Raw genomic sequence first — 57,671 nt, forward strand, 5'->3', positions numbered from 1 at the left:
CTGCTCTGGCTTCACCTGCGGGGCGGCACGCCATCCCATCGAACCCGAAGGCTGCAGCGTGCACGTGCGTGAGGATCTGAAAGCATGAGCATTCTCGACGCCCTCGCGTAGGCGCTTTCCTTCATGGCGGAGTCCCGGTTCACCCTCACCTGGTCCGCACTCGGCGCGCTGGGCGCCGCCTGGGTGATCTACGACGCCTTCACCGCCAACGCGGTGCCGAACCACGCCGCTGAAGGCCTGCTGGCCGATCATCGTCCTCTTCTTTGCGCCTGCACAGCAAGGGCTGGCTCTTCTGCCGCCATCCTCGGCGATCGCGCCTCCGAGACCGCCTTCTGGGCCTACGGGGGGCGGGCATCGCCCCGTGCTCCGCGTCCGCCAAGGCACGCCCTTCCAGGCTGCTGTGCGAAACGGCCTGAACGCGGACACGACGATGCACTTCCACGGCATCCGCCTGCCTTTCCGCGGCCAGGTTGGAACTGCTCCATGCCTGCCGGTGGCAGCCCGAGGCCTCGACATCCTGGAGCCGCTTCGCCAAGGCCCGATGCAGACCCCACCAGACCCCGGCGAGCATGCCACTCGCCCAGCCGCCGCCAACACATCTCGCCGCCGCAACCAGCCCGGATGGGAGCTCGGGCGACTGGATGCCCGGCCGCAGCACAAACCGATCCCGGCAAGAGCCAGGCGATCAGAGGCTCCCGGGCGGCCGCCCATCGGCCTTGGCCGCTTTCGTGGCGGCAGCCGCTCGACCAGAGCCCAGAGGTCGTCAGGAACCAGAAACGCCATCCCTCCCCATCGTCTCGCAACGGGTTTGGCCTCCGACTTCAGGGCACTGGTGCATCAAGAGGCAGGCCGGACCGCTTCAGCTCCGCCTGCAGGTTTCATCGTGGAGATGACAATGGAACCCGCGGGACGGAAGCGTTCTCCCTCCGGGAAACCCCGCTCGCACGCCTCACACGGACCATCCCGGCGCATGTGCGGCCTCAATAACCCGTTAGTTCATCGCTGGTGGGGGGCGCGGCGACATTTCCCCCGAGGATACGTGCCATGATGGTGGCGAGGGTGGCGGCGTCGTTATCGAAGCCACCGTGGCTGAGCGATGCTGTTTCCTTGCTCTGCGAATAGCTGACCATAAGCTTCGCGGAGGCCTGTAGGCCCCTCGTGTAGACCTCCATTCCAGCGAGCGGCGTGTTCGCCCTGTCCTCATAGGCCCGCGAGACGAGGTAGAGCAGCGAGCGGCTGTAGCCGGGCAGGCCGGGCACGCCCACCCTGTCGGCCTGTTCAAGCGCGTCATGCAGGTCGTACAGGTAAACCTTGTCCCGCAGCGGCAGCGCTCCCCCGCCCTCAAGATAGGGGCCATAGAACCGGTTGAAGAAGTCCACCGTGCAGGCCGGGGCCATGAGATGCACGCTTCCGAGTTGCAGCTTCTGGAGCTGGAAGCGGCCAAGCGCACCGAGCAACTGGCCCAACATGATGGCCCCGGCGCTATGCCCCACGAGGTGCAGCACCGGGCGCTGTCCAGCCGCATCCAACCCTTGGAGAAGTGGGGCGAGACCGATCACACCGCCGTCATAGCCTAGGCTTGGCATGAAGGCGGCGGCCGCGTCCTGCTTCATGTTGCGCCAGGCTGCGCTCCCCAGCGCCTTTCCTGGTCCGGTTTCGAAGAGGAGGTCGCCGATCACGCTGGCGGCGCGCCCGGCCTGCGTCTGGGACAACGGCCCGAAAGCCTCGTCAAGAAAGCCTGACCCCCACATCAAGTGGAAATTGTAGATCCCATTCCGGCCGAAGATGTCGCGGCGCTTCCAAGTGGCGATCCGATTCGCTTCGTTGTCGAGGGTGTTGAGGCCGCCATGCGCGTAGATCATCAGATGGGCGTAGCCCTGCCCGCCATTCGCACTCGCTTCGCTCAACCGGGTGACGGTCTCGGCCATTTCGAGCTGCGTCGGTGAGCCGTAACGGCCACCGGTGACATAGCGCCCATCATCGATGTTGACAAAATGCCCGACGATGTCGCTGCGGTTCGGGGCGGCGATGGCCTGGGGTGTCGTGGTGTCAGCGGGCGTCGCGCGCGGTACCGCACTGAACGCGGCTGGGGCGCGCACGCCGAGTTGCAGCACCCACGCATCCATCATCGTGGTGGCCCAGTCCTCATACGTCCAGTGAGCAACCCCCCGCGTGCCCCATTCCGGCCCCCATGAGTTCAGAATCCAGAAGCCTTCCGCATCATAGCCGACGATGGCGAAAGCATGACCTCCGGCGGCTGCGCCGCCCGGCTTGATCCGGCCATCTTGAGGGGTCTGCCAATTCCCATGGATCTGGGCGGAGGCATAGATCACGCCGATTTCGTTCAGGGCCGCATGGTAGTCCGAGAGATCCGGCTGCAGCCGGTAATAGGTGCCGATGCGGGTCTCCCGCGCCTCCTTGGCCATCTCATAGGTCAGCGCCCACTCGCCGCCCGCATTGCCGGGCGCTAGGGTCTCGCTGCAAACGCCATTCCGGTAGAAACCGCTGATGGCGCCACGAATGCTTGACCCTTCATAGGCGGTCCCCACCCACTCATCGTTGCGCTTGGCCATTTCGTAGAGCATGCGCGCGCTGACGCGCTTCGGCCGCTCGGCCAGATCCTCCCGATAGATCAGGCAGTCGACCACATGGGCCAGTGCATGACCAGTGCAACTCGAATCAACACCTTGGTCGCGCACCGGAAAGGCGATTCTGGGAAAGATGCTGGGTTGCAGCGCGCGCAGGGTCGGCTGATAGATGCGATCGCGGATGTCCGGCAGGTCCGGCAGGATGTCGAGCCTTCTGCCGCCGAGCATTTGCGGTGAGGCATTGAATTCACGATTGCCGATCCGTACCCCGCCAGCCACACCGTCGGGAGGGAGCGTCGCATCCGCAGGAACAGTTGCTCCGACGGGCGCAGGGCGTGTGGCGGTGAGTGCTTCAGCCGCCTGCTGCGCCTGCATCGGTTCGGGACGCGTGGTGGCGGGCGAGGCCGGGCTCGCCCCTGCCTTCGCCCCTACCTTGCTGGTCTTTCTCGGCTTCGACGGTTTCATCACGCACGCTTCCCCCGGCCCTGTACCCTGCGCAGCCACCTCTTCGCCCCGATCGACTTGCCGAATCCGCTGATCACCCTGCGCGAAGCTCGTCAGACCAAGCCGTGCTTCGGGCGGCTTCCGGCATGTGCCGCGTTGTCCGCTTCCTCCCCTGCACTTTCCCACTCCTGCGGATGGCTCAGGCGGAAATCCCTGCGCACAGCATGCGACATGCCGTCATTGGCCCTGTCTGACATTGGCGGTCCGCCGGTCTGCCTTGCCTATGTTGCGCGCTCCGCATCAATATGTTTTGACGTCGAAATGATAATCTGGCGTGCCTCGTGGAGCACGCCACTTTTGCGCGATGTTCGCGATGGCGATGCCAGCATTCGTGAAGTCGATGTCCGCACCGATCTGCGCTTCACCATCCTGTGGGAGTGGACGAGTTCCGAAGCGGCGTGCCAGTGGCATTCACCGGCACCACAGCTTCTCCGATGAGCTGCCCGCGCCGGGGAAGCCATGACAGAGTGGCTCCATCGAGACTTATCGACAGAATGGCCCCACCTGAAGGAGGCGGGGGAGGACGCGCCCTGTGCGTGCCTCGGCATGATCGCCTTCTCGGTTTGCTTGCCGGGGAGGAGCGACGCATCCAGCCATGGTGGTGGGGCAGGACCCGCGGCAGGTGAAGCGCCTGGTCAGGCAGGCGCTCGGTTTCGGTGGCATCCCGGCGGCTCGACGCGCGCTGGCCGGACACACGGCAATGGCGTGGCCGGAAGGTCCAGGTGCGCGGCGTCGGCGGGCGTGACATGCGGGGGCAAGATGCTGTTCATTCCGAGTTCTTCCAAGCGGCCTCGACCCATCCGCCGTGCGGTACGGCCGACCGGCGAGGGCGTCCGTTGCGCCCGCCTCTCCGTGCTTCGACGCGGAGGCGCTGTGTGGCCCGCGGCGGGCAGGGCGTGGTCCAGGGCGGCGGGGCGGCGGCAACGTGGACCGGCGAGAAGCGCGGGTGAGGCGTCAGAGGCGGATCTGCGGCCTTTGTGCCGCTGGGTTTCACCCCGAACGAGGCAGACCCGTTCGATTCAAGCCACGAGGTCGCGCCGGTCGGCAGCGCGACGCAACTGTCGGAGCTGCGCATGTGTTGCGATGCAACGACCCGATGCGGTTCGTGCAGGCTTGACCGCACGAACGCAGGAGATGGTGTTCGGCTCCCATGACCGGGCGTTCGCTTCCTCACGGAGTTTCTGAACGCCACCTGCGCGGGCCAGCATGGCGTTAAGGTTGAGATTGCGGAGTCGATTTCAACTGCCGAAGATCAACGGTGGGTCGCGCTCCGATGGTGCGGTCGGAGTTCGGCGATAAGGGTCCGGGAGTGCGGCGGCCGCGGCGTGGGATGCCGGTTCGTCGACACCCTCCAGCCCTCCGGCTCCCAGCGGGTTCCTGCCACGCCGACTCGGGCCGGCTGAGAACAGTGGACGGCCGGACGCCTGGCAGTGCCGAGCTGTCGAATTTCATCGCCGGCAGAGAAGAAGATTGGCTCGCCCGGCGGGACGCGCCGCAGGTCATCGAGGAGCATCTTGCGACCGCCGTCGTGCCCGGCCCTCGGCAACCCGATGTTGCAACCGCCGATCTCCTGCGGGCAGTGCCTTCGACGTCGCTCATGCCGTGCTGTTCAGGGCCGATCGCCAATCCTTCCACATCGCCGGAACCGAGCCTGTCGCCGATGGCGGCACCCCGGCCGCGGTGCCTGCGAGGGTTCCCATCTTTCCGGCAGCGGGAGGATCACGGCGAGGGGCGCCAGTTTCCCGTCTGCTGAAGAATGAAAGGCGGAAGTGGAATGTCATCCGCCGCGTGCCCTCGGTCATCGTGAGAAGCCGCTGGACATTCCTGGACCGTACCCAATAAGAACAGACTAAGCGGAGGGGAATGACGAATGCGCCCATTCATCATCGGGTTTGCCTGTTGCGCGCTGTCTGTTGCCGCACATGCGCAGAAGACCCTGACAATCGCTGCGCAGTCGGAACCCACGGCGATGGATCCGCATTTCCACCGCGCGAACAGCAACAATGCAATGTTGCGGCAGGTCTTCGACCCGCTGGTCGATTTCGACAATTCCGGGAAGATCGTGCCGCGCCTGGCGGAGTCCTGGCGGATCGTCGACGATCTGACCTGGGAATTTCGGCTCCGCGAGGGCGTGCGCTTTCACGACGGCACGCCGTTGCGACCGGAGGATGTCGCCTTCTCCTTCGCGCGACTGCCGAATGTCCCGAACAGCCCGGGCTCCTTCGCCTCCGCCGTGCGGACCGTCTCGGAAGTCAAGATCGTCGACGGCCGCACGCTGCGCATCACCACCAGCGAGCCGACGCCGTTCCTTGACGCGGAGCTCACCTCCGTCCTGATCCTGTCGCGGCAGCTGCACCAGAATGCCACCACCGCAGACTTCAACAGCGGCCGCGCGATGATCGGCACCGGCGCGTACCGGCATGTCTCCTACCAGCAGGGCAACCAGCTGAGCGTCGAGCGGAACCCCGCCTTCTGGGGCGGGACGGTGCCGTGGGACAAAGTGCAGATCCGCTTCGTCAGCAACGCGGGCTCGCGTGTCGCGGCATTAACCGCGGGCGACGTGGACCTGATCGACGCCGTGCCGACGCAAGATGTCGCGCGCCTCGAGGCCGATCCGCGCATGGCCGTCTTCGGGACGGAAAGCAACGGTACCGCCTATCTCTTTCCAGATTCAGCGCGGGAGCGGGCTCCCTTCGTCACCGACAACGAGGGGCGCCCGCTGGTGCCCAACCCGTTGCGGGACGTCCGGGTGCGCCGGGCCATCTCCATGGCCATCAACCGCCAAGGCATCGTGGACCGGCTGCTCGCCGGCCAGGGAACGCCGGCGGAGCAGTTCGCGCCGCCCATCGCCATTGGCCGCATTCCCGACCAGCCATCTATTCCGCACGATCTCTCGCGCGCGCGAGCCTTGCTGGCCGAGGCCGGCTACCCGCAGGGCTTTCGCATGAGCATCCATGGCCCGACAGGCTGGTTTCCCGGCGATACCGACGTCCTGCAGGCCGTGGCGCAGGGGATGAACAGGATCGGCATCGAGGCGCGGGTGGAAGTGCTGCCGACCTCGTCTTTCTTCTCGCGCGCAACAAATCGCGACTTCGCGATGTTCATGACGACCTATGCCTCGAACCTGGCGGCGATCACCCTCCAGCAGGTGGTGGCGACCCGCAACCCGGCGGAGCGGATGGGTCCGTTCAACCGCCAGCACTACAGCAATCCCGAGCTCGACAGCGCGCTGGAGCAGGCCTTGCGGACGATGGACCCGGAGCGGCGCGACGCGCTGACCGCGCAGGCAATGCGGGCCGCCATCGACGATGTCGCCGTCATTCCGATCCTGTACCTGAAGGTCAACTGGGCGGGGTTGCGCGACCGCGTCCGCTACGAACCATCGCCGAGCTGGTACACCAACGCCTTGTTCGCCACGCCCGTGAAGTGAGTTCCCCCTTGCCAACCAAGAAAGCTCCGATGCCCATGGCCGATGCCACCCTGCTGCCCCGCATCACCGAGGCGGTCGACGCCGTCTTCGAGAAGCAGGTCGCCTTCCTTCAGGACCTGGTCCGCTTCCCCTCGCGGCGGGGTGAGGAGGCGCCGCTGCAGGACTGGATGGCGCGCGAGATGGCCCGGCGCGGCTACGCGGTGGACCGCTTCACCCTTGCCGATGTCGGCCTCGGCGGCCATGAGAAGGGCGCGCCGATGGTGGGCGTGGACCCGGCCGGTTCCGTGCAGGTCGTTGCCGCCCACCGCGCGAGCAATCCAACCGGCCGCAGCCTCATCCTGCAAGGCCATATCGACGTGGTGCCCGAGGGGCCGGCGGACATGTGGACCCACCCGCCCTACGCGGCGGTGGTCCGCGACGGCTGGCTCTACGGGCGCGGCGCCAACGACATGAAGGCGGGCGTCTCCTGCATGGTGTACGCGATGGACGCGTTGCGCGCCGCCGGGTTCGATCCGGCCGCCGATGTTTATCTCCAGACCGTGACGGAGGAGGAGAGCACCGGCAACGGCGCGCTCTCGACGCTGCTGCGCGGCTACCGCGCCGAGGCTGTGCTCATCCCTGAGCCGACCGGTCATACCCTGACCCGTACCCACACCGGCACGCTTTGGTTCCGCCTGCGCGTGCGGGGCGTCCCTGTCCACGTGGCGGTGGCTCAGGACGGCACCAACGCCATCATGTCCGCCTATCACCTGATCCAGGCCCTGGTGGAGCATACCGCGAAGCTGAACGAGGCAGCGGCGACGGATTCCTGGTATGGGGAGGTCCGCAACCCGATCAAGTTCAACCCTGGCATCATCCATGGCGGCGACTGGGCCAGCAGCACGCCGGCCTGGTGCGAGGTGGATTGCCGCATCGGCTTGCTGCCTTCCATGGACGTCAGGGAAGCCATGGCCGGAGTGGAGCGAGCCGTGAAGGCGGCGGCGCGGAGCGACAACTTTCTGGCCAACAACCCGCCGGAAGTCGTCTGGCACGGCTTCCAGGCCGACGGCTTCGTGCTGGAGCCGGGAAGCGAGGCGGAGGCCACGCTGGCCGCAGCGCATCTCGCCGTGCATGGCACGCCGATGAGCGAGCGCCGCACCACCGCGGTGAACGATACGCGCTACTACGGACGGTACTACGACATTCCGGCGCTCTGCTATGGACCGAAGGGCGACGGGAATCACGGCTTCGACGAGCGCACCTCGCTGGAGGACCTGCGCCGCTGTACCGTGACGATGGCGAACTTCATCGCCCAGTGGTGTGGCTTGATCCCGCGCTGACGAAGCGCTCGCCAGGGCAACTGGGCTCAACCTGGCTGGCGCTCGCCCGCCGGCGGAGCCGTCCACTCCGGTCGGCGCTCTTGTCGGCGAGATGACGGCCTGGCCAGCGAGATTCCACGGGTCGAGGCAGCGGTGGTTGGTCGTGAGGACGGCTTGTTGCCGATAACCGGGGAGGGACGCACAGAAGGCTTGGCGCCGCCGGAAAGTTCAGCGCGCGGCCTCGCCTCCGATGCCGCGCGTGGCCACGATCACCAGCCGCGCCGGCACGATCGCGCGCTCCGGTGGAGCGATGCGACCGGCAATCCGGCGCAGGACCAGGCGGGCCGCTTTCCCACCAATCCTGCACGCGAGCCATCTCCTGAGGCACGGCAATGCGCTGGCGCTTCCGGAGGTCCGCACGCATCACCACCGTCCGCGCGAAGGCGAAGCGCCGATGGCCGAGGCGGGCGAGGTGTTCGGTGCAAGGACATCGACGAACGTGTCTCGACCTTGCCGGAGGGGCCGCTGCCGGGCGCCTGGCCGGACGCCAGCCACCTCCGGCAGCGGAACTGCGGGCGGGTGGTCCCGGGCGCCGCCAGGGTCGCCGTGGCTTGCAATGCCGAGGGGCGGGCCGAATCGTCGGCCTGCACATCGTCCCCTCGGAGGCGCGGAGCGTCCGGGCTGCCTCGCTCGAGATCCTGGTCAAGCGCGGCGTGTGGCTGGCCGTCTCCGATGCCCCTGAGGAGTTGAAAGGGGAAGGGGGCCATCGTCCGCGTCCGCGGCAGCAACCGGCAGCGCTGCCGTGTGCACTGGGCGAGGATCGCGCTGGCACAAGGCCGCCTGAGGCGCGACGGCCTCAACAACATCCCGAACTCCCACCGCTGCGACGGACGGCGAAGCTAAGCCGAAGCAAGTCCGTGCAAGCGCAGGTTCGTTTCTGCGTCGAAGACATGGAGGTGCTGCTTGAGGGAAACCGGCATGATGCCGCTGGTCACCGGCGCTGTGCCCTGGACGCGTACCGTCATGGCCTCGCCGCCCGGCAGTGTCCCGTGCATAACAGTCTCCGACCCCAGCGGTTCGACCAATTCGATGGCGACAGGCAGGTCGCCCTCTGGCGTGACGTGCTCCGGCCGGATGCCGATGATCACCGGGCGACCAGCCGGACCCGGCACCGGTTGCGCGAAGCGGATGCTGCCACCGGCCGCAAGGGTGGCGCCTGCGCCGCCATCCTCCAGCGTGGCGCGCAGGAGGTTCATCGTCGGGCTACCGATAAAGCTGGCGACGTAGGTGTCGGCAGGAGTGGTGAAGATCTCCATTGGGGTCGCAATCTGGGCGGCGCGGCCCTGGTTCATCACCACGAGCCGATCACCCAAGGTCATCGCCTCTACCTGGTCATGCGTGACAAAGAGGGAGGTGACGCCAAGGCGGCGCTGCAAGCGCCGGATCTCGGCCCGCATCTGCACGCGCAGCTTGGCGTCGAGGTTGGAAAGAGGCTCATCGAACAGGAAGAGCTTGGGTTCCCGCACGATGGCGCGCCCCATCGCGACGCGCTGCCGCTGCCCACCGGAAAGCTGGCGTGGGCGCCGCGCCAGCAAGGCGTCGATGTCAAGGAGCCTGGCCGCCTCCTCCACGCGGCGGCGGATCTCCGCGCGTGGCACGCCCCGGATCTTCAGCCCGTAAGCCATGTTCTCGAAGGCCGTCATGTGCGGGTAAAGCGCGTAGTTCTGGAACACCAAGGCAATGTCCCGGTCGGCTGGCTCCAGCGCCGTCACGTCGCGGCCACCGATGCGCACGATGCCTGATGTGGGCGATTCCAGCCCGGCCGTGATCCGCAGCAGCGTGGACTTGCCGCAGCCGGACGCGCCGACGATGACCACCATCTCACCCTCGGAGATGTCGAGGTCGACGCCGTGAAGCACCGGGGTGCCGCCGAAGGTCTTATGGATGCGGGACAGTTCGAGCGTGGCCATTACTTCTCCGTCTCCGTCAGGCCCTTGACGAACCAGCGCTGCATCAGCACGACGACGGCGACCGGGGGCAAAAGGGCGAGGATGGCCGTCGCCATGATGGCATTCCATTCATTCTGCGCATCGCCGCGGCCGATCATCTTGGACAGCCCAACCACGATGGTCTCCAGCCCAGTGTCCGTGATGATCAGCAAGGGCCAAAGGTACTGGTTCCAGCCGTAGATGAAGAGGATCACGAAGAGGGCGGCGATGTTGGTGCGCGACAACGGCAGAACCACGTCCCAGAAAAACCGGAGCGGTCCAGCGCCGTCGATCTTGGCGGCCTCGGCATACTCATCCGGGATGGTGAGGAAGAACTGGCGGAACAACAGTGTCGCGGTCGCACTGGCGACGACCGGGATCACCAGGCCCGCCATTGTGTCCGTCAGGTGCAGGTCCACCATGACCTGGAAGGTCGGGATGATGCGAACCTCGACCGGCAGCATCAGGGTGATGAAAATCATCCAGAAAAAAGCCATGCGGCCCGGGAAGGAGAAAAAAACGACCGCATAGGCCGAGAGCAGCGAAATGATGATTTTCCCGGTCGCGATCAAAGTCGCCATCACCAGAGAGTTCCACAGCATGATGCCGGCTGGAACCGCGCGGGTGTTGCGGACCGCCTCCCCGCCGCGGGACCAGGCGGCGACGTAGTTCTCCACCGCGTGGCCGCCGAACCAGAGCGGCACCTCACCGCGTCCGATCGTGTTCACATCGTGCGTGGAGCCAACCAAGGTGATCCAGATCGGCAACGCGAAGATGATGACCCCGAGCAGAAGGATGCCGTGCGTCATCCAGCGGTCACGCCGCTGCCGCGCTCGGCTGGCACGCAGCGCAGGATCTGCCGCGGCGCCACGTTCCTTCACGAGAGCACCGGCCATCAGTAATGCACCTTTCGCTCGATGAAGCGGAACTGGACCGCGGTCATGGCGATAACGATGATCATCAGGATCACGCTTTGCGCCGCCGAGGCGCCAAGGTTCAGGTTCTCCACTCCATCCACATAGACCTTGTAGATCAATGTCTCCGTCGCCTTGGCGGGGCCGCCCTGCGTCAGGGCGTGGATGACGCCGAAAGTATCGAAGAAGGCGTAAACCAGGTTCACCGTGAGCAGGAAGAAGCTGGTGGGGGAGAGCAGGGGAAAGATGATGGTCCAGAAGCGCCGCACGGGGCGCGCGCCGTCGATGCTGGCCGCTTCAAGCACGGCCCTCGGGATGGACTGCAAGCCAGCCAGGAAAAAGATGAAGTTGTACGATACCTGCTTCCATGCGCTGGCAATGATCACCAGCAGCATGGCCTGGCCACCGTTGAGGCGGTAATCCCACGCGATCTGCGCCGCGTTCAGGGCCCGGCCGATCAGCCCGATCTGCGGGTGGAACAGGAACAGCCACAACACGGCAGCGATCGCCGGTGCCACGGCGTAGGGCCAGATCAACAGCGTCTTGTACAATCCGCTGCCGCGAATGGCCTTGTCCGCCTGCACGGCCAGCAGCAGGGCCGCGGACAGCGCCAGAACCGCGACCGACAAGGCGAAGACAGCGGTGTTTTGCGCCGCCTCGCGCCAGGTCGGGTCTGCGAGCACCTCAGCGAAATTCTCGAGGCCGACGAAATCGCGGTTCAGCCCGAAGGCGTCCTCCCTCAGCAGGGACGACCAAATGGCCTGCCCGGCGGGCCAGAAGAAAAAGATGCCGGTTATCGCGAGCTGCGGCAGCATCAGAATCAGCGGCAGCAGCTTGCCCTTGAAGATAATGCCTTTGCGCATTCCGGCGGCGATCAGGCGCGATTGGCGCGCTCGAAATTGCGGAGCACGACATTGCCCCTGCGCGTCGCGTTCTCAAGCAGCGTCCGGGCGTCCTGCTGGCCCTGGAATGCGCGCTCCATCTCTTCCTGGATGATGTTGCGGATCTCCGGAAAGCCGCCCAGGCGGATTCCGCGGGAGTTCTCCGTCAGCACGCCACCGCCGCGCAGCATCTGCTCGATGGGTACGTCCGCGCCGACGTTCTGCTTGTAGAATCCGGTCGCCTTCACCTGCTCATAGCCTGAGCGCGTGAGGGGCAGGTAGCCGGTGTCGGTGTGCCACTTGGCCGCGACCTCGGGCTTGGCGAGCCAGGCGAAGAACTCGGCCACGCCTTTCCATTCGGCCTCGCTGCGGCCGGCGCCGGGTCCCTTGTTCATCGCCCAGAGCGAGGCGCCGCCGATGATGGAATTGAGTGGCGCGTTCGGCGCGTCATCGTAATAAGGCAGCATCGCCGTTCCCCACTCGAACTTCGCCTCCTTCAGGATGCGGGCACGGGTGCCGGAGGATGCGAAGGTGAAGGCACACTCGCCGGAGGGCAGTAGTCCGTCGGCGGCATTGTCCCGCCCGCCGTAGCGGAAAAGGCCTTCCTTGTGCCAGTCGATCAGATTCTGCATGTGCCGGACCATCAGCGGGTTGTTGATGGTCAGTTCCGCGTCCAGGCCACCGAACCCATTGCCCTTGCTGGCAAGCGGGATGTCATGGATCGCACTGAACTGCTCCACCATCAGCCAGGTCGGCCAGGATGTGGTCATGGGAGCAGCTATGCCGGCCGCTTTCAGCTTGCGGGCAGCTTCGGCGACAGCCTGCCAGGTCTTGGGAAACGCTTCCGGATCGAGGCCGCCCTTGCGGAACATATCCTTGTTATAGAAGGCGACGGCCGTCGAGCTGTTGAACGGCATGGACGCCATCCGGCCGTCCGGCAGGCTGTAATACCCCCGGATGCCGGGCAGGACGTCGTCGAAGTTGATGTTGACGCCGGTCTGCTGCAGCAACTCCCAGACTGGCTTGGTCGCACGGGTGGCCGCCATCATGGTCGCCGTTCCGACCTCGAACATCTGCACGATGTTGGGCGCGTTGCTGGCACGAAAGGCTGCGATCGCGGCCACCATGGTTTCCGCGTAGCCGCCGCGATAGGTGGCATTGATGCGGTATCGCTGCTGGCTATTGTTGAAATCGGCGGCGATCTGCTCGAGCATGCCACCCAGCGGCTGTGTCAGGCCATGCCAGAACTGAAGCTCCACCGGTGCGCCCTGGGCCACTGCTCGCCGGTTGGCGACGAGGGCTGCTGTGGTGAGCGCAGCGGCGCTCCTGGCCAGTGTGCGACGCAGCATGGCAAGTTTCCTCCCTGGACGCGGGCGGGCTCTGACTCCGAAGGCCGGCCGCCGCTTGGCGCCATGCTACCCGGACAAGGTGAGGGTTGTCACGGTGCTGTCATGGCGTGGCAAGGGGGCGAGGGCGCCTTGGCTAAGGGAGACGCGGCCCGCGCTGGTTGCGGAGCCGCCCCACGGTAGAGAGCTCGGACGTCATGCCAGCCTGCACAAGCCCTTGAAGCATGCGACAGCATCACAGGTCCGGCGCTCTTCTGTTTCTGGTCAACGCGGGGCAGGGAGCGTGTTCGCTCCCCCCGCCCCTCGCCGTTCCGGAGCGCTCAGGCTCGCTCCAAGTTCCACATGATGGCGAACCCCGCCACGCGGCCCTTCAGGTTCTTGTTGATCGCGGTCATGGATTTGTATGCGCCGAGGGGGATATAGGGAAGTTCCTCCATCACGGTGCGCTGCATCTCCTCGGCGATCGCCTTCTGTCCGGCGAGATCTGGAGCCACGAACCATTCGTCGCGTAGCCTCTCCAGCTGCGGTACGTCCGGCCAGCCGACCCAGGCGCCCGCGCCGTTGCCGCGCAGCGGGAAGTGCGCGGAGGGATCGACGAAGTCGAAGGATGAGAAGGAGGTGAGCAACATGCTCCAGCCGCCCTTGTCCACCGGCTCCCGCGAGGTGCGCCGCTGCACCACCGTGCCCCAGTCGCTGAGCGCGATGTCCGCATTGAACTCCAGCCGGCGGACCAGATCAGCCGCCACCTGCGTCATGGCCGAGGGAGCCAGGATGTCGGTTGGTCCGATCAGACGCATCAGCTCGTTGTTGTAGCCGGCCTCCTTCAGCAGCGCCTTGGCCCTCTCTACGCTGCGCGGACCCGTCAGCGGCTCCAGTGCCACCTGCGTCGCCAGCGGCGTGCCGGGGGTGAAGACACCGACATTGTCCATGTAGATGTCAGGCTCCGGCCCCACGATGGCACTCATGAAGTCGGTCTGGCTGATGGCCGGAAGCAGCGCCTGGCGGATCTTCTTGTTGTTGAACGGCGCGTGCAGGTGGTTGAAGCGCAGCACGCCCACCAGGGGCCGCGGATCGATCTCCTCGATGGAGATCTGCCGGTTGCGTTTCAGCAGCAGCTGGATTTCCGGCGGCGGCTGCTCGAACCAGTCGATCTCGCCCGTCTGCAAGGCGGCAGCCGCGGTGGAGGCGTCGGTGATGATGTGCCACTCGACACGGTCGAATTTCGGCAGCTTCGGGCCAGCCGTCAGGCTGGGCGTGCCGTTCGGCGCGGGGCTGTAGGCGTCGTTGCGCTCATACACCACCATGCTGCCGGAGTTGAACTCGTCCTCCTTGAAGCGAAAGGGCCCGCAGCCGGTGGTATCGCGGACCTGGGTGAAGGCGTCGGTCCTGGCCAGCCGCTCCGGGATGATGAAGGGCGGGCTGTTGCTCACCTGCGCCATGGCGTTCAGCAGCAGCGGGAAGCGGCGCTTCATGCGGAAGCGCAGCCGGCGGTCATCCACCACCGTCAGCTCCTCCACGAACATGGCCAGCTTCTGCCCCATCGGGCTGCGCTTCATCCAGCGGTTCAGGCTGGCGACCGCATCCTGGGCGCGCACCTTTTCGCCATCGTGGAAGCGGGGGCCGTCGCGCAGGGTGAGGGTGACGGTGCGGCCTCCATCCTCCTCCACCGCCCCTTCCGCCAACTGCGGCCGCGGCGTGAAGTCCGCATCCATGCCATAAAGCATGTCGTGGATCATGTAGGCATGGTTGCGGGTGATGTTCGCCGTCGTCCACACCGGGTCCAGGCTGGTGAGGTTGGCCTGGGGCACCAGCTTCAGGACACGCTGGCGGGCCGGCTGGGCGATCGCGAAACGGGATGGTGCCGTCATCGCGAGGCCGGCAACGGCGCCCGCCCCGGCAAGCAGGGAACGTCTCTGGATCACGAAGCTTCTCCCGTTTTTGTTTCGGCATGGAACGGGAGGTTCGGCCAAAGTGCAACCCTTCCGGTGGCCCGAAGCCGAGGCGCTCAGGCAGGAATTGGCCATGCTTGTGAAGATGGCGCCGGGCAGCCTCGCTTCACACGCGCCGCCTTTCCGGGTGGGCGACGGCCGGATCTGTCGCTGGCGCAACGCAGCATGGCAGGGCGGGCAGGTGACGCTTCCCACGCAAGCGGCTCCGTGCCCACATCCTGCGCGTCACGGAACCGCCGAAACTGAGACATCGCCGGCATGCTCCCGCCGGCATCATCCTGAACCAGGAACCGTGCGGTGCCGGCGGCCCGTGCAGGAGCGCCTTCCGGCGAGAGGGAGGGGAGGCGGCCGTCCACGCCGGGTGGGCGTATCCAGATCGGGCCGGAGCGGCATTTGCCACGTCGCCAGGGCCAGACCCGCCTTGCCGGGGCCTGCCGGCTCCTGACACCGCTGAAGCATCCGGCTAGAACTCACGGCGTTCTGGCTGCCTCGCTGCCCGACGGAGGTTGTACGCTACAGGGTGGCGGCGGCTTGCAATTGTGCGGCAAGGCATGGATCTGGAGGGGATATGGACAAGCAACCTGCGATCGGGATGATCGGCATCGGCCTCATGGGGCACGGTATCGCCTGGAACATCGCGAAGGCCGGCTACGATCTGACGGTTCTGGACCATCCGGGAAATCAGCCGCTGGACGACCTCGGCGAGATGGGCGTCCAGGTGCGGCAGCAGATTGCCGAAATCGCGCGGGCTGCCGACGTCATCGTTCTATGCGTGACGGGTTCGCCGCAGGTGGAGGCGATCCTGACCGGGGCGGATGGCGTCATCGCGCATCTTCGGCCTGGCACGATTGTGGTGGACTGCTCCACGGCGCTGCCCGAGTCCAGTGCCCGCATGGCCGCCGCCATTGCCGCCGCAGGCGGGCAGTTCCTTGATGCGGCCATGACCCGCTTGCCGCAACACGCCCGTGCCGGCACGCTGAACCTGCTGATCGGCGGTGAGCCCGCGCTGCTGGAGCGCGTGCGCCCGCTGCTGGCCACGTTCAGCGAGAACATCACACATGTCGGCGGCGTCGGGTCCGGCCACCTGATGAAGCTGTTGCATAACTATGTTTCGCTCGGCTTCCTGGCGCTTCTGGCCGAGGTTGCGGCGCATGCGCAGAAGGCAGGAATGGAGATGGGAACGTTGGTCGACGTGCTGGCGCAAGGCGGCGGCGGCGGCACGGCGCTGCAGCGCATCACTCCGTTCCTGCTTTCCAGAGACCCGTCGTCCGTGCCCTTTTTCATCAGCAACGCCGCCAAGGATCTCGGCTACTATCGTCAGGCTGCGGAGGCCGCTGGCGTGCACCACGACATCGCCGATGCGGTGGGAGCTACGCTGGATATGGTGGTTGCCAACGGCCATGGGCAGGATTTCGTGCCCCAGCTTGCGGATCTGCTGGTGCCGGGGAAGATCTGAGTCGCCGTCTGCCGCCTCGGTTTTCGGCGTGGCCTGAGAAAATCAAGGTGGCCTGAGAAAATCAAGGTTGCCGTGGCGCTCGCCCGCATTCCGGGCGCCACCGGCAAGACAGCTTTCAGGCATTCCCGGAAATGCCGGCCGCGGCGGAAGAGCCGCTCACGTGGCGGCCGCCGCGAGATTGGCTCCGAGAGGGCTTATGCCGCTTCCGCCGGAGGCACCTGGCCGGAACGCGGATCGATCGGCACCCGCTTTCCAAGGCCGCTTGCCTGCTCGAACAGTGCGGCCGCCTGCAGCGCGATCTCGTCACGCCGGGGCGGCGCCGCGATCTGCAGGCCGACCGGCCGGCCATACTGGTCGAAGCCGCAGGGCACGGCCACGGCGGGGCAGCCAGCAAGGGTCAGGGCGGCGTTGATCATCGAGCCGGCCATGTAGTTCTCCAGCTTCACGCCGGCGATGGTCTCCGGGTTGCGCAGCATCACGTCAAAGGCCGGCGTGGCTGCGCCTGGCGTGACGAAGACGTCATAGCGGGCGAAAAGCGCCGCCATCCGGCGGTAAAAGGCGGCGCGCTCGCGGTCGGCCCAGGCGAGTTGGCTCGGCGTCGCCTTCAGCCCACGCTCGGTGTTCCAGATGATGTCGGGCTTGAGCAGCGCGCGATGAGCCGCGAGCTGCGCCTCCCGATCCACCACAAAGGACTGGCTGCGCAGGATCAGGAAGGCTTCGCCAAGCTGGCCGAGGTCCGGCGCGAACTCCTCCACCACACAGCCCATGGCCTCGAAGGCGCGCACAGCCTCACGGCAGAGCGCGCGTGTCTCCCGGTCAACGGGGAGCTGGCCGCTGAAGTCGGCGGTGAAGGCGACGCGCCGGGGGCGCTCGGCCTCGGCGGAAGCCACGGCCTCGCCATAGGAGCGCGCCGGTGCGTCGTAGGTCAGCGGGTCCAGCGGGCACCAGCCGGCCATGGCGTCGAGGAACAGCGCCAAGTCGGGCACCGTGCGCGCCATCGGTCCCTGCACCGAAAGGGGGGAGAAAAGGTTGTTCACCGTGCCTCGCGTCACCCGCCCGGGCGAAGGGCGCAGCCCGACCACGCCACAATAGGTAGCGGGCCGGCGCAGGCTGCCGCCATGATCGCTGCCCTGGGCCAGCCAGGCCTCGCCGGTGGCCAGCGAGACGGCACCTCCGCCAGTGCTGCCGCCGCAGGTCAGGGCGGTGTTCCAGGGGTTGCGCGTGCGGCCGAATACCTCATTGAAGGTGGAGCCGCCGGCGCCAAACTCCGGCGTGTTCGACTTGCCGATGACGACGCCGCCATGAGCTTCGATGCGCCTGACGAGCGGATGCGACTCCTTCGGCACATGATCCTTGAAGAGAGGCGACCCATAGGTGGTGCGGACGCCTGCCACGTCCGTCAGGTCCTTGATGGTCACCGGCAGCCCGGCGAGCCATCCGGCCTTGCCCTCGAGCCCGCGGCCTTGCCCGGCCATCAGCCGCTTCGCATGGTCCCGCGCGCGTTCGAGGCAAAGGGTCGGCAGGGCGTTCACCTGTGGCTCGACGGCCGCGATGCGGGCCTCCGCCGCGTCGATGAGCTCGAGCGGCGACACCTCGCGGCGCTGAAGGAGGGTCACGGCCTCGGTGGCCGTCAGGCGGATGAGGGCGTCGTTCATGGGAGGAGCTTGCCACTGCCCGGCCTGGCGCGACAGAGGGGCCGGCGCGGCGCATCACGCGCCCTGCCAGAGCTGCCGCCGGTCTGGTGGACACCTGCACAAGGTCTTCGCGCGGCTTTGGGCTCAAGGATGATTGGAGGATATTCGGCCACAAGCTCGAACTCGAGGCGGTGAGATGGGCCCGGGAGCGCGGAGTGCCTGTGGCCCGGGCTTGCCGGGACCTGGAGCTTGCCAAGAGCGTCCGGCCGCACTGGCCAGGGTAGGCGCAGGCTGATCCGCAGCAAGCCTTCCCTGGCCATGGCCGGATGAGGCCCGAGCGAGAGATTGAGCCGCTCCGGCGATTCCTGGGACAACGCCGCGGCGGAGAGCTTCTTTTCCGCGCTGAAGACCGAACGCGTCGCCCGAAAGGTTCACCGCGCGCGCCATGCAGCCAGGGCAGGATTGCTCGGTTGCATCGAGCGCTTCCACCACCCGAAGCGGCGCCATTCGGCCATCGGCGCTCTCAGCTCCATGGAGCTCGAGCAGGCAGCCCAGAATGACGCTTTTCAGGCCAGACTGGACCGTGCGGGGACCGTGACTTCCGCTCAGGATGACCGGAGCGAAAACGAAGCGCCGGCCACACGCGCGTGAGCACGGTCCGGCCGGTCCTGGTTGGTGAAGTATTGGGCTACGGAAGGCGCCGGTCCGGGGCGGCCGAACCGGTAGCCCTGAACCTCCGTGCATCCCGCACGCACGAGTTGCTGCACCTGCTCCTCCGTCTCGACCCCTTCCGCGGTGGTGCCGATTCCGAGATCCTGCGCGAGGCCTGCGACTGCGTTGACAATCGACGCGCAATCCGCGCGCCCTGCCATCTCGCGCACGAATGACTGATCGATCTTGATCTTGTCGAAGGGGAAGCTGCGGAGATAGCTGAGGGAGGAGTATCCTGTGCCAAAGTCGTCCAGGGCGATGCGGTGCCCGAGTGCCCGCAGTTGGTGCAGAATCGCGATCGTGGACTCGTCATCCCGCAGCAGGACCGATTCCGTCACCTCAAGTTCCAGGCGGGTTGGAGACAGCCCTGTGCTCGCAAGGGCGGCGGCGATCGTCTGGAGCAGATCGGACTTCGTGAACTGGAGCGCAGACAGGTTCACCGCGATGCGGATATGGTCCGGCCACAGGACTGCGTCCGCACATGCCTGCCTGATCACCCACTCTCCGATGGGAACGATGAGACCGGTCGCTTCGGCGATCGGGATGAAATCGGCTGGCGGAATCATCCCCCGTTCCGGGTGACGCCAGCGGAGGAGCGCCTCGAAGCCGCAGATGGTCAAGGTGCGCAGGCTGTAGATGGGTTGGTAGAAGAGCACCAACTCGCCGTTGTCGAGCGCGGACCGCAACTCCGCTTCGAGAGTGCGGCGCGCCTCCAGCTTCGTCTGCATCTGCGGTTCAAAGAAGCGAACGCCGTTTCCGCCGGCAGTCTTGCTGCAGTACAGCGCAATGTCCGCCTTCCTGAGCAGATCGACAGCGTCGCGCCCGTCACGTTCAGCCAGGACAGCTCCCACGCTTACGCCGACAACGATGCTTCGCCCTTCCACCTCGATGGGTTCGCCCACGGCTGAGATGATCTGTCCTGCCAACTGCCGCGCATGGTCGGCACCCCTGATCACCGGATAAAGGATGGCGAATTCGTCGCCGCTGAGCCGGGCCACCCGTCCTTCTGCTCCGACGCAGAGTTGCAGGCGCTGGGCGACCACACGCAGGAGAGCGTCGCCCGCGGGATGCCCCAGCGTGTCGTTGACCTCCTTGAAGCTATCGAGATCCAGGCAGAGCAGGGCGAGCTGCTCGTCTCCTCCGCTCAGCGCCTTCAGGAAGCGCTCCATCTCCTCGCGGAACAGAACCCGATTCAGCAGCCCCGTGAGCGGATCGTAGTGAGCCAGGTAGGCGATCCGCGCCTCGGTCTGCCTTCGTACCGTGATGTCCTCGTAGGTGGCGATCCATCCCGTGCCCATAGGGCGGTGAAAGACGGCGATGGCACGGCCGCTGCTATGCTGGCAGAAGAAATCCAGCGCCTGCTGCTTTCGCACGAGGGCTTGCTGCTCGGCGTAGATCTCCTCGGCCAGGGCACCTTCGGGACCACCATTCAGCCTGATCGAGGCGAGGATCATCCGGATCGGTGTGCGCGCGGCCGCCAGCTCGGGCGTCAACCCGAAAAGCTCGAGATACCGGTGATTGCAGACGATCAGGCGTTGCTCCGCATCCACCATGCAGAGAGCCTGCGACATGTTGTTCAAGGCGGCATCGAAGCGGCCGTTCTGTGTGTCAAGCTCGCGCGAGCGCAGCAGCAGCTCCTGGTGCGTCTGCCTCAACAAGGTATTGCGCCACAACAGCAGCGCGTAGAGCCCGAGCCCGCAGGCTGCCAGGATCACCATGACCCCGGAGAAGGTCCAGTGGAGCTGACTAAGCTGCCGCTGATCCTCGGCTACCAGGTCTCCGCCACGCGCATTGGCGGCGGCGGCAAGGCCCGCGAGCTTCCGTTCCAGGGGAGAGAGAAGCTGGAGCAACGCATGGATCGTCCCTTGTTCGCTCAGGTGCGGGACCATGGCCTGCGCCTCGCGCACTGCCGATGCCAGATCCGCCACCACGGTTCCCAGTTCCGGCTTGGACGTGGAAAGGTCGCGAACCTCGGGGATGCTGAGGACCTGCACCCGGTTTGCAAGGATATCGAGGCGCAGCTCCACCTCGTCCTGATCGACACCGCTCCCGGGCAGCCCTGAAGCCGCCACGCGCTGCTCCAGCTTCTGGAGCTCAACAACCGCCTGGCTGGTCAGCCAGGCCACATTGTAGCGAGACACCTGCCGGAGTGCGTCCTGCCGCTCCACGATGAGAACGGACGTATAGACCGCCGCAAGAACGATCGTGGCGGCGAACACCGCAAGCGCCGGCTTGAAGGCACGAGTTGCCAGGCGGCTCAAGCCGCCAGCTCTAAAGCCCGTGGTTCTGGCCATTGCGGAAAAAGGTGCCCCACAACGCGCTGAAGGCGATCAGCTCACGACAAGGCGGGCCAGCTGCCAGGCCGACCGGCTGTAGAACCGCTGGTGCCGCAGCTCGGGGTCGCTGTCGAAAGGATAAATGATGAAAAGCGGCCCCTTGTCCCGTACGGGCATGTATTCCCCGTTTCGCTTCAAGGCGAGAAGAACGCCATACTTGCTGAAATCTTCCACGGGCAACTCGGTGCTGTAGTCATTCAGTGCGTAGGCGAGAACCCGGTCGCCCGATGCGCCCACGGTTTCCATCAGCCGGTCCATCCGGATGCCGTCGAAGCGCACAGGCTTGGGGTACCAGGGAGTGCTGGTCTCGAACCCCACCATGCCCAGGGCTTCCAGCATGCCGCGGTCAAACTGCGCCGAGTCGCCCTTGTTATGGGCTGAGATCTTTCCCGAGATGGTCAGGATCGGCTTTTCAACCGGCGCCGCAAGCTCGGCCGCAGCCGTTGCCCGAGCCGCCAGGCCAGTCAGGAGGGCGCCGACCGTGTATCGCCCCAGCATTCGCTTGCTCACGACCATCCTGAACCACCCTTTCCCGTCAGCGCGCCGGCTCCCCACTGGGTGTCTTCTTCACGGCTGCGCTGCTCTTCAGCATGGCGGCCAACCCCGGGACGGCTATGTTTTTCCTTGGAAAGCCTATCAACTTATGATTGAGTAATCAAGAAAAATTGACCCCTTTCACCGCGTGAAAGCGGGCGGCCTGCAATCGCACCAGATGGATACCGAACCGCAATGAGCACCTCGATCCGCCGCCTGCGCCAGGGCCGCCTTGGCAACCAGGGTTTGGACCTGCCCCTGGATCCGGCAGAAAAGACTCTCATGATCGGCTCGGCCGCCAAGCGGATCGAGGAGCTTTTCGAGTCTTTGCAGATTGACCACCGCAACGACCATAACACCCGCGACACCCCGCAGCGCGTGGCGAAGATGCTGGTCGAGGAGGTGCTTCGCGGCCGCTACGAGGCACCCCCTCGAATCACCGAGTTCGAGAACGTTCAAGGCTTCGACCAGCTGATCGTGACCGGTCCCATCGAACTGAGGTCGACCTGCGCGCATCACCTCATGCCGATCTACGGGCAGGCTTTCATCGGCATTATCCCGGCGGCAGACGGAAAGATCTTGGGGTTGTCGAAGTATGACCGGATTGTTGATCACTTCGCATCCCGCCTGCAGATCCAGGAAGAGTTGGTCAAGCAGATCGGCCAGCACATCGTCGACCTGACCGCGCCACGGGGGCTCGCCGTCCGGGTCAGCGCCGTCCACATGTGCAAGACGCATCGTGGCGTACGCGCGAGCCACCGCAGCCGGATGGTCAACCAGTCCTATCACGGGCTTCTGGAGGCCGATCAGGGCCTGCGTCAGCAGTTTCTGCAGGAGTGCATCGCCCTGGAGAGAGACTGATCGGCTCCGGCCGAGCTCTCCGCCACACGACCTGCTCCGTGAATGCGCCCGAAAGGAAGATCCGATGGACATCGCATCCCTCGCCCATGAGGAAGCGAACGACCAGGCACGCACGAGGCGCGCGGTTTATCGTTCAACAAAGACCTACGATCACAATGAGGGCCTTTCCTGTTGCTTTCGCCAGTGGCGCGCCTTTGAGTCCCACTGCCACCTCATCCACGGCTACGCTCTTGCCTTCCGCTTCGTTTTCGCGACGCATGAGCTCGACGAACGAAACTGGTGCATGGATTTCGGCGGCCTCAAGCCGATCCGCGCCTGGCTGCACGACGTCTTCGACCACACGCTGGTTGTAGCCAAGGACGACCCCCATCTGGCGGACTTCGAGGCGTTGGCTTTGAAAGGCCTGGCTTCCGTGCGCATCCTGCCGAATGTCGGTTGCGAGGCGACGGCCCAGTATGTCTTCGACTACGTTGCTGGCTATGTTTCACAGGACACGGCAGGCCGCGTCTGGCTGGAAAGCGTGGAGGTCAGCGAGCATGGGGGAAACTCTGCCATCTATGAGCGCCCATAAGATGGCACCGAACCAAGCTGAGAAGCGGAGCTGCTTGCGCGCAGTGGATTGGCGGGAAGTGATCGCCCCAGCCTTCATCCCCTAGCGGCAGATGGTCCCATGGGCGCTTCGGCCGGCATGCCGCGCCCATCCCCACCGGAGGACCCGCCTTCCCGATCCGCGCCGGTGTGAAGCCATGTCCCTGGCACGGGGCGTAACCGCATTCGCAGTCGGCCATGAACAGAATCCAATCTGTCGCCGTGTCGCCAGCCAAGGCTGCGGTCCGAAAACCGCCTGTGCCCCATTCCAGGCGGCCTGGGACATTTCGAGAAACGCTTCTGGACTGACCGGCACCGCATCGCACCAAGCCTCCAAGTCGGAGGCGGCACCCGGCGCCGTCCTCCTCATCGGCGCGCGCAGCGTTCGCTTCCCGGGTGGCCCTTGTGCCGGAACTGGGGCGCCAAGCGGAAGCGGAACAGTAGACGGCAGCGGCTGGCCACCTTGCTGATCCCCGCGCGAGAGGCGCCCAAGGTGAAGTGAACCTGACTCTGCGGGTATGAGGATTTCACCCCCGCCGCTCCCCTGCTAAGGCGGCGGAATGCCGTCCAGCAATGCCCTGACCGTCTCGCTCACCCCGGAATTGCGGCAGTTCATCGAGGCACAAGTGGCTGCCGGGCGCTATCGGACGGCCAGTGAGGTTGTTCGCGCCGGGCTTCGCCTGCTCACCAGGGCTGACCCGCCGCCGGCCATCGGCTTGCGCACGCCGGAATCATCCGACGCTCTCCCGAAGGACTGACCATCATGACGGAGCAGGTCGGCGGGCCGTCCTGGACCGAGGAGGAGCGCTTGGCCGCCCTCTACCGGACCGGATTACTGGATACCTCTCCGGAGCAGGTCTATGACGATCTCGTCCGCCTGGCTGCGGACCTCGTCGGAGTGCCCATCGCCGCTGTTCACCTGGTCGCGGCGGACCGGCAGTGGAGCAAGGCCGAGATCGGGCTCGGCACCCGCAACATTCCGCGCGACATCGCCTTTTGCCCGACCGCCATGCTGGAAGCGGAGGGACTCGTGGTGCCCGACGCCACCAAGGATCCACGTTTCGCCAGCAACCCGCTCGTAACAGGCGGACCAGGCATCCGCTTCTATGCGGGCATGCCGCTGATTTTCGAAGGGCTTCCGGTCGGCGCCCTCTGTGTCATCGACAGCAGGCCGCGTGAGGGCGGGCTGGACGCGCGCCAACGCTTCGCACTCAAGACGCTGGCGGCTCAGGTCAGCAGCCAGATCGCGCTCCGCAGGGCGCTGGTCGAGCGGGACCGGGCCGATGCGCTCCGGCGCCAGACACTCAACAGCGCGACCGACTTCGCGATCATCTCCACCGATCTCGAGGGCCGTGTCACCGGCTGGAACGCCGGGGCGGAGAACGTGCTCGGCTGGTCGGAAGCCGAGATGCTCGGCCAGCCCGCGCATCGCTTCTTCACCCCTGAGGACCGCGCAGCCGGTATGCCGCAGGTCGAGATGCTCCAAGCGGTGGAGGGCAGGCGCGCCACCGACGAGCGCTGGCACCAGCGCAGGGACGGCTCATGCTTCTGGGCCTCGGGCGAGATGATGGCGCTGCGGGACGAGCAAGGAGGCCATATCGGCTATCTCAAGATGCTGCGGGACCGTACGGAGCAGCACCTGGCAGGCGAGGCCCTGAAGGCGGTCAACGAACGCTTCCGCCTGGCGCAGCGGGCGACCCGCGACGCGATCTGGGACTGGAACCTGGAAGATAACAGCGTGCTCTGGAACGAGGCGCTGGAGGATGCCTACGGATGGACGGCTCCGCAGGTGGAGGCGACCGGAGACTGGTGGGCGGCCCAGATCCACGCCCAGGACCGCGCGCGGATCGACCGGAGCATCCACGCGGTGATTGCCGGCACCGGGACAAGCTGGACCGACGAGTACCGCTTCCGCCGCACCGACGGCAGCTACGCCGAGGTGCTGGACCGCGGCTACGTGATCCGCCGGCCGGATGGCAAGGCCATCCGCATGATCGGCGCCATGCTCGACCTCAGCGAACGCAGGCGCGCGGAGGCTGCCCTGCGGGAAAGTGACGAACGGCTGCATCTCACGGCCAACGCGGCCAGGATCGGCACCTTCAATTACCAGGTGCAAACGGGTGAGCTGGCCTGGGACGATCGCTGCCGCGCCCTGTTCGGCCTGCCACCGGAAGCGCCCCTGAGCTATGCGGGCACTTTCCTGGCGGGGCTGCACCCGGAGGACCGCGAAATGGCTGACAGGGCCGTGCGGCAATCCATGGACCCGGCCGGATCAGGCCGCTTCGCCGCCGAGTACCGCACCATCGGGCTGCAGGACGGAGTGGAGCGATGGATCTCCGCCCAAGGCCGGACGGAGTTCGAGAACGGCGCGCCGGTGAGGCTGGTCGGCACCGTCCTCGATATCACCGACCGCAAGCGGGCTGAGATGGCGCTGCGCAAGAATGAGGCGCGGTATCAGACGCTGTTCAACTCGATGGACGACGGTTTCTGCATCATCGAGTTCATCGATGGGCCGCACGGGCCGCTGAGCGACTATGTTCATGTTGAGGCCAATCCCGGTTACGAGCGGCATACCGGCATTGCCAACATCGTCGGCAGGACGATCCGGGGCCTCGCGCCCGATGAGGCGGACGGATGGGTCGAGCTCTATGGCGGCGTGCTGCGAACCGGGCAGCCAATCCGCTTCGAGCGCTATTTCGCGGCGGCGGGGCGCTATATCGAAGTCTCGTCGGCGCGGGTCGAGGAGGCAGGCCAGCGGCAGGTCTCGGTGCTGTTCCGTGACGTCACGGCCCGCAAGCGCGCGGCGGAAGCCCTGCGCGCCAGCGAGGCGGTGGCACGCGAGAACATCCAGCGCGTGCAGCTCGCGCTCGCGGCCGGCGCGATCATCGGCACCTGGTTTTGGGACCTGCAGGCAGACCGTTTCACGGTAGATGACGCCTTCGCTCGCACCTTCGGCCTTGATCCCGCATTGGGGCGCGTCGGGCTCCGTTTCGAGCAGGTGGTTGCCACCGTTCATCCCGATGACAAGCCGCGGCTGATCGAGGCCGTCCAGGCGGCGATCGCCCATGGCGGCGCCTATGCTCACCAGTACCGGGTGCGGCGCGCCGACGGGAACTATTATTGGATCGAGGCCAATGGCCGCGTTGACCATGCGCCGGACGGCACGCCGCTGAGCTTCCCCGGCGTGCTGATCGACGTGGAGGAGCGGCGCGCCGTGGAGGCGGAGCGCGATAGCGCCGCCGCGGCGCTCCGCGCCCTGAATGAGACGCTGGAACAGCGCGTCGCCGAACGCACCGCCGACCTGATGCGCATCGAGGAGCAGTTGCGCCAGAGCCAGAAGATGGAGGCGGTCGGCCAACTCACCGGCGGCCTCGCGCATGACTTCAACAATCTTCTGACCGGGATCATCGGCTCCATCGAGCTGCTGGGCGTCCGCGTGGAGCAGGGCCGCCTCAAGGATCTGGACCGCTATGTCCTGGCGGCCATGGGAGCGGCCAGGCGGGCGGCGGCGCTGACGCACCGGCTGCTGGCCTTTTCCCGTCGGCAGACGCTTGATCCGAAGCCAACGGACGTGAACCGCCTGATCGCCGGCATGGTGGACCTTGTCCGCCGTACCGTGGGGCCGGAAATCACGGTGGAAGTGGCCGAGGCGGATGGCCTGTGGCTCACGCTCGTGGATTCGTCGCAGCTGGAGAACGCGCTGCTCAACCTTTGCATCAATGCGCGCGATGCCATGCCCGGCGGGGGCAGGATCACCATCGAGATGGCCAACAAGTGGCTGGACGATCGTGCCGCGGGAGAGCGTGACCTGCCGCCGGGCCGGTACCTCTCGCTGTGTGTCACAGATACCGGGACCGGCATGACGCCGGACGTGGTGGCCCGCGCCTTCGACCCGTTCTTCACCACCAAACCATTGGGCGAGGGGACGGGGCTGGGCCTGTCCATGATCTATGGCTTTGTGCGCCAGTCCGGAGGGCAGGTGCGCATCTATTCCGAGGTCGGGCATGGCACGACCGTGTGCCTCTACCTGCCGCACTACGAGGGGGATGCGGCGGAACTCCGGGCGCAGCCGGACCTGGCCGACGCGCCGCGCGCCAGGGTGGGCGAAACTGTGCTGGTGGTGGATGACGAGGCCACCGTGCGCATGCTGGTGACCGAAGTGCTGGAGGAACTGGGTTACGCGGCGGTCGAGGCGGCTGACGGCGCCTCCGGGCTGAAGGCTCTGCAGTCCAGCCTGCGGGTCGACCTGCTGGTGACGGATGTCGGCCTGCCCGGCGGGATGAACGGACGGCAGCTCGCCGATGCCGCGCGAGCCTTGCGGCCGGAGCTGAAGGTCCTGTTCATCACCGGCTACGCGGAGAATGCGGTGATCGGCAACGGGCACCTGGAACCCGGCATGCATGTGCTCACCAAGCCCTTCGCCATGGAAGCCCTGGCCAGCCGCATCAAGGAGCTGATCGCCTCCTGAGAGGCGCGCAGCCCGCCTTGCCTCCGGCCAGGAGCGGGCGCGCCGTTTCTGCCTGGCAGGGCCGCGCGGCCACGGTCGCGAGCACCCGTTCCCGCAGATCGGCCGAGAACGCCTCCGGCATGCCCATCAGCTTCCTCGCTGACGAGCAGTTGGCCGCTCCCGGATAGCCTTGCATCACCGGCGGCTCACCGCGGCCGGATGACCATCTCCGCAGCACGATTGCACAGGCGGGGCGAGGCGAGGTTTCCGCCGGAGGGCATCCGGCCCGTGGCATTTCCCGCCCATGCTTCAGCCCGGGCCGAGCGACACCATCTCCGCGCCATCCTCGACCAGGTCCCCGGCGGCGCAATGGACGGCGACAACCGTGCCTGCCGCAGGAGCCACGATCCGCATCTGCACCTTCATTGCCTCCAGGACCAGCAAGACCGCCCCGCGCTGCACGGACTGCCCGGGGGAGGCCAGGACCTCCAGCACCCGGCCGGGCATGGGCGCCAGGATGCGTCCTGCGGCCGGCCCCTCGCTTGCCGCCGGGGAGAGCGGGTCCACCAGCCGCAGCGCGTGGGCGGCACCGTCGGCAAAGACCATCAGCCGGTTGCTTTCCTGCAGCACGCGGGCCGGGAAGGCCCGCCCGTCCATCTGCAGCGCCAGGCCCCCATCCGGCCCGACGGTGAAAGCGATCTCGGCGTCGCCATCCGGCAGCTCCAGGCGAAGGCCGCCGGGCTGCGGGAAGGCGCGCAGCACCTGCACCGCCTCGCCCTCGGCCAGATGCAGGTCCTGGAAGCCATCGCCGTTCATCCGCCAGGCGGTTGCCTCCGCCCAGGGAGAATGGGGATCGGCGGGGTCGGCGGATCCCACGCGGCGCGCCAGCAGGTGCGCGGCGGCGGCTGCCAGGGCCGTGCGCGGCGCCGCGCCGGGCGGGGCGAGCAGCACCCCGCCATGCCGTTCGATGAAACCGGTATCCACCGCCCCGGCGCGGAACTCGGGCTGCTGAAGAATGGCGCGCAGCAGCCCCAGATTGGTGGCCGGCCCGGCGATCTCGGTCGCCGCCAGCGCCTGATCGAGCCGGGCCAGCGCGCCGGCGCGGTCCGGGCCATGGGCGATGATCTTGGCGATCATCGGGTCGTAGTGGACGGTGACGGCATCGCCCTCGCGGATGCCGGTATCGACGCGGATCCCCCCAGCGGCGGCAGGGAAACGCAGGTGCTCCACACGGCCCGTGGAGGGGGCGAAGTCCCGCGCCGGGTCCTCCGCATAGAGCCGCACCTCGACCGCGTGCCCGGCGATGCGCAGCGCCTGCTGCGTCAGCGGCAAGGGCTGGCCTGCGGCGACACGGAGCTGCCACTCCACCAGGTCCTGGCCGGTGATCGCCTCGGTCACGGGGTGCTCCACCTGCAACCGGGTGTTCATCTCCATGAAATGGAAGGCCTCGCCCTCCGCGATGAACTCCACCGTGCCGGCACCGACATAGCCAATGGCGCGCGCCGCGTCGCAGGCCGCGCGGCCCATGGCCTCCCGCCGCGCCGCGTCCATGCCGGGGGCCGGCGCTTCCTCCACCACCTTCTGGTGGCGTCGCTGGATCGAGCAGTCACGCTCGAAGAGATGGAGAAAGTTGCCGTGACCGTCGGCAAAGACCTGGATCTCGATGTGGCGCGGACGGGTGAGATAGCGCTCCAGCAGCACATGGTCGTCACCGAAGGCGGACAGCGCCTCGCCCTTGGCCAGCGCCAGCGCCTCCTCCAGCTCGCCCGCTGACCGCACCACCTTCATGCCCTTGCCGCCGCCCCCCGCGCTGGCCTTGATCAGCAGCGGGAAGCCAATGCGGTTCGCCGCCTCGCGCAGCACGGCGGGCGACTGGTCCTCGCCATGGTAGCCGGGCACCAGTGGCACGCCGGCGTGTTCCATGAGCGCCTTGGCCGCGGATTTGGAGCCCATGGCGCGGATCGCCGCGGGCGGTGGACCGATGAACCTGATTCCGGCGCCGGCACAGGCTTCCGCGAATTCGGCGTTCTCCGAGAGGAAACCGTAGCCGGGATGGATCGCTTCCGCGCCCGCCGCCCGGGCCGCGGCGATCACGGCCTCGATGCGCAGGTAGCTCTCCCGCGCGGGGGCGGGGCCCAGCAAGCGGGATTCGTCGGCCATCGCGACATGCATCGCCCCGGCATCGGCTTCCGAATGCACGGCAACGGCGCGGATTCCCATCCGCCGCGCGGTGCGGATGACGCGGCAGGCGATCTCGCCGCGATTGGCGATCAGGATGGTTTCAAACATCGGCGTCACATCCGGAACAGGCCGAAGCCCGGGCCGCGGCTGGCCCAGGACTCGATCGGCGCGTTGAGCGAGGCCGAAATCGCCAGGGCGAGAACGGTGCGCGTATCGGCCGGATCGATGATGCCATCGTCCCACATCCGCGCGGTGGCGTAATAGGGATGCCCCTGGGTTTCGTACTGCTCGCGCAGCGGCGCCTTGAAGCGCTCCTCCTCCTCGGCCGTCCAGCGGCCGCCCTTGGCCTCGATCGCGTCGCGGCGGATGGTCGAGAGCACGGAGGCCGCCTGCTCCCCGCCCATCACGCCGATGCGGGCATTCGGCCACATGAAGAGGAAGCGCGGCGAATAGGCGCGGCCGCACATGCCGTAGTTGCCGGCGCCGAAGCTGCCGCCGATCACCACGGTGAACTTCGGCACGGTGGCCGTGGCGACGGCGGTCACCATCTTGGCGCCGTCCTTGGCGATGCCGCCGCTTTCGTACTTCCGGCCGACCATGAAGCCGGTGATGTTCTGCAGGAAGACCAGCGGAACGCCACGCTGGCAGCACAGCTCGATGAAATGCGCGCCCTTCTGCGCCGATTCCGAGAACAGCACGCCGTTGTTGGCGACAATGCCGACGGGATAGCCATGCAGCCGCGCGAAGCCGGTGACCAGGGTGGGGCCGTAGAGCGGCTTGAATTCGTCGAACTCGGACCCGTCCACCAGCCGCGCGATCACCTCGCGCACCTCGTAGGGCTGCCGCAGGTCGGCCGGGATCAGGCCGTGGATGCCCTTCGGGTCGTAGAGCGGCGGGCGAGGGGGTGCGACGTCGAGCACGGCCGGCTTGCGCGTGTTCAGCCCGGCCACGATGCGGCGCGCTAGGCCCAGCGCATGCGCGTCATTTTCCGCCATGTGGTCGGTCACGCCGGAAATCCGCGAATGCACCTCCGCGCCGCCGAGCTCTTCGGCGCTGACCACCTCGCCGGTGGCGGCCTTCACCAGCGGCGGGCCGGCCAGGAAGATGGTGCCCTGGTTGCGAACGATGATGCTCTGGTCCGACATGGCGGGCACATAGGCGCCACCCGCCGTGCAGCTGCCCATCACCACGGCGATCTGCGGGATGCCTTTGGCGGACATCTGCGCCTGGTTGTAGAAGATGCGGCCGAAATGGTCGCGGTCGGGGAAGACCTCGTCCTGGTTCGGCAGGTTCGCGCCGCCGGAATCCACCAGGTAGAGGCAGGGCAGCCGGTTCTGCTCGGCGATCTCCTGCGCGCGCAGGTGCTTCTTCACCGTGATCGGGAAATAGGTGCCGCCCTTCACCGTGGCATCGTTGGCCACGATCATGCACTCGCGCCCCATCACGCGGCCGATGCCTGCGATCAGCCCGGCCGAGGGCACCTCGTCCCCGTAGAGGCCGTGCGCCGCCAGCTGCCCCACCTCCAGGAAAGGGGAGGCGGGGTCGATCAGCGCCCGCACCCGCTCGCGCGGCAGCAGCTTCCCACGAGCCAGGTGCCTCTCCCGCGCCGCCGCGCCGCCGCCCTCGCGCACCCGCTCGGCCTGCGCGCGCAGGTCCTGCAGCAGCGCGTGCATGCGCGCCGCATTCGCCGCGTGGTCGGGTGTGCGGGCATCCACCGCCGTTTGCAGAACCGCCATTATCCCTGCTCCGTCGCTGGTTGGTCCTCGGCGTCGCGGTGCATCACTTCCGCGGCGCCGCGGTCGCTCCCGCCACGCTTGCGCTGGCCGCGGATCCGCTCTTCCGAACGGTTCAACGCCTGCCGCAGCATCTCGGCGGCGTGCCGCGACGTCGGTTGATCCATGACGGGTCCCCTCCCTGGCCGCGGCCTCGCAGCGCGCTCAGGTCGAGACTACGAACGATCGGCTCTCAAATTCCACGGTTGCGGCGCATCAGTGCGGCAAGATTTTGCGGCCTGCTGCCTGGCGGCTCGGCGCCGGCCTGCACCCGCATCGCCTTGGTGGCGGACCGTCCGGGCCTTCGTTCTCCGCCCGGTTTGGCAGCCGCGCCACCGCGACAGGGAGGCCGTGCCGGGGGAGGGGAGCGCAGGGCTGAAGCAAATCGCGCACCGCGCGGTGCAAAGGCGTCTGCGTAGCCTTAGTGCCGCTTCGTTCGTGTGGAGCCATCCACCGCCAGGAAGGGCAGACCGCGGGAGCACCGCTCTAGCCGGGCTTCAACACCATAGACCTCCCGCAGCAGCGCGGGTGTCAGCACGGTTGTGGGGGCGCCGCAGGCAACGATGCGGCCACCCCCCAGAACCGCGACCTGATCGGCGAAGCGCAGGGCCTGGTTCAGGTCATGGATGGCGATCACGATGCAAAGCTCGCGCTGCCGCGCCAGCTGCTGCAGCAGGCCGAGCACCTCCACCTGCCGCTGCAGGTCGAGCGCGCTGGTGGGCTCGTCCAGCAGCAGCACGCGCGGCTGCCGCACCAGCGCCTGCGCCAGCGAGACCAGCTGCCGCTGCCCGCCCGACAGCTCGCCCAGGTTGCGCGTGGCGAGATCCTCGATCTCGAGCATCATGAGCGTGTGGGTGGCGGCATCGGCCTCGGCGTCGCTGACGGCCCAGCCGCCGCCCTGCTTGCCGGCCAGCAGAACGGCCTCGAAGACCGTCAGCACGGCATTGACCGCATTGTCCTGCGGCAGGTAGCAGGGCCGGTCCTGGTGCAGCGGCGGAATGCTCTCCATCGCGCGCCCGTCCAGCGCCACGACGCCAGGCCCCTTCAGCTGCCCGACGATGCGGCGGAACAGCGTCGACTTGCCGGCGGCATTCGGGCCGAGCAGTGCCGTCACCTGGCCGCCGCGCAGCTCCGGCAGCGTCACGCCGCGCAGGATGGGGTGGGTACCGTAGGAGACCTCGATCTCCTGCAGCGAAAGACTCACCATGAACGGTTCCGCGTGCTCAGGATCAGGCTGAAGAAGAAGGGCACGCCAACCAGCGCCGTCACCACGCCGATCGGCAGGATCAGCCCGGGGATGATCGCCTTGCTGAGCACCGAGGCGGCGGACAGCACCAGCGCGCCGGCCAGGGCCGAGGCGGGCAGGAAGAAGCGCTGGTCTTCGCCCACCAGCATCCGCGCGATATGCGGCCCGACCAGCCCGATGAAGCCGATGGTGCCGACAAAGGCAACGGTGATGGAGGCCAGCGCGCTGACCAGCAGGATCGTCTGCAGCCGGAGCTTGCCCACCTGGATGCCGAAGCTGGCGGCCTTCTGCTCGCCCAGGCGCAGCGCCGTCAGCGCCCAGGCCTGGCGCGCGAAGAGCGGCCAGATCAACACCAGCACCGCCGCCGCGATGCCCAGCTTGGGCCAGGTGGTGCGGCCCAGGCTGCCCATGGTCCAGAACACCACGGCGGCCAGCGCCTGCTCGGAGGCGATGAACTCCAGCGCCGCCAGGGCGGCGTTGAAGGTGAAGACCAGCGCGATGCCCAGCAGCACGATGGTCTCGGTGCCCATTCCCCGCCGGCGGCTGAGCAGATGGATCAGCAGCGCGCAACCCATGGCGGAAACGAAAGCATTGGCCGGGATGGTCCAGGCCGACCAGCCCGAGGGCAGCAGGCTGACGCCCAGCACGAAGCCCAGCGCCGCCCCGAAGCCGGCGGCGGCCGAGATGCCGAGGGTGAAGGGGCTGGCCAGCGGGTTGTTCAGCACGGTCTGCATCTGCGCGCCGGCGACAGAGAGGCTGGCGCCCACCACCACGGCCATCAGCGCCACAGGCAGGCGGATCTCCCACACCACCACCGACACGGCCTGCGGCACCTCCAGCCCCAGCAGCGCCCGCACCACCTCGGCATAGGCGTAGCGGGCCGGCCCGAGCGCCAGATCGGCCACTAGGCTCGTCAGCAGCAGCAGGGCCAGGGTGGCGAGCAGCGCCAGCCGCCGCCGCGCCAGCCGGCGATAGGCGCCGCGCCCGGCGGCCAGCCCCTCCTGGACCAGGGTGGCGCTCATGCCGCCGGGTCCAGCGAAACCCAGTAGCCCGGGTGGTAGGCGACGGGCAGGAAGCGTTCGTGGAACTCGCGGAAGGTGGCGTCCGGGTCGAGGTCGGCGAAGAGCCCGGGGTGCAGCCACTTGGCGATCGCCTGGATGGCGACGAACTGGTAGGGGCTGTCGTAGAACTGGTGCCAGATCGCGTGCACCCGGCCGCTGCGGGCCACCGGCAGGGTACGGTAGGCCGGGCGGTCCATCAGCTTGCGCAGCCGCGCCCGTGCCTGGGCCTGGTCCGCCCCGGGGCCGACGCCCACCCAGGCGCCGTCCGGCGCATAGAGCTTCCAGTTGCTGCCGGTGACGATCACCACGTCCGGACGGGCGGCCACCACCTGCTCCGGGTTGACGGTGCCGAAGGTGCCCGGGATGAGGCTGGCCGCGATGTTCTCGCCGCCGGCCAGGGCGACCATCCGGCCGAAATTCTCGTCGCCGAAGGACATGCAGCAGCTCTCGTCATAGCCCGCCGCCCGCTCGATCATCACCTTGGGGCGAGGACCGGAGAAGCCGCGCAGCCGGTCGGTGACGCGGGCGATCTGCGCCGCGCGGTAGTCCGTCAGCGCCCGCGCCTCCTCCGCGCGGCCCAGCAGCGCCCCCATGATGGCGATGGAGCGCTCGGCATGCTCGAAGGGCTTCTCGCGGAAGTCGATGAACACGACCGGGATGCCCATCCGGTCCAGCTTGCCGATCAGGCCGCCATCGTCGATCGCCACCTTCGATTCCAGGTTCATCACCACCACGTCGGGGCGGAGCGCGATGACCTGCTCGATGTCGAAGGCGCCGTCCTTCCAGCCGCCGAAGGCCGGCAGCCTGGCGATCTGCGGGTATCGCGTCTCGTAGAGGGTGTAGCCGTCAAGGTCCGCCTTGCGGAAGTCGTCGCGCCAGCCGACCACGCGGTGGAAGGGGTCGTCCCTGTCCAGGGCGGCCACGACGTAGGTTTGCCGCCCCTCGCCGAGGATCATCCGGTTCACCGGCGCCCGCACCGTCACGCTGCGGCCAGCAATATCAGTGACCTGCACCGCCCCCGCCGCCCGGGCCGGCAGCCCGGGAAGCAGCGCCGCTGCGGAGAGCGCCAGAAGGCCGCGTCGTGCCACGCGCATGGTTGAACCTCGCCCGATGAGGCGCCCCCGTCACCGGACCATTCCGGGCGCCGGCCGGACGCGCCGCAAGGCTATAATAGGGTTGATAATCATTCGCAATACCTGGCCGGTCAGCCGGGCTTTCGGGCATGCAGCACGAAGCGCCGGTAGAGCAGCGTGCGTAGCCGGTCCCGCAGGGCGGCACCGCGCCGCTGCGCCCGCGCGATGGGGGCGTGAGAATGGAAGGCGAGGTCGGTGAAGCCCGCCCGGCGGAGCAAGGGCTCCAGAACCTCCGGCGTCAGGCCTTGGGAGAAGGGCAGTTCCCGCATGATGGCGGCGTGTCGGTCCATCTCCGGGTTGTGGGGCGCGGCCGCGCCGCCCTGGCTGCTCTCCAGCAGCCGCAGCAGGTGCTGGGCCAGCCGGCCGGCCGTGCCATGCGGGGCGGCGAAGTTGCCGTCGAAGACGAGCAGATGGCCGCCCGGGCGCAGCACCCGGAACCAGTCCGCCAAGGCCGCCTCCGGCTCCGTCAGGGTCCAGACCAGGTGCCGGCAGACGATGGCGCCATACCGGTCCGGTGCCTCGCGCGTGTACTCGGCATCGGCCAGGATGAAGCGCGTGCCGGGGTCGCCGGAGTGCTTGGCGCGGGCGAGGCTGAGCATGGCCTCGGAAAAGTCCAGGCCGGTGACGCGATGCCCCAGCCGACGCAACGCACCGGTCACCTCGCCGGTGCCGCAGGCCAGCTCCAGCACCTCCAGGGGTGCGGAGCCCAGGTGGCGGGCGATTTCGCGCTGCCAGGCGTCGCGTTCCGCTCCCGGCGGCATGCGGTGGCCAAAGGCCGCATCGAAGCTGGCCGCGCGGGCGCTCCAGTACTCGCGGATCTCTTCCTTGAGGGCATAGTTGCTCGACACAGTTCCGCTCCAGCAGCAGGGATGTCGCACCCCATACTGCGGCGGCGCCGGTGACGGAAAGGCCCTCATGCCGTCCCAGGGCGGATGGCGCAGGGCGGCGCGTTGCCCCTGGGCTTGCGGGCGGGGCGCCCCGCATCAGCCTGGGTGCCCTGGAACAGGAAGCCGCGCCTGAGAAGAAACCGGCGAAGACTTGCAAGACACCGGCGCCGCGGATCGGGTGGCGATGGCGCCGGCCCTGCGCGAGCGATCGCAGGGCCGGCCTCAGGCGGCGTCGGATGGCCACGCGCCCGGCGCCATCACCCGGTTCAGGAGTGTCGCTAGGGTGTGGCGACGTCGAACCAGAGCTCGAAGTTATCGAGGTAGGACACGAGCTCATCCAGCTTCGCTTGGTTGCCGCTGACCTTGACGGCGCCGGCACCAACCGCATCCGCGAGCTTGGTCTCCTGGAGAATGATCTTGTTGAGGGTGTCCCGCGTCAGTGTCACCGTCGCATCGGCCTTGTCGGACTGGCGGTCCTGCGTGTGGTTGAGAACACCGTTCTCCAGTTCGATCAGGTACTTCCCGCCTGAGCCGCCGAGATCCATGTTCATCGTCATCACCGCGTTGGCCGCCTTGGTGCGGTTCACGCGGACGCTGAGATAGTCGAAGAACATCTCGGGCGTCATCGCCCTGACGGTGTCCGGGCTTGCCGTTTGGGTGGTTGGCAGCTTGGTCACCCCCTCACGCAGCTCCTTGGCGCCCGTGAGATAGAAGTTGCGCCACGGCCCTGACTCGGACTGGTAGCCGAGTTGCTCGAGCGCATCGGCCTCAAGCTCTCGGGCCTGCTTGTTGCCCGGGTCCGCGAAGACCACGTGGTTGACCACCTGGGCGACCCAGCGATAATCGCCCTTGTCGAAAGACTGCTTCGCCTTCTCCAGAACAGCCGCGGATCCGCCCATGAACTCGACGTAGTTCTTGCTGGCCTCGACGGGGGGGAGTTCGTGCAGCGTCGCCGGGTTGCCGGTGAACCATCCGAGATAGAAGACATATGTCGCGGCGACATTGTGATAGATGGAACCATAGTAGCCGCGGTTGGCCCAGATATTCGCTAGACTGTCGGGCATCTTGAAGGCTTCGGCGATCTCCCGCATGGTCATGCCACGGTTCACCATGCGCAGCGTTTCGTCGTTGATGTAGCGGTAGAGATCCCGCTGGTTCTTGAGGAGCTTGACCACCTCGGCGTTGTTGAAGCTCGGCCAGTGATGTTGGGCGAACATCACCTCCGCCTTGTCACCCCACATCGCCAGCACGTCGTTGAGGTACTTCGACCAGGCCAGCGGGTCGCGGATCTTCGCCCCGCGCAGGGAGTACGTGTTGTGCAGCGTGTGGGTCGCATCTTCGGCGGCGCAGATGGCCTTCATTTCCTCGATGTACCACAGCATTTCAGCCGGCGCCTCAGAGCCGGGCGCCATCAGGAACTCGTAGGTCAGGCCGTCGATGACCTTCTTCTCGCCGGTCTTTGAAATGATGTCGGTCGGCGGGATCAGCGTCACGGTGCCGGCCGAAGTGGTGGTGCCGAGGCCCGCGCCGACCTGGCCCTTGGCATCCGGCGGCAGCAGGTTGCCGTACATGTAGCTCGCCCGCCGGCTCATCGCGGTGCCGGCCATGACGTTCTCCGAGACCGCTGCCTCGAGAAAGCCGACAGGAGCATAGATCTTGGTCTTGCCGGAGGTCACGTCGCCCTCGTCCACCACCCCTCGGACGCCGCCGTAATGGTCGACATGGCTGTGGGTGTAGATCACCGCCTTGATCGGCTTGCGTTCCCGGTTGGCGTAGTAGAGGTCGAGGCCAACCTTGGCGGTCTCAGCCGAAACCAGCGGATCGACGATGGTGATGCCTTCCCGCCCCTCGATGATGGTCATGTTCGACAGGTCGAGATTGCGGATCTGATAGATGCCGTCGGCCACCTTGAAGAGGCCGCTCAAGTTGATGAGCTGCGCCTGCCGCCAGAGGCTCGGATTGACAGTGTCCGGCGCCGCAGCATCCAGCTTGACGAAGGCGTATTGCTGCGGATCCCAGATCGTGCTCCCGCTCTGGCCCTTGATCGTGCCCGGCGGCAAGGGGGCGATGAAGCCGCGCTGGGCATTCTCGAAGTCCGACTTGTTCGCGAATGGCAGTTCGCTGAGGAGCTTCTGGTTGGCCGCCTTGGTCGCGGTGGTCGCATCCTTGCGGAGATCCTGCGCGTTGCTGACGCCAGCCAAGCCTGCGATCAGGCCCAGGGCCGAAACGGCGGAGAGCAAGTTGAGCGGCTTCATGGGATTACCTCCTTGGCGCCGCGAGTGTCGCACCGTGCTCCAGCAACAGGCCATTGGGAGAAGCCCTGAAACCTGCCTGGATGATTCCTGACATCCGAGTCTGCGACTACTGTATCGGCGGGATCTGCCTCCGACATGCTCCGGAGCAGCGATGCTGCGAGGCGTCAGCAATCGGCGGTACCGCGTCAGTCAGCCAAAGCCTCGAAGGCACTGAAGGCGAGGACGGGATTGAACTTCGCCGTCCAGCGGTGCGGGGGATGGCTGGTGTGCTGGCGCAAACAGGTGTCGGCAAGGCGCGCCGGATCGCATCCGCCAATCCGCATTTGCGCGCAAGGCGGTCCATCTCGTCAGGCACGCTAACCCTGGCTTAGCGTGTTCACGCACCGGCAAGGTGGCGGTTGCCTGATTTGCCGAGGTTGTGGCACAAGCGGAAGCATGAGCCACGCTGCGCCGAACCCTCCCGCCCTCCCGGAAGATTCGCCTCTCCCCGCCGTGGTGACGCGGCTGGCCGCCGGTGCCGTGCCGCCCGAGGTGCAGGCCCTGCTGGCTGGGCCGCTTGGCCCGGCCGTGGCCGCCGCCGCCGGCTATGCCGGCAAGGCACTGGCCGAGAACACCCGTCGTGCCTATGCCGCTGACTGGCGTGCCTTCACCGCCTGGTGCGCCGCCGGCGATGTCGTCCCCCTGCCGGCCGAGCCGGTGGTGATCGCCGGCCACCTGGCCAGCCTGGCGCCACAGCTCGGCCGCGCCGGTCTGAAGCGCCGCCTGGCGGCGATCGCCCATGCCCACCGGCAGGCCGGCCAGCCCTGGCAGCCCGGCCATCCCGTCATCCGCGCCACCCTGCGCGGCATCCTGGCCAGCCACGCGAAGCCCGTGCGTCCGGCCGCGGCGCTGACCTCGGCGGAGATCAAGCAGTTGCTCAACGCCTGCGGCAGTGATCTGGCGGGCCAGCGCGACCGCGCCCTGCTGCTGCTCGGCTTCGCCGGCGCGCTGCGCCGCTCGGAGCTGGTCGCGGTTGACCGCGAGCACCTGCGCTTCACCACCGAGGGGCTGACACTGCGTATCCCGCGCTCCAAGCGCGACCAGGAGGGGGAGGGGGCCACGCTCGGCATCCCGCGCGGGCTCAACCCGCTCACCTGCCCGGTGCGCGCGGTGGAGCAGTGGTTGCGGCGGGCGCGCATCGACTACGGCGCGGTGTTCCGCCGCGTCACCGCCGCCGGCACGATGGAGGACCGGCTCAGCCCGCAGGGGGTCTGGCGCATCCTGCGCCGCCGCGCCGCCATCGCCGGGCTGACCGTGCACGCCAGCGAGCGGCTTTCTCCGCACGGGCTGCGGGCCGGGTTCATCACCGAGGCCTATCTGAACGGCGCGCGCGACGAGCAGGTGATGCACCACGCCCGGCAATCCGACTTCGCCACCACGCAGGCCTATCGCCGCCGCGCGAAGATCACCCAGGACAGCCCCGCCCGGCTGCTCGATCTCTGAACCCGCCGACGCCGCTGGCGCTGCCGCATCCCGATTGGCTGCGCCACACGCTGACCGTCAGCGGGCCGGCCGTCGAGATGGCGCGCTTCCGTGCCGCCGCCGCGGGGCCGGGCGTGATTCCCTGGGTGCTCGACCTCGACCGGATGGAGGAGGATTGGCGCCTGCAGCTGCTCGCCACGCCTGATGGGGCTCCGGCGATCAGCCTGGCGGGCGCGCAGATCCTGGCGCGGCGGCTGCGCGACGCTGCGGCGGCCAACCACGCGCGCGCCCTGTCCCGCGGCGGCACGGACCGCCGCTGCCCCTTCGATCTGCACCGCCTCCACCCCATTCCCAACCACATCCTGGCGCTCGGTCCCGAGGACCCGGCGGCGCAGGCGTGGCTCTGGCGCCACTGGGGCACCACCCGCGCGTTGCGTCACCTACGCCACCTGCCGGCGCCGGTGGACGCCCGCCGCACCCGCACGGACCGCCTGGCCGTGGAGTTCTGGTCGGCCGACTGGTCGCCCTGGCCGGCGCTGCGCCGCCTCCGCCAGCTGTGGCCGGAGCTGGTTTTGGACCTGCGGCCGCATTACGAGACCGAGGCCGTCGAAGCGCCGCCCCTCGCGCGGCCGCAGAAGGCCCGGCATGTCTGAGACGGTCGCCGGGCCGGGGGAGGTGGAGGCGCTCGCCGGCCGCACGCCGGTGCTGCGGGTGGAAGGCTTCGCGGGGCCGCTTGACTTCCTGCTGGAGCTGGTGCGCCGGCAACGGTTGGATCTGGCGCCGCTCTCCATTGTTGCGCTGACCGAGCAATTCGTCGCGGCGTGGGAAGCCAGCGCCGGGCGCGTGCCGCTGGAGCAGCGCGGCGCCTGGCTGGTGCTGGCGGCCGAGCTTGTTCGGCTGAAGTCGCAGCTGCTGGCGCCCCGCAGCGCGGCGGAAGCCGCCGAGGCGGAGATGGACGCGACCCGGCGGCTGGGGCAGTGGCAGGAACTCGCCGCGATGCGGCGCGCGGCGGCCTGGCTCGGCGCCCGACCGCAACTGGGTCGGGAGATGCATGCGCGAGGCCATCCGGAGCGGCCTCCGCAGCCCCAAGCGGCGGCAATCCTGGCCTTCTGGGAGGCAACGCTGGCCATGCTCGAGGGGCGGGCGGCACCGCAGCGGGCGGCGCCGGTGCCGCCTCCGCCGCCGCTCGACCTGTGGCGCGTGCCGGAAGCGCTGGTCTGGCTCCGCCGCCGGTTGGCCGAACACCCGGAGAGCGGGCTGCTGACGAGCTTTCTGCCCCGCATCTCGAAGATCGCGCCGCAAGCTCGCCTGAGGCGCCGCGCCGCCCTCGCCAGCACCTTTGTCGCCGCCCTCGAACTCGCACGGGAGGGGGAACTGCATCTGGCGCAAGCCGCCGCCTTTGCGCCGATCAGCCTGCAAATGGCACGCTGAGAACGTGTTATCCCCAGACTCCGGGGAGAAGACTCCGGGGAGAATCCTCCGGAGAGAATCCTGTCGCAATCCCTGGGGACGGCGTGTCACACCCCTTGGAGCGCAGGGTGCTTGTTCCACGCTGCGGCGCCTGCCGCGTGGCCGTGGCCGTGGTTGCCAGCATCACCCGAAGAGCATCGCCGCAGGCTTTGCCAGGTGCTGTCCCGTGACTTCCTGCACGTCCAGGGCTGCGGGCGGGAAACGCGTCACCCTTGGTCGTCGGACCCTGGCTTTCGGTGGCTCCCATCGCGATGCGTCACCCCTCCGCAACGGGCGTGGCGCGGCTTTCCTTGGCGGATGCTCCGGCGCATGGTGCCTCCGCGATGACCCTTTCCTTTGATGACCTGTCCGAACGGCAGCGCGCGATCCTGGCCCTGGCGCGAGAAGCGGGACGCGTCACGGTCGAGGACCTGGCCGGTCGCTTCGAGGTCAGCCCGCAGACCATCCGCAAGGACCTGAACCTGCTTTGCGAGCACCGGCTGCTGGCCCGGCTGCATGGCGGGGCGACGCTGGCTTCCGGCGTCGAGAACCTCGGCTATGGCGCGAGGCGGGCACTGGCGCATGAGGCCAAGCGCCGCATCGCCGCGCGCTGCGCCGCGCTGATCCCCGACGGCTCCTCGCTCTTCATCAACATCGGCACGACAACGGAGGAGGTGGCGCGTGCCCTGGCCGGCCATCGCAACCTCCTGGTGGTGACCAACAACATCCATGTCGTCACCATCCTGCTGCCCTGCGCGGGCGTGGAGGTGGTGGTGGCGGGCGGGCCGGTGCGGCGCTCCGACGGCGGCATCACCGGCGAGGCGACGCTGGACCTTGTCGCGCAGTTCAAGCTCGACTTCGCCGTGGTCGGCGCCTCGGCGCTGGACGGGGATGGCAGCCTGCTCGACTTCGACTACCGGGAAGTTCGCGTCTCCCGGGCCATTCTCGGCAATGCGCGGCACCCCATCCTGGTGGCCGATGCCGGCAAGTTCGAGCGTTCCGCCCCGGTCCGCATCGGCCACGTCTCCCAGTTGCACTGCGTGGTGACCGACCGGCCGCCGCCCGCCCGCTTCGCCGAGGCCTGCCGGCAGGCCGGCACGCGGCTGGAGATCGCCAGGCCGGGCGAAGAAGCCGGGGAGGAGGGCGACGAAACCGAAATGCCTGAAATCGAAACTCCCTGAAGCGCGGTTCGCGCGTTAATTTTCACTTGTCACTTTCGTTCGCGTGTTTCAAGCTTCGTTCCTGTCAGGGAACAGCGGGTGCCGCGCATGCCGGAAAGCGGGGTGCAGGATCTTCTCGTCGTCGGCGGGGGCGTGAACGGCTGCGGCATCGCGCGCGATGCGGCGGGGCGCGGCCTGTCGGTGACCCTGGCCGAGCAGGGCGACCTGGCCGGCGCCACCTCCTCGGCCTCCACCAAGCTGATCCATGGCGGGCTGCGCTACCTGGAATACCGCGAGTTCCGCCTGGTGCGGGAAGCCCTGGCGGAGCGGGAGGTTCTGCTGCGCGCCGCGCCGCACATCGTCTGGCCCCTGCGCTTCGTGCTGCCGCACCATGCCGGGCTGCGGCCCTGGCCGCTGCTGCGGCTCGGCCTGTTCCTCTATGACCATCTCGGCGGGCGGCGCCTCCTGCCGCCGACGCGGGCGCTGGACCTGCGGCGCGACCCGGCCGGCGCGCCGCTGCGCCCGGAGTTTCGCCGCGGCTTCGAGTATTCCGACTGCTGGGTGGAGGATGCGCGCCTCGTCGTGCTGAACGCGCGCGATGCGGCCGACCGTGGCGCCACGGTGCTGACCCGCACGCGCTGCCTGTCCGCGCGGCGGGAGGCGGGGCTCTGGCGGGCGACGTTGCGCGACGAGGCCAGCGGCACCACGCGGGAAGTGGCGGCGCGGGTGCTGGTGAACGCCGCCGGGGCCTGGGTCTCCCGTGTGGCGGCGGAGGTCGCTGGGGTGCAGGCGCCGGCGCGTGTGCGGCTGGTCAAGGGCAGCCATATCGTCACCCGGCGCCTCTTCGGCCATGACCGCTGCTACACCTTCCAGAACGCCGATGGCCGCGTCTGCTTCGCCATTCCCTACGAGGAGGACTTCACCCTCATCGGCACCACCGACGAGGACGTCTCCGGCGACCCGGCGGCACCCGCCATCTCCCCCGCGGAGACCACCTATCTCTGCCAGGCCGTCAGCGCCTATTTCCGGCAGCCGGTGAACGTTTCGGATGTGGTTTGGAGTTACGCCGGCATCCGTCCCCTCTATGATGACGGCGCGAGCGACGCCCAGGCGGCGACCCGCGACTACGTCCTGGCACTGGACGAGCAAAACAGGGGGGAGGCGCCGCTCTTGTCGATCTTCGGCGGCAAGATCACGACCTATCGCCGGCTGGCCGAGGCCGCCCTGGCCCGGCTCGCGCCGTTCTTCCCCGGCATGGGCATGCCCTGGACCGCCAGCACGGCGCTGCCCGGCGGCGACTTCCCCTGGAACGGCGCGGCCGACCTCGCGGCGGCGCTGCGCGGCGCCTATCCCTTTCTCTCGCCCCCGCAGGCGCGCCGGCTGGTGCGGCGCTACGGCACGCGCGCCGCCGCCATGCTGGGCGATGCGCGCAGCGAGGCCGATCTCGGCGTGCAATTCGGTGCCGGGTTGAGCGCCCGCGAGGTGGACTGGCAGATGCGCGAGGAATGGGCGCGCGCGCCGGCCGACATCCTCTGGCGCCGCAGCAAGCTCGGCCTGCGGATCGATGCCGCCGGGCAGGCGGCACTCGCCGACTGGATGGCGCGGGCGCGGCCGGTGGTGGCCAGGGCGGCGGGGAGGGCGGCGGAATGAGCCTCGCCCTGCGCGGCGTCGGGCTCTCGGCGGGCGGCCGGGCCGTGCTCCACCCCGTGACGCTCGACCTCGCGCCGGGCCAGCCCAACGTCCTGCTCGGCCCGACGGGCGCGGGCAAGACCACGCTGCTGCGGCTGATGGCCGGGCTGGACCGGCCCGGCGCCGGGCGCATCCTGGCCGAGGGGCGCGACGTGACCGGCCTGCCGCCGCGCCGCCGCAGCGTCGCCATGGTCTACCAGCAGTTCATCAACTACCCCACGCTCAGCGTCTTCGAGAACATCGCCTCGCCGCTGCGCGTGGCCCGCCTCCCGCGCGACGAGATCGGCCGGCGGGTGCGCGAGGCCGCGCGGCTGCTGCGGCTGGAGCCCTTCCTGGCACGCCGCCCCTCGGAGCTGTCGGGCGGCCAGCAGCAGCGCACCGCCATCGCCCGCGCCCTGGTGAAGCGGGCGGCGCTGGTGCTGATGGACGAGCCGCTGGCCAACCTGGACTACAAGCTGCGCGAGGAACTGCGCGAGGAGTTGCCCCGCCTCTTCGCCGAGAGCGGCAGCGTCTTCGTCTATGCCACCACCGAGCCGGCCGAGGCGCTGATGCTGGGCGGGCAGGTGGCCACCCTCTCGGAAGGCCGGCTGACCCAGTTCGGCCCCGCCGGGGTGGTGTTCCGCCGCCCGGCCGACCTGGCGACGGCGCGCGTCTTCTCCGACCCGCCGCTGAACGAGGCGCCGGCGGAACTCTCGGGCGGGCGGCTGCATCTCGGCGCGGGCATCACCCTGCCGGCGCCGCCCGGTCTGCCGGAGAGCGGCCGCTTCACGCTGGGCATCCGCGCCCATGAGCTTTCCCTCGACCCGCTACCCGGGGCGGTGGCGCTGCCGGCGCGGGCGCGGCTCGCCGAGGTGACGGGCTCGGAGAGCTATGTCCATCTCGACATCGGCGACCTGGCCTGGGTGGTGCTGGCGCCCGGCGTGCGGCGGCCGGAGCCGGGCACGGCAGTGACGGTCTATTTCGATCCGCAGCGGGTGCTGCTCTTCGACGCCCGGGGCAGGCTGTCGGCGACGCCCGACCTGGTGGAGGCCGCCTGATGGCCCGCATCGCCTTCGAGGCCCTGGCGCATGCCTATCCCGGCGCTGCCGGCCACGCGCTGAAGCCGATGGACATGGTCTGGGAGCATGCCGGCGCCTATGCGCTGCTCGGCCCTTCCGGCTGCGGCAAGACCACGCTGCTGAACATCGTCTCCGGCCTGCTGCACCCGAGCGAGGGGCGCGTGCTGTTCGACGGCAGGGACGTCACCGGCCTGCCCACCGAGCGGCGCAACGTGGCGCAGGTGTTCCAGTTCCCGGTGGTCTACGACACCATGACGGTGCGCGAGAACCTGGCCTTCCCGCTGCGCAACCGCGGCGTGCCGGCCGCCGCCGCGCGGGCGCGGGTGGAGCATGTCGCCGGACTGCTCGGCCTCGCCGCGCGGCTCGACCGCCGCGCCCGCAACCTCGGCGCCGACGAGAAGCAGAAGATCTCGCTCGGCCGCGGCCTGGTGCGCGACGACGTCGCCGCCATCCTGTTCGACGAGCCGCTCACCGTGATCGACCCGCACCTGAAGTGGGAGCTGCGCGCGCGGCTGAAGGAGCTGCACCGGCAGGTGCCCACCACCATGATCTACGTCACCCACGACCAGACGGAGGCGCTGACCTTCGCCGACCGCGTCGTGGTCATGTCGGAGGGCGAGGTGGTGCAGGTCGGCTCGCCGGAGGCGCTGTTCGAGCATCCCGCGCACAGCTTCGTCGGCCATTTCATCGGCAGCCCGGGAATGAACTTCCTCTCCTGCGCGGTGGAGGGGCGGGAGGCGGTGTTGCCGAGCGGGCAGCGCCTCGCCCTGCCGCGCGCCTATCCGCCGCTGCGGGGCAAGGTGGAGCTGGGCATCCGGCCGGAATTCGCGACGGTGGTGCGCGAGGGCGGGCTGCCTGCGCGGCTGCGCCGCGTCGAGGATCTGGGCCGCCGCCGCATTGCCCGCCTGGAGGTGGAGGGGATGCCGCTGGCGGCGACCCTGCCGGAGGGCATGCCGGTGCCGGCCGAGCCGCGTCTCGCCTTCGACGCGGTGCGGCTGCACGTCTATGCCGATGGCTGGCTGGCGGAAGGGGAGGGCTGAGCCATGAGCAAGCCGCGCGACCAACGCGCCTGGCTGCTGGTCCTGCCGGTGGTGGCGCTGGTCGCCTTCTCGGCGCTGATCCCGGTGATGACGGTGGTCAACTATTCCCTGCAGGACACGTTTGGGAACAACGTGTTCTTCTGGAACGGCCTCGGCTGGTTCCGCGACCTGCTCGACCCCGCGACGGAGTTCGGCGGCCGCTTCCGCGGCGCGTTGTGGCGCACGCTGCTGTTCAGCGCGCTCTGCCTGCTGATCGAGGTCCCGCTCGGCATCGGCGTGGCGCTGACCCTTCCCCGGCGCGGCTGGGGCGTCGCCGCCTCGCTGGTGCTGCTGGCCCTGCCGCTGCTGATCCCGTGGAACGTGGTCGGCACCATCTGGCAGGTCTTCGGCCGCGGCGACATCGGCCTGCTCGGCGCCGCGCTGAACGGCCTCGGCATCGACTACAACTACGCGCAGGACCCGCTGGACGCCTGGATCACCGTGGTGCTGATGGATGTCTGGCACTGGACCTCGCTGGTGGTGCTGCTCTGCTATGCCGGGCTGCGCGCCATCCCCGACGCCTACTACCAGGCCGCCCGGGTGGACGGCGCCGGCGCCTGGGCGGTGTTCCGCGCCATCCAGCTGCCGAAGCTCCAGCGCGTGCTGACCATCGCCGTGCTGCTGCGCTTCATGGACAGCTTCATGATCTACACCGAGCCCTTCGTCGTCACCGGCGGCGGGCCGGGCAACGCCACCACCTTCCTCTCCATCGACCTGGTGAAGATCGCGCTCGGCCAGTTCGACCTCGGCAAGGCGGCGGCCATGTCGATCGTCTACAACCTGATCGTGCTGACGGTGTGCTGGATCTTTTTCGCCACCACCACGCGTGGCCAGAGCGAAGCGGTCGGGGAGCGGTCATGAGCGAGGCCCGTCCCCGCACCATGGCGGCGGCGCCCGCGCTGCCCGCCCTCCACAGGCCGGCGCGGGAGGGCGCGCTGCGGGCCGCGCTGCCGCGCCTCGTGCTCGGCCTCTACCTGCTTTTCCTGCTGGTGCCGATCTACTGGCTGGTCAACATGAGCTTCAAGACCAACCTGGAGATCAGCTCGGCCATGACGCTCTGGCCGCGCGAGCCGACGCTGGACAACTATCGCCGCATCTTCACCGATCCCTCCTGGTATGGCGGCTACATCAACAGCCTGAAATACGTGCTGCTGAACACGGCGATCTCGCTCGCCGTCGCGCTGCCGGCGGCCTATGCCTTCAGCCGCTACCGCTTTCTCGGCGACAAGCACCTGTTCTTCTGGCTGCTGTCCAACCGCATGGCGCCGCCGGCGGTCTTCGCGCTGCCCTTCTTCCAGCTCTACAGCGCCGTGGGCCTGTTCGACACGCCCTGGGCCGTGGCGCTGGCGCACTGCGTCTTCAACGTGCCGCTCGCCGTCTGGATCCTGGAGGGCTTCATGTCCGGCGTGCCGCGCGAGATCGACGAGACGGCGGCGATCGACGGCTGGTCCTTTCCCGCCTTCTTCATCCGCCTCTTCCTGCCGCTGGTGGCGGGCGGCGTCGGCGTGGCGGGCTTCTTCTGCTTCATGTTCTCCTGGGTCGAGCTGCTGCTGGCCCGAACCCTGACCACGGTGAACGCCAAGCCCATTGTCGCCACCATGACGCGCACCGTCTCGGCCGCGGGCATGGACTGGGGCCTGCTGGCGGCCGCCGGCGTGCTGACCATCATTCCCGGCGCCGTGGTGATCTGGTTCGTCCGCAACCACATCGCGCGCGGCTTCGCGCTCGGCCGCGTGTGAGGGGGGCATCGCCATGGACCTTTCCTGGATGGCCTGGACCTGGCCCTCGGCCCTGTTCTTCGGCCTTTTCCTGGCGGTGCTGCTGGTGATGACGCTGCTCGCCCTCCGCTGGCCCGAGACCGAGCGCATCGGCATCCTGCGCCTGCCCACCACGCGCGGCGACCGGCTCTTCCTGACGCTGCTCGGCGCCGCCTTCATTCATCTGGGCTGGCTGGCGCTGGCGGGCGAGGCGCCGCTCTGGGGCGCCAGCCTGCTTTCGCTGCTTTTCGGCGCGGCGATGTTCCGCTGGGCCTGAACCGGGCGCGCCCGCCGGGGTTCCGGGCGCCAAGCACGACGGAGGAAATGAACGTGAATGAAGCCAATCTTGGCCGGCGCGGCGTCCTCTTCGGCGGCGCCGCGATCCTTGCCGCTCCCGCGATCCTCATGCCCCGCCACAGCCTGGCGCAGGGCATGGACACGGCCCGGCGCTGGGTGGAGCAGGAGTTCCGGCCCTCCACCCTGACGCCCGATCAGCAGATGCAGGAGATGGGTTGGTTCGCGAAGGCCGCGGCGCCCTATCGCGGCCAGGAGATCAACGTCGTCTCCGAAACCATCACCACGCATGAATACGAGGCGCGCACGCTGGCGAAGGCCTTCTCCGAGATCACCGGCATTAACCTGCGGCACGACCTGCTGCAGGAGGGCGACGTGGTCGAGAAGATCCAGACCCAGATGCAGTCGGGCCGCAACCTCTACGACGCCTGGGTGAATGACAGCGACCTGATCGGCACGCATTTCCGCTACCAGCAGGCGGTGCCGCTGACCGACTGGATGGCAGGCGAGGGCAAGGAGCAGACCCTGCCAACCCTCGACGTGGAGGACTTCATCGGCCGCAGCTTCTGCACCGCGCCGGACGGCAAGCTCTATCAGCTGCCGGACCAGCAGTTCGCCAACCTCTATTGGTTCCGCTACGACTGGTTCACCCGCCCGGCCATCAAGGAGGCCTTCCGCAAGCAGTTCGGCTACGAGCTGGGCGTGCCGGTGAACTGGTCGGCCTATGAGGACATCGCCGAATTCTTCACCAACACGGTGAAGGAGATCGACGGCATCAAGGTCTATGGCCACATGGACTATGGCAAGAAGGATCCCTCGCTCGGCTGGCGCTTCACCGATGCCTGGCTCTCCATGGCCGGTAATGGCGATCGCGGCATTCCCAACGGCAAGCCGGTGGACGAGTGGGGCGTGCGCATGGAAGGCTGCCGCCCGACCGGCTCCTCGGTCGAGCGCGGCGGCGACACCAACGGCCCGGCCGCCGTCTATGCGGTGAGCAAGTATGTCGAGTGGCTGAAGAAATACGCACCGCCCGAGGCCGCGGGCATGACCTTCTCGGAATCCGGCCCGGTTCCGGCACAGGGCAACATCGCGCAGCAGGTCTTCTGGTACACCGCCTTCACCGCCGACATGGTGAAGCCCGGCCTGCCGGTGGTGAACGCCGACGGGACGCCGAAATGGCGCATGGCGCCCTCGCCGCACGGCGCCTACTGGAAGGAGGGCATGAAGCTCGGCTACCAGGATGCCGGTTCCTGGACGCTGCTGAAGTCCACGCCGGTGGACCGCCGTCGCGCCGCCTGGCTCTACGCGCAGTTCTGCGTCTCCAAGGCCACCAGCCTGAAGAAGAGCCATGTCGGCCTCACCTTCATCCGGGAGAGCGACATCTGGCACAACTCCTTCAGCGAGCGGGCACCGCTGCTGGGTGGCCTGATCGAGTTCTACCGCTCCCCGGCGCGCGTGCAGTGGACGCCGACGGGCGTCAACATTCCCGACTATCCGCGCCTGGCGCAGCTCTGGTGGCAGAACATCGGCGATGCTTCCGCCGGCGCCAAGACGCCGCAGGCGGCGATGGACGCGCTGGCCGCGGCGCAGGACAGCGTCATGGAGCGGCTGGAGCGCTCCAAGGTGCAGGGCGACTGCGGCCCCAAGCTCAACCCGAAGACCAGCGCCGAGCACTGGTACGACCAGGCGCAGAAGGACGGCAACATCGCGCCCCAGCGCAAGCTGGCGAATGAGAAGCCGCAGGGCGAGACGGTGGACTACGACATGCTGATCCGCTCCTGGCCGGCCACCCCGCCGAAGCGCGCCTGACCTGACCGGACGGGGGCGGCATGCGCCTCCCCCGTCGCCTCTTTCGCCAGGGACCTCCCCATGCCTGCCAACGGCCATGTGCTCGCCCTCGACCAGGGCACCACCTCCACCCGCGCCATCCTCTACCGCACGCCGGAGCTGGTGCCGGTCGCCACGGCGCAGCGCGAGTTCGCGCAGCACTTCCCGGCCTCGGGCTGGGTGGAGCACGCGCCGGAGGATCTGTGGGAAAGCTCCCTCGCGGTGATGCGGGAGGCGCTTGCCAGGGCGGGGCTGCGGCCGGCCGACATCGCGGGCATCGGCATCGCCAACCAGCGGGAGACGGCGCTGGTCTGGGACCGCCGCAGCGGGCGGCCGATCCACCGGGCCATCGTCTGGCAGGACCGCCGCACCGCCGGGGCCTGCGCGGCGCTGCGCGAGGCGGGCCATGCGGCGCGGGTGGCGGAGGTGACGGGCCTGCTGATCGACCCCTATTTCTCCGCCACCAAGATCGCTTGGATGCTGGACGCGGTGCCCGGCGCGCGCGAGGCGGCGGCGCGCGGCGAGCTGGCCTTCGGCACGGTGGACAGTTTCCTGCTGTGGCGCCTGACCGAAGGCCGGGTGCATGCCACCGACGCCACCAATGCGGCCCGCACGCTGCTGTTCGACATCCGCCAGGGCCGGTGGGATGCCGGGCTTTGCGAGCTGTTCCGCGTGCCGATCTCCATGCTGCCGGAGGTGCGCGACTGCGCCGCCGAGTTCGGCACCACCGGCGTGCTGGGCGGGAGGGTTCCGGTGCTGGGCATCGCCGGCGACCAGCAGGCGGCGACGCTGGGGCAGGCCTGCCTCCGCCCGGGCATGGTGAAGGCCACCTATGGCACCGGCTGCTTCGCCCTGGTGAACACGGGGGAGCGGCTGGTGGCCTCGCGGCACCGGCTCTTGACCACCATCGCCTACCAGCTCGGCGGCCGCCGCACCTATGCGCTGGAGGGCGCCATCTTCGTCGCGGGCGCCGCGGTGCAGTGGCTGCGCGACGGGCTGCGGCTGATCCGCGACGCCGCCGAGAGCGGCGCGCTGGCGGCGCGCTCCGACCCCGCGGCGCGGCTCTACCTGGTGCCGGCCTTTGTCGGGCTCGGCGTGCCGCATTGGGATTCCGAGGCGCGCGGCGCCATCTACGGGCTGACCCGCGCCTCCGGCCCGGCCGACTTCGCGCGTGCCGCGCTGGAAAGCGTCGGCTACCAGACGTGCGACCTGATCACGGCCATGCAGTCCGACATGGCGGGCCTGACCGAGGCCGGCGAGGCGGTGCTGCGGGTCGATGGGGGCATGGTGGCGTCGGACTGGACCATGCAGTTCCTGGCCGACATCCTGGGGGCGCCGGTGGACCGGCCGGTGCTGCAGGAAACCACCGCGCTCGGCGCCGCCTATCTCGCCGGGCTGCAGGCCGGGCTATGCCCGGAGCCGGAAGGCTTCGCCCGGCACTGGCAACTGCAGCGGCGCTTCCTTCCCGCCATGCCTGCCGAGGCCCGCGAGGCGGCTTATCAGGGCTGGCGCCGCGCCGTGCGCCGAACCCTTTCCAGCGTGCTGTGATGGCGCGGGGCGGCGGCATCGATCTCTGAACCCGGTCCGGCGAAGCCGTTCCGGCGCAGGCTGGTCGCCTCGGCCATGCCCCTCCACCCCGTCCTCATGGCCTGGCCTAATCCACGCGCACGCCGGCGGCGGCGATCACCTCTCCCCAGGCCTTGCGGTCCCGCGCCATGCGGGCGCCAAACGCCTCAGGCCCTTCGAACATGGGCGTCAGGCCGTTGTCGCGGAGCTGCTTCTGCAGGGCGGCATCCTGCAAGGCCCGTCTGGTGGCCTCAGCCCAGGCGCTGACGGCCGCCTCCGGCATGCCGCGCGGACCGCACAGCCCGAACCAGCCGGCGATTTCCAGCCCCGGCACGGCGCCCGAGAGCAGCGGGACTTCGGGAAAAGCGGATTTCATGGACGCGTCCCCGAGCGCGACGAGGCGGAGCTTGCCGCCCTGCACCTGGGAGATGACGTCGCCGAGGTTGGTGACCATGAAGTCGGCGCGCCCGGCCATGATGTCGAGCGCCGCCGGAGCCGCCCCGCGATAGGGGACATGCAGCAGCTTGATGCCGGCCATCCGCTGCAACCGCTCGCCCGAGAGGTGCTGCGCGGTGCCGATTCCGGCGCTGGCGTAGCTCAGGCCGCCGGGCTTCGCCCGCGCCGCGGCCAGGAAGTCCTCCATGCTGCTGTAGGGCCCGCCCGCCCGCACCACGGCGCCGTAGCTGGACAACGCGACATTGGCGACTGGGATCAGGTCCTTGCGCGGGTCGATGGGCATCGGCAGCCCAGGCAGCTCCGGGCTGATGGTCATGGTGCCCATGGGGCACTGGAACAGCACCGAGCCGTCCGTATCGCCGCGCACCACGGCTTCCGCCGCGATGAATCCGTTGGCGCCCGTCCGGTTCTCGACCACCACGTTGCGTTCGAGGAGCGGCGCGACGGCGTTCGCGACCAGCCGTGCCACCAGGTCCGAGGTCCCGCCAGGCGCGAAGCCGCCGATGATGCGCAGCGTCCGGTCGGGAAGCTGCGCCCGGGCGGGCGGAGCGAGAGCGGCGCAGGCCACCAGGGCCGCAGCGAGCACGCGTTTCAACATCTTGGTTCCTCCCTGCCCATCCGGGCTTGCTTATTCAACGCGGATGCCTCCGGCGCGGATCACCTCGCGCCACTGCTTCCAGTCCTGGGCGATCGTGGCGGTTGGCGCCGGTGCGGTTCTCCACCACCGGCTGCTGTTCGAAGGCGGGCGCCACCGCCTCGGCGACCAGCCGCGCGACGATGTCGCTTGTGCCGCCCGGCGCGAAGCCGCCGATGATGCGCCGCGGGTGGTCCGGAAAGGCATGGGCCAGGGGCGGGCAGAGCGCCATGGCCAGAATGGCCGCGGTCGCCAGGATCTTCCTCATGACGTCCTCCCGGGCCACCATTCCCTGGGCGGTCCCTTGTTTCGTTGTCGCCGGGACGGCGGATCAGGGCCGCATCTGCAGGCGCCCCGGCTGCGGCATCCGCAAGGGCGCGGCGAGCTGTGCGAAGTCGCAGAGCAGCCGCCGCGTCTCGCGCGGATCAATGATCTCCTCCACCCAGAAGGTCTCGGCGGTGCGGAAGGGCGAGCGGAGCTGGTTCAGCCGGTCCTCGATCTCGCGCAGCTTCTGCGCGGGGTCGGGCGCGGCCTCGATCTCGGCCCGGTAGGCGGCCTCGATGCCGCCTTCGAGCGGCAGCGAGCCCCAGCGCGCGGAAAGCCAGGCATAGCGCAGCGAAAGCCGCCCGGCCGGCTGGTGCGCGGCGCCCGCGACGCCGAAGGCGTTGCGGATGATGATGCTGCACCAGGGCACCGTGGTCTGGTTCATCGCCGCCATGGCGCGCACGCCGTGGCGGATGGTGGCCGCGCGCTCGGCCTCCAGGCCGATCATGAAGCCCGGGCAGTCCACCAGATAAACGACCGGCAGGTGGAAGGTCTCGGCCATGTCGAGGAAGCGCACGGCCTTCTGGCAGGTGTCGGCCGTCCAGGAGCCGCCGTAGAAGTACGGATCGCTGGCCATCAGCGCCACGGCGCGGCCGCCGAAGCGGGCGAAGCCGGTGATCAGCGAACGCCCGAACATCCGGCCTTGCTCGAAGAAGCTGCCGCGATCGACCACCGCCTCGATGATCCGCCGCATCTGGTAGACCCGGCGCCGGTCGCGCGGGACGATGGAGAAGAGGGAATCCTCGCGCCGCCCGGGATCGTCGTCGCAGGGCAGGTCGGGCGGCAGGCCATGCACCGAGGAGGGCAGGTAGGACAGGAAGCGGCGGGCGCATTCGAAGGCCTCCTCCTCGCTGTCCACCGCATGATCGACGGCGCCGCTCCTGGTCTGGATCTCCCAGCCGCCCAGCGCCTTCTTGTCGAGGTTCTGGCCGAGCCGGGCGACAACGGGCGGCCCGGCCACGAACATCGCGGCGGTTTCCTTGGTCATCACGGAGTAATGGGTCGAGGCGAGGCGCGCCGCACCCAGCCCGGCCACCGAGCCGAGCCCCAGCCCCACCACCGGCACCGCGCTGAGGTTGAGCGTCGTGTAGTTGAACAGGCCGGTGCCGCCGACGCCGCCCGGCAGGTTGGCCCGCCCCGTCGTCTCGATGGTCTTGACCGAGCCGCCGCCGCCCGAGCCCTCGATGATGCGCACGATCGGCAGGCGGAACTCGTTGGCCATCCGCTCCGCCATCAGCGGCTTCTCGCGGATGGTGGCGTCGGCCGAGCCGCCGCGCACGGTGAAGTCGTCCCCCACCAGCACCACCGGGCGCGCATCCAGCGTGGCCCGGCCGAAGACGCAGTTGGACGGAGTCAGCCGCTCCAGCTCGCCGGCCCCGTCATACGCCGCCCGGCCGGCGATGGCGCCGATCTCGTGGAAGCTGCCGGGATCGGCCAGCTTGTCCATTCGCTCGCGCACGGTGAGCCGGCCGCCGTCGTGCTGGCGGCGCACCTTGTCGGGGCCGCCCATCTCCCGCGCCATGGCCTCGCGCCGGCGCAGCTCGTCGAGTTCCGGCTGCCAGTCGGTGACGGGGGTGGGGATCGTGTCGGGCATCGGAACCTTCCTGTCCATCGGCTCAGGCGGCCGTCACGGCCAGCAGCCCGGCGCGGGCGCGGTCGAGGAAATGCGTATCCACCTGTCCCGCCGCCATCTCGGGACTGCGCAAGGCGGCGGCGAGGAAGCCGGCGTTGAGCCGCACGCCCGTGGCCGAGCAGCGATCGAGCGCCGCCGCCAGCTTCGCCAGGGCCTCGGCGCGGGTGGGGGCATGCGCGATGATCTTGGCCATCATCGGGTCGTAGAAGGGGGTGAGCGTGTCGCCCTCGCGCACGCCGGCATCGATGCGCAGGCCTGGTTCCGCCTCGGGCAGGACCAGTTTCTGCAGCCGTCCCGGCGAGGGCAGGAAGTTGCGGGCCGGATCCTCGGCGCAGAGCCGCGCCTCCACGGCATGCCCAGCCAGCCGGACGGCCTCCTGCGTCCAGGGGAGCGCCTCGCCGCGGGCGATGCGGATCTGCCATTCCACCAGGTCCAGCCCCGCGACCATCTCGGTGACGGGGTGCTCGACCTGCAGGCGGGTGTTCATTTCGATGAACCACACGCGCTCCGCCCTCGGCGCCTCCCCGGCATCCGCCACGAACTCCACCGTGCCGGCACCGACATAGCCGACCGCCCGCGCGAGGGCGACGGCGCGGCGGCCGAGCTCCGCCCGCAGCGCTGCATCCAGGCCGGGGGCGGGGGATTCCTCGACCAGCTTCTGGTGGCGGCGCTGCAGGCTGCAGTCGCGCTCGCCCAGGTGCAGCACCGTGCCCTGCGCATCGGCCAGGATCTGCACCTCGATATGCCGTGCGCGCGGGACCAGCTTCTCCACCAGCACGCGGCTGTCGCCGAAGCCCGTGGCCTCGCGCCGGGCGGCGGCGAGGGCGGCGGGGAACTCGTCCGCGCCGGCGGCGCTGCGCATGCCGCGCCCGCCGCCGCCTGCGACGGCCTTGATCAGCACGGGGAAGCCGATCCCCCGTGCCGCCGCCAGCAGGCGGGCGTCCGACTGGTCCTCGTCGTCATAACCCGGCACCGCCGCCACGCCGGCGCGGCGTGCCACGGCCTTGGCCGCGGCCTTGCTCCCCATGGCGCGGATCGCCGCCGGGGGCGGGCCGATGAAGGTCAGGCCCGCCTCCGCGCAGGCCTCGGCGAAGGCGGCATTCTCGCTGAGGAAGCCGTAGCCGGGATGCACCATGCGGGCGCCGCTGCGGCGTGCGGCCTCCAGCAGGGCGGGGATGGACAGATAGGACTGGCGGGGATGAGCGGGCCCGATCGGCTCGGCCCGGTCGGCCGCCGCGACGTGCAGGGCCGCGACATCGGCCTCGGAAAACACGGCGATGCTGGGCAGGCCCATGCGCCGGCAGGTGGCGGCGATGCGGCAGGCGATCTCGCCACGGTTGGCGATCAGGACCGGGCCTTCCATCCTCAGGCCTCCAGCAGGGCGACGGCCTGGCCTTCCTCGACCTGGTCGCCCTCCGCCACCAGCACGGCGGCGATGCGGCCGGCCCGCGGGGCGGCGACGGGAATTTCCATCTTCATGGACTCCAGCAGCATCACCGTATCACCCTCGGCGAGCTGATCGCCGGGCTTGGCCTGAATCTGCCAGACGGATGCGGTGATCTCTGCGGCGATTTTCACCTCGGCCATGATAGTCTCCCCCCGGCGTCTTAATTTGTTGTCACAGATCATAGCAGGCGGGCGGGAGTGTCAAGCGACCGTGCGGCCTTCGAAACGGAGGGGAGCATGAGCGGACCTGCGGCCGCGTCGGCGCCGATCACCACGGAAAGCGTCGGCGCCAAAGTTTACCAGCGGCTGCGCCTCGACCTGATGCGCAGCCGCTTCCGGCCGGGCGAAAAACTGAAGCTGCGCGACCTGGCGCAGGAGCTTGGGGTCAGCTCGACACCGGTGCGGGACGCGCTGGCTCGGCTGGTCAGCGAAGGCGCGCTGGAGCAGTTCGACCATCGCTCCGTGCGGGTGCCCGTGCTGTCCGACGAGCGCTTCCGCGAGATCGTCGAGCTTCGCGCCGAGCTGGAGGGCAAGGCCGCCGCGCGCGCCGCCGAACGCGCCCGGCCGGCCGATGCCGACCGGCTGGCGGAGATCCACGCGCGCATGACGGCGGCGCGGCTGGCCGGCGACGGCATCCCCATGCTGGAGGAGAACGAGCGCTTCCACATGGGGATCTGCGCGCTGTCCGGGATGCCGGTGCTGACGCGGATCATCGAGGGGCTGTGGCTGCAATGCGGCCCCCTGCATGCCGGGCTGCGCCAGGTGCGCTTCCTGCACCACCCGGACGCGCATCCGCACCACGAGATCATCCGCGCCATGCGGGAGCGGGACGGCGCCCTGGCGCGGCTGGCGATCCAGCGCGACATCAGCGTCTATGCCGAGGTGCTGCTGCGGCGGTTGCCGGAGATCAACATCGGCGCCCTGACCGGAAGGCGCCGCCTGATGGTTGACGCGCGGGAATGAGGGCAGTTTAGTTGTCACAAATCACAAAATAGGCCGCGGCAGCGGCCAGAGGAAGAATGCCCATGCCCCGGCCGCCCCATGCCGTCCTGCCGCTCGCCGCCATCCGCGTGCTGGAGGTGGGCGGCGGCACTGCGCTCTCCTATGTCGGCAAGCTGTTCGCCGATTTCGGGGCGGAGGTGCTGAAGCTGGAGCCGCCGGGCGGCGATCCCCTGCGCCGCCAGGCGCCGCTGGTCGAAACCGGCGAAGGCCGGGAATCCGCCTTGTTTGCCTGGCTCAGCACCAACAAGCGCAGCCTCACCGCCGACACTGCCGCCGCGTCGGGGCTTGAGCGCGCACGGCAACTGCTCCCCGGCTGCGACGTGCTGCTCGATGCGAGGCCGCGCGACGAGCGCGAGGCGGCGCCGCTCGGGATCGGCTTGCAGCATCTGGTGGCAGCCGAGCTGTCCGATTTCGGCGACAGCGGCCCCTATCGCGACTTCGCCGCGACCGACACGGTGCTGCGCGCCCTGGCCGGGGTCTTCGCCTGCACCGGTCCGGCGGAAGGGCCGCCCTCGCTGCTCGGCGGCATCGCCGGGGCGGTGACGGCGGCGCTCGCCGCCTTCAACGCGGTGGCCGCCGCGCTCTGGTCCGGCGCCGGGCGCCGGCTGGAGATCAGCCTTCATGAGGCCAACATCGCCGTGGCGGAGTACCAGGCGGCGCAGAGCGTCACCAACCCGGAGGTGGAGCGCCGCTATGGCGTCAACCGCTTCGCTCCCACCTGTCCGCTCGGCGTCTATCGCTGCAAGGAGGGGTGGCTGGGTGTCTCGGTGGTGACACCGGCGCAGTTCCGCGGCTTCTGCGAAATGATCGGCATTCCCGAGATCGGGCATGACCCG

Annotated in this window: 44 protein-coding genes and 2 pseudogenes (1 of these 46 running past the window's edge); 23 read left to right on the top strand and 23 right to left on the bottom strand. The window is 68.7% G+C overall.

Annotated features, from left to right (window positions below; genetic code table 11):
• Positions 1-980: 980 nt before the first annotated feature.
• Positions 981-3,053 carry a C1 family peptidase gene (locus tag E0493_RS15390; RefSeq protein ID WP_235913807.1) on the bottom strand — a complete coding sequence of 691 codons (2,073 nt, stop codon included), beginning with the start codon at positions 3,051-3,053 and terminating at the stop codon, positions 981-983.
• 279 nt (positions 3,054-3,332) lie between these two features.
• A complete protein-coding gene (locus E0493_RS15395) occupies positions 3,333-3,503 on the bottom strand; it encodes a hypothetical protein (protein WP_160938128.1) in 171 nt (56 codons plus the stop codon).
• Positions 3,504-4,962: 1,459 nt separating this feature from the next.
• Here E0493_RS15395 and E0493_RS15400 point away from each other — a divergent pair.
• The 3 genes and pseudogenes from E0493_RS15400 to E0493_RS24070 all read left to right on the top strand — a co-directional run.
• Complete coding sequence (locus E0493_RS15400; RefSeq protein WP_160938129.1) at positions 4,963-6,522, top strand: ABC transporter substrate-binding protein; 1,560 nt, start codon at positions 4,963-4,965, stop codon at positions 6,520-6,522.
• Between the two features lie 29 nt (positions 6,523-6,551).
• Positions 6,552-7,841 carry an ArgE/DapE family deacylase gene (locus E0493_RS15405; protein ID WP_235913808.1) on the top strand — a complete coding sequence of 430 codons (1,290 nt, stop codon included), beginning with the start codon at positions 6,552-6,554 and terminating at the stop codon, positions 7,839-7,841.
• A 459-nt stretch (positions 7,842-8,300) separates the two neighbouring features.
• Positions 8,301-8,651, top strand: a pseudogene (locus tag E0493_RS24070) (transposase); the annotation flags it as partial.
• Between the two features lie 68 nt (positions 8,652-8,719).
• On the opposite strand, the gene ugpC reads toward E0493_RS24070, so the two are convergent.
• From ugpC to E0493_RS15430, 5 genes are all read right to left on the bottom strand, one after another.
• On the bottom strand, positions 8,720-9,790 hold the full coding sequence (ugpC, locus tag E0493_RS15410; RefSeq protein ID WP_160938130.1) for a sn-glycerol-3-phosphate ABC transporter ATP-binding protein UgpC: 1,071 nt from the start codon (positions 9,788-9,790) through the stop codon (positions 8,720-8,722).
• The gene (gene ugpE / locus E0493_RS15415) at positions 9,790-10,704 is read right to left on the bottom strand and encodes a sn-glycerol-3-phosphate ABC transporter permease UgpE (protein ID WP_160938131.1); all 915 of its coding nucleotides are present in this window, start codon (positions 10,702-10,704) and stop codon (positions 9,790-9,792) included. The genes ugpC and ugpE overlap by 1 nt, the downstream gene beginning before the upstream one ends.
• Entirely contained in the window at positions 10,704-11,585 is an 882-nt protein-coding gene (ugpA, locus tag E0493_RS15420; protein WP_160938132.1) for a sn-glycerol-3-phosphate ABC transporter permease UgpA, read from the bottom strand. Before ugpA ends, ugpE begins: the two co-directional genes overlap by 1 nt.
• 11 nt (positions 11,586-11,596) lie before the next feature.
• On the bottom strand, positions 11,597-12,952 hold the full coding sequence (gene ugpB / locus E0493_RS15425; protein WP_160938133.1) for a sn-glycerol-3-phosphate ABC transporter substrate-binding protein UgpB: 1,356 nt from the start codon (positions 12,950-12,952) through the stop codon (positions 11,597-11,599).
• Between the two features lie 317 nt (positions 12,953-13,269).
• Positions 13,270-14,868 carry an ABC transporter substrate-binding protein gene (locus E0493_RS15430; protein ID WP_160938207.1) on the bottom strand — a complete coding sequence of 533 codons (1,599 nt, stop codon included), beginning with the start codon at positions 14,866-14,868 and terminating at the stop codon, positions 13,270-13,272.
• A 598-nt stretch (positions 14,869-15,466) separates the two neighbouring features.
• Here E0493_RS15430 and E0493_RS15435 point away from each other — a divergent pair.
• Positions 15,467-16,354, top strand: a complete 888-nt coding sequence (locus E0493_RS15435) for an NAD(P)-dependent oxidoreductase (RefSeq protein ID WP_160938134.1) — start codon at positions 15,467-15,469, stop codon at positions 16,352-16,354.
• A gap of 194 nt (positions 16,355-16,548) precedes the next feature.
• Here E0493_RS15435 and E0493_RS15440 read toward each other — a convergent pair whose 3' ends face one another.
• Positions 16,549-18,009, bottom strand: coding sequence for an amidase (locus E0493_RS15440; protein WP_160938135.1), 1,461 nt, complete (start codon positions 18,007-18,009; stop codon positions 16,549-16,551).
• Positions 18,010-18,333: 324 nt separating this feature from the next.
• On the opposite strand from E0493_RS15440, the pseudogene E0493_RS23440 reads away from it, so the two are divergent.
• Positions 18,334-18,531: pseudogene (locus E0493_RS23440) on the top strand (integrase core domain-containing protein); the annotation flags it as partial.
• Between the two features lie 62 nt (positions 18,532-18,593).
• On the opposite strand, the gene E0493_RS15450 reads toward E0493_RS23440, so the two are convergent.
• Together E0493_RS15450 and E0493_RS15455 are read right to left on the bottom strand one after the other, a co-directional pair.
• Complete coding sequence (locus E0493_RS15450) at positions 18,594-20,960, bottom strand: putative bifunctional diguanylate cyclase/phosphodiesterase (RefSeq protein ID WP_160938137.1); 2,367 nt, start codon at positions 20,958-20,960, stop codon at positions 18,594-18,596.
• 69 nt (positions 20,961-21,029) lie between these two features.
• On the bottom strand, positions 21,030-21,545 hold the full coding sequence (locus tag E0493_RS15455) for a molybdopterin-dependent oxidoreductase (protein WP_202397151.1): 516 nt from the start codon (positions 21,543-21,545) through the stop codon (positions 21,030-21,032).
• 219 nt (positions 21,546-21,764) lie between these two features.
• On the opposite strand from E0493_RS15455, the gene folE reads away from it, so the two are divergent.
• From folE to E0493_RS15475, 4 genes are all read left to right on the top strand, one after another.
• The gene (folE, locus tag E0493_RS15460) at positions 21,765-22,430 is read left to right on the top strand and encodes a GTP cyclohydrolase I (protein WP_160938138.1); all 666 of its coding nucleotides are present in this window, start codon (positions 21,765-21,767) and stop codon (positions 22,428-22,430) included.
• A gap of 64 nt (positions 22,431-22,494) precedes the next feature.
• Positions 22,495-23,001: a 6-pyruvoyl trahydropterin synthase family protein gene (locus E0493_RS15465; protein WP_160938139.1), complete on the top strand. Its 507-nt coding sequence runs from the start codon at positions 22,495-22,497 to the stop codon at positions 22,999-23,001.
• 577 nt (positions 23,002-23,578) lie between these two features.
• Positions 23,579-23,776: a type II toxin-antitoxin system ParD family antitoxin gene (locus E0493_RS15470; protein WP_160938140.1), complete on the top strand. Its 198-nt coding sequence runs from the start codon at positions 23,579-23,581 to the stop codon at positions 23,774-23,776.
• A gap of 5 nt (positions 23,777-23,781) precedes the next feature.
• Positions 23,782-27,486 carry a PAS domain-containing protein gene (locus E0493_RS15475; protein ID WP_160938141.1) on the top strand — a complete coding sequence of 1,235 codons (3,705 nt, stop codon included), beginning with the start codon at positions 23,782-23,784 and terminating at the stop codon, positions 27,484-27,486.
• A gap of 288 nt (positions 27,487-27,774) precedes the next feature.
• Here the strand turns inward: E0493_RS15475 and E0493_RS15480 are convergent, their stop codons facing one another.
• The 8 genes from E0493_RS15480 to E0493_RS15515 all read right to left on the bottom strand — a co-directional run bounded on the left by E0493_RS15480 (position 27,775) and on the right by E0493_RS15515 (position 38,000).
• Complete coding sequence (locus E0493_RS15480) at positions 27,775-29,754, bottom strand: acetyl-CoA carboxylase biotin carboxylase subunit (protein WP_160938142.1); 1,980 nt, start codon at positions 29,752-29,754, stop codon at positions 27,775-27,777.
• A 5-nt stretch (positions 29,755-29,759) separates the two neighbouring features.
• Positions 29,760-31,382 (bottom strand): carboxyl transferase domain-containing protein, encoded by a 1,623-nt coding sequence (locus tag E0493_RS15485; RefSeq protein WP_160938143.1) that lies wholly within the window; start codon positions 31,380-31,382, stop codon positions 29,760-29,762.
• A complete protein-coding gene (locus tag E0493_RS15490) occupies positions 31,382-31,546 on the bottom strand; it encodes a hypothetical protein (RefSeq protein WP_160938144.1) in 165 nt (54 codons plus the stop codon). Before E0493_RS15490 ends, E0493_RS15485 begins: the two co-directional genes overlap by 1 nt.
• A gap of 293 nt (positions 31,547-31,839) precedes the next feature.
• Positions 31,840-32,625: an ABC transporter ATP-binding protein gene (locus tag E0493_RS15495; protein WP_160938145.1), complete on the bottom strand. Its 786-nt coding sequence runs from the start codon at positions 32,623-32,625 to the stop codon at positions 31,840-31,842.
• The gene (locus tag E0493_RS15500) at positions 32,619-33,686 is read right to left on the bottom strand and encodes a FecCD family ABC transporter permease (protein WP_160938146.1); all 1,068 of its coding nucleotides are present in this window, start codon (positions 33,684-33,686) and stop codon (positions 32,619-32,621) included. The genes E0493_RS15495 and E0493_RS15500 overlap by 7 nt, the downstream gene beginning before the upstream one ends.
• Positions 33,683-34,819 carry an ABC transporter substrate-binding protein gene (locus tag E0493_RS15505; RefSeq protein ID WP_160938147.1) on the bottom strand — a complete coding sequence of 379 codons (1,137 nt, stop codon included), beginning with the start codon at positions 34,817-34,819 and terminating at the stop codon, positions 33,683-33,685. Before E0493_RS15505 ends, E0493_RS15500 begins: the two co-directional genes overlap by 4 nt.
• Positions 34,820-34,929: 110 nt before the next feature.
• Entirely contained in the window at positions 34,930-35,706 is a 777-nt protein-coding gene (locus E0493_RS15510; protein ID WP_202397152.1) for a class I SAM-dependent DNA methyltransferase, read from the bottom strand.
• 317 nt (positions 35,707-36,023) lie between these two features.
• Positions 36,024-38,000 carry an alkyl/aryl-sulfatase gene (locus E0493_RS15515; RefSeq protein WP_160938149.1) on the bottom strand — a complete coding sequence of 659 codons (1,977 nt, stop codon included), beginning with the start codon at positions 37,998-38,000 and terminating at the stop codon, positions 36,024-36,026.
• A 435-nt stretch (positions 38,001-38,435) separates the two neighbouring features.
• On the opposite strand from E0493_RS15515, the gene E0493_RS15520 reads away from it, so the two are divergent.
• From E0493_RS15520 to glpK, 12 genes are all read left to right on the top strand, one after another.
• Positions 38,436-39,482 (top strand): tyrosine-type recombinase/integrase, encoded by a 1,047-nt coding sequence (locus E0493_RS15520; protein WP_160938150.1) that lies wholly within the window; start codon positions 38,436-38,438, stop codon positions 39,480-39,482.
• Positions 39,483-39,559: 77 nt separating this feature from the next.
• The gene (locus tag E0493_RS15525; protein WP_160938151.1) at positions 39,560-40,114 is read left to right on the top strand and encodes a hypothetical protein; all 555 of its coding nucleotides are present in this window, start codon (positions 39,560-39,562) and stop codon (positions 40,112-40,114) included.
• Entirely contained in the window at positions 40,107-40,892 is a 786-nt protein-coding gene (locus tag E0493_RS15530) for a segregation and condensation protein A (RefSeq protein WP_160938152.1), read from the top strand. The genes E0493_RS15525 and E0493_RS15530 overlap by 8 nt, the downstream gene beginning before the upstream one ends.
• 362 nt (positions 40,893-41,254) lie before the next feature.
• Complete coding sequence (locus tag E0493_RS15535; RefSeq protein WP_160938153.1) at positions 41,255-42,091, top strand: DeoR/GlpR family DNA-binding transcription regulator; 837 nt, start codon at positions 41,255-41,257, stop codon at positions 42,089-42,091.
• 87 nt (positions 42,092-42,178) lie between these two features.
• On the top strand, positions 42,179-43,720 hold the full coding sequence (gene glpD / locus E0493_RS15540) for a glycerol-3-phosphate dehydrogenase (RefSeq protein WP_202397159.1): 1,542 nt from the start codon (positions 42,179-42,181) through the stop codon (positions 43,718-43,720).
• Complete coding sequence (locus E0493_RS15545) at positions 43,717-44,796, top strand: ABC transporter ATP-binding protein (protein WP_160938155.1); 1,080 nt, start codon at positions 43,717-43,719, stop codon at positions 44,794-44,796. The genes glpD and E0493_RS15545 overlap by 4 nt, the downstream gene beginning before the upstream one ends.
• Positions 44,796-45,857, top strand: coding sequence for an ABC transporter ATP-binding protein (locus E0493_RS15550; RefSeq protein ID WP_160938156.1), 1,062 nt, complete (start codon positions 44,796-44,798; stop codon positions 45,855-45,857). The genes E0493_RS15545 and E0493_RS15550 overlap by 1 nt, the downstream gene beginning before the upstream one ends.
• Positions 45,858-45,860: 3 nt before the next feature.
• The gene (locus E0493_RS15555) at positions 45,861-46,757 is read left to right on the top strand and encodes a carbohydrate ABC transporter permease (RefSeq protein WP_160938157.1); all 897 of its coding nucleotides are present in this window, start codon (positions 45,861-45,863) and stop codon (positions 46,755-46,757) included.
• Positions 46,754-47,635: a carbohydrate ABC transporter permease gene (locus tag E0493_RS15560; RefSeq protein WP_235913809.1), complete on the top strand. Its 882-nt coding sequence runs from the start codon at positions 46,754-46,756 to the stop codon at positions 47,633-47,635. The genes E0493_RS15555 and E0493_RS15560 overlap by 4 nt, the downstream gene beginning before the upstream one ends.
• Positions 47,636-47,648: 13 nt before the next feature.
• Positions 47,649-47,930: a DUF2160 domain-containing protein gene (locus E0493_RS15565; protein WP_160938158.1), complete on the top strand. Its 282-nt coding sequence runs from the start codon at positions 47,649-47,651 to the stop codon at positions 47,928-47,930.
• Between the two features lie 53 nt (positions 47,931-47,983).
• Positions 47,984-49,756: an ABC transporter substrate-binding protein gene (locus E0493_RS15570; RefSeq protein ID WP_456316349.1), complete on the top strand. Its 1,773-nt coding sequence runs from the start codon at positions 47,984-47,986 to the stop codon at positions 49,754-49,756.
• Between the two features lie 60 nt (positions 49,757-49,816).
• Positions 49,817-51,322 (top strand): glycerol kinase GlpK, encoded by a 1,506-nt coding sequence (gene glpK / locus E0493_RS15575; protein ID WP_160938160.1) that lies wholly within the window; start codon positions 49,817-49,819, stop codon positions 51,320-51,322.
• Between the two features lie 106 nt (positions 51,323-51,428).
• Here glpK and E0493_RS15580 read toward each other — a convergent pair whose 3' ends face one another.
• The 5 genes from E0493_RS15580 to E0493_RS15600 all read right to left on the bottom strand — a co-directional run bounded on the left by E0493_RS15580 (position 51,429) and on the right by E0493_RS15600 (position 55,974).
• Positions 51,429-52,394 carry a Bug family tripartite tricarboxylate transporter substrate binding protein gene (locus E0493_RS15580; protein ID WP_160938161.1) on the bottom strand — a complete coding sequence of 322 codons (966 nt, stop codon included), beginning with the start codon at positions 52,392-52,394 and terminating at the stop codon, positions 51,429-51,431.
• A 34-nt stretch (positions 52,395-52,428) separates the two neighbouring features.
• Positions 52,429-52,698, bottom strand: coding sequence for a type 2 periplasmic-binding domain-containing protein (locus E0493_RS15585; RefSeq protein ID WP_160938162.1), 270 nt, complete (start codon positions 52,696-52,698; stop codon positions 52,429-52,431).
• 63 nt (positions 52,699-52,761) lie between these two features.
• Positions 52,762-54,348, bottom strand: a complete 1,587-nt coding sequence (locus tag E0493_RS15590) for an acyl-CoA carboxylase subunit beta (protein WP_160938163.1) — start codon at positions 54,346-54,348, stop codon at positions 52,762-52,764.
• A 22-nt stretch (positions 54,349-54,370) separates the two neighbouring features.
• Positions 54,371-55,750, bottom strand: coding sequence for an acetyl-CoA carboxylase biotin carboxylase subunit (locus E0493_RS15595; protein WP_160938164.1), 1,380 nt, complete (start codon positions 55,748-55,750; stop codon positions 54,371-54,373).
• Between the two features lie 2 nt (positions 55,751-55,752).
• On the bottom strand, positions 55,753-55,974 hold the full coding sequence (locus E0493_RS15600; protein WP_160938165.1) for a biotin/lipoyl-binding carrier protein: 222 nt from the start codon (positions 55,972-55,974) through the stop codon (positions 55,753-55,755).
• A gap of 96 nt (positions 55,975-56,070) precedes the next feature.
• Between E0493_RS15600 and E0493_RS15605 the strand changes: the two genes are divergently transcribed.
• Positions 56,071-56,796: a GntR family transcriptional regulator gene (locus E0493_RS15605; protein WP_160938166.1), complete on the top strand. Its 726-nt coding sequence runs from the start codon at positions 56,071-56,073 to the stop codon at positions 56,794-56,796.
• A gap of 62 nt (positions 56,797-56,858) precedes the next feature.
• Positions 56,859-57,671 carry the 5' end (the start) of a CaiB/BaiF CoA-transferase family protein gene (locus tag E0493_RS15610; RefSeq protein WP_160938167.1) on the top strand. Its footprint extends 1,611 nt past the window's final position, so only the first 813 of its 2,424 coding nucleotides appear in the window; the start codon lies at positions 56,859-56,861; the stop codon falls past the right edge of the window.

Origin of the sequence: Teichococcus coralli (assembly GCF_009829925.1) — a bacterium.
In the GTDB taxonomy this organism is placed as follows: Bacteria; Pseudomonadota; Alphaproteobacteria; order Acetobacterales; family Acetobacteraceae; genus Pseudoroseomonas; species Pseudoroseomonas coralli.

Excerpts from the sequence above, each read along its gene's own strand:
- E0493_RS15590 (WP_160938163.1), bottom strand. The coding sequence starts at position 54,348 with ATGCCCGACACGATCCCCACCCCCGTCACCGACTGGCAGCCGGAACTC.
- E0493_RS15530 (WP_160938152.1), top strand. The coding sequence starts at position 40,107 with ATGTCTGAGACGGTCGCCGGGCCGGGGGAGGTGGAGGCGCTCGCCGGC.
- E0493_RS15605 (WP_160938166.1), top strand. The coding sequence starts at position 56,071 with ATGAGCGGACCTGCGGCCGCGTCGGCGCCGATCACCACGGAAAGCGTC.
- E0493_RS15470 (WP_160938140.1), top strand. The coding sequence starts at position 23,579 with ATGCCGTCCAGCAATGCCCTGACCGTCTCGCTCACCCCGGAATTGCGG.
- E0493_RS15500 (WP_160938146.1), bottom strand. The coding sequence starts at position 33,686 with ATGAGCGCCACCCTGGTCCAGGAGGGGCTGGCCGCCGGGCGCGGCGCC.
- E0493_RS15490 (WP_160938144.1), bottom strand. The coding sequence starts at position 31,546 with ATGGATCAACCGACGTCGCGGCACGCCGCCGAGATGCTGCGGCAGGCG.
- E0493_RS15395 (WP_160938128.1), bottom strand. The coding sequence starts at position 3,503 with ATGCCACTGGCACGCCGCTTCGGAACTCGTCCACTCCCACAGGATGGT.
- E0493_RS15550 (WP_160938156.1), top strand. The coding sequence starts at position 44,796 with ATGGCCCGCATCGCCTTCGAGGCCCTGGCGCATGCCTATCCCGGCGCT.
- ugpA (WP_160938132.1), bottom strand. The coding sequence starts at position 11,585 with ATGCGCAAAGGCATTATCTTCAAGGGCAAGCTGCTGCCGCTGATTCTG.
- ugpE (WP_160938131.1), bottom strand. The coding sequence starts at position 10,704 with ATGGCCGGTGCTCTCGTGAAGGAACGTGGCGCCGCGGCAGATCCTGCG.
- E0493_RS15565 (WP_160938158.1), top strand. The coding sequence starts at position 47,649 with ATGGACCTTTCCTGGATGGCCTGGACCTGGCCCTCGGCCCTGTTCTTC.
- E0493_RS15480 (WP_160938142.1), bottom strand. The coding sequence starts at position 29,754 with ATGTTTGAAACCATCCTGATCGCCAATCGCGGCGAGATCGCCTGCCGC.
- E0493_RS15435 (WP_160938134.1), top strand. The coding sequence starts at position 15,467 with ATGGACAAGCAACCTGCGATCGGGATGATCGGCATCGGCCTCATGGGG.
- E0493_RS15475 (WP_160938141.1), top strand. The coding sequence starts at position 23,782 with ATGACGGAGCAGGTCGGCGGGCCGTCCTGGACCGAGGAGGAGCGCTTG.
- E0493_RS15520 (WP_160938150.1), top strand. The coding sequence starts at position 38,436 with ATGAGCCACGCTGCGCCGAACCCTCCCGCCCTCCCGGAAGATTCGCCT.
- E0493_RS15585 (WP_160938162.1), bottom strand. The coding sequence starts at position 52,698 with ATGAGGAAGATCCTGGCGACCGCGGCCATTCTGGCCATGGCGCTCTGC.
- E0493_RS15600 (WP_160938165.1), bottom strand. The coding sequence starts at position 55,974 with ATGGCCGAGGTGAAAATCGCCGCAGAGATCACCGCATCCGTCTGGCAG.
- E0493_RS15580 (WP_160938161.1), bottom strand. The coding sequence starts at position 52,394 with ATGTTGAAACGCGTGCTCGCTGCGGCCCTGGTGGCCTGCGCCGCTCTC.
- E0493_RS15505 (WP_160938147.1), bottom strand. The coding sequence starts at position 34,819 with ATGCGCGTGGCACGACGCGGCCTTCTGGCGCTCTCCGCAGCGGCGCTG.
- ugpC (WP_160938130.1), bottom strand. The coding sequence starts at position 9,790 with ATGGCCACGCTCGAACTGTCCCGCATCCATAAGACCTTCGGCGGCACC.
- E0493_RS15400 (WP_160938129.1), top strand. The coding sequence starts at position 4,963 with ATGCGCCCATTCATCATCGGGTTTGCCTGTTGCGCGCTGTCTGTTGCC.
- E0493_RS15555 (WP_160938157.1), top strand. The coding sequence starts at position 45,861 with ATGAGCAAGCCGCGCGACCAACGCGCCTGGCTGCTGGTCCTGCCGGTG.
- E0493_RS15390 (WP_235913807.1), bottom strand. The coding sequence starts at position 3,053 with ATGAAACCGTCGAAGCCGAGAAAGACCAGCAAGGTAGGGGCGAAGGCA.
- ugpB (WP_160938133.1), bottom strand. The coding sequence starts at position 12,952 with ATGCTGCGTCGCACACTGGCCAGGAGCGCCGCTGCGCTCACCACAGCA.
- E0493_RS15440 (WP_160938135.1), bottom strand. The coding sequence starts at position 18,009 with ATGAACGACGCCCTCATCCGCCTGACGGCCACCGAGGCCGTGACCCTC.
- E0493_RS15545 (WP_160938155.1), top strand. The coding sequence starts at position 43,717 with ATGAGCCTCGCCCTGCGCGGCGTCGGGCTCTCGGCGGGCGGCCGGGCC.
- E0493_RS15595 (WP_160938164.1), bottom strand. The coding sequence starts at position 55,750 with ATGGAAGGCCCGGTCCTGATCGCCAACCGTGGCGAGATCGCCTGCCGC.
- E0493_RS15535 (WP_160938153.1), top strand. The coding sequence starts at position 41,255 with ATGACCCTTTCCTTTGATGACCTGTCCGAACGGCAGCGCGCGATCCTG.
- E0493_RS15405 (WP_235913808.1), top strand. The coding sequence starts at position 6,552 with ATGCCCATGGCCGATGCCACCCTGCTGCCCCGCATCACCGAGGCGGTC.
- E0493_RS15525 (WP_160938151.1), top strand. The coding sequence starts at position 39,560 with ATGGCGCGCTTCCGTGCCGCCGCCGCGGGGCCGGGCGTGATTCCCTGG.
- E0493_RS15485 (WP_160938143.1), bottom strand. The coding sequence starts at position 31,382 with ATGGCGGTTCTGCAAACGGCGGTGGATGCCCGCACACCCGACCACGCG.
- glpK (WP_160938160.1), top strand. The coding sequence starts at position 49,817 with ATGCCTGCCAACGGCCATGTGCTCGCCCTCGACCAGGGCACCACCTCC.
- folE (WP_160938138.1), top strand. The coding sequence starts at position 21,765 with ATGAGCACCTCGATCCGCCGCCTGCGCCAGGGCCGCCTTGGCAACCAG.
- glpD (WP_202397159.1), top strand. The coding sequence starts at position 42,179 with ATGCCGGAAAGCGGGGTGCAGGATCTTCTCGTCGTCGGCGGGGGCGTG.
- E0493_RS15465 (WP_160938139.1), top strand. The coding sequence starts at position 22,495 with ATGGACATCGCATCCCTCGCCCATGAGGAAGCGAACGACCAGGCACGC.
- E0493_RS15515 (WP_160938149.1), bottom strand. The coding sequence starts at position 38,000 with ATGAAGCCGCTCAACTTGCTCTCCGCCGTTTCGGCCCTGGGCCTGATC.
- E0493_RS15495 (WP_160938145.1), bottom strand. The coding sequence starts at position 32,625 with ATGGTGAGTCTTTCGCTGCAGGAGATCGAGGTCTCCTACGGTACCCAC.
- E0493_RS15560 (WP_235913809.1), top strand. The coding sequence starts at position 46,754 with ATGAGCGAGGCCCGTCCCCGCACCATGGCGGCGGCGCCCGCGCTGCCC.